Origin of the sequence: Streptomyces sp. NBC_00637, from assembly GCF_045161545.1 — a bacterium.
GTDB lineage: Bacteria > Actinomycetota > Actinomycetes > Streptomycetales > Streptomycetaceae > Streptomyces.
The window spans coordinates 2,293,198-2,350,868 of sequence record NZ_CP109046.1 but is presented as its reverse complement, the minus strand read 5'-3'; the positions used below and the strand labels follow the sequence as shown (position 1 = coordinate 2,350,868).

The 57,671-nt window shown below is 72.9% G+C and carries 50 protein-coding genes (2 of these 50 only partly in view); 34 read left to right on the top strand and 16 right to left on the bottom strand.

The features are described from left to right. The 4 genes in view from OG440_RS09945 to OG440_RS09930 are tightly spaced (at most 26 nt apart) and all read left to right on the top strand, a layout consistent with a single transcriptional unit that may run on beyond the window. Window positions 1–1,722, top strand: partial view of a 1,4-beta-glucanase gene (locus tag OG440_RS09945; RefSeq protein ID WP_406006485.1) — the 3' portion only. It extends 486 nt beyond the left edge of the window; 1,722 of the gene's 2,208 nt are visible here — the last part of the coding sequence; its start codon lies off the left edge, out of view; its stop codon occupies window positions 1,720–1,722. After that, a complete protein-coding gene (locus tag OG440_RS09940; RefSeq protein WP_406006484.1) occupies window positions 1,722–3,686 on the top strand; it encodes a beta-galactosidase in 1,965 nt (654 codons plus the stop codon). The genes OG440_RS09945 and OG440_RS09940 overlap by 1 nt, the downstream gene beginning before the upstream one ends. Further along, window positions 3,683–5,923 carry a glycosyl hydrolase family 95 catalytic domain-containing protein gene (locus OG440_RS09935; protein WP_406006483.1) on the top strand — a complete coding sequence of 747 codons (2,241 nt, stop codon included), beginning with the start codon at window positions 3,683–3,685 and terminating at the stop codon, window positions 5,921–5,923. The genes OG440_RS09940 and OG440_RS09935 overlap by 4 nt, the downstream gene beginning before the upstream one ends. Before the next feature lie 26 nt (window positions 5,924–5,949). Further along, window positions 5,950–6,663, top strand: a complete 714-nt coding sequence (locus tag OG440_RS09930; protein ID WP_406006482.1) for a glycoside hydrolase family 12 protein — start codon at window positions 5,950–5,952, stop codon at window positions 6,661–6,663. 50 nt (window positions 6,664–6,713) lie between these two features. Here OG440_RS09930 and OG440_RS09925 read toward each other — a convergent pair whose 3' ends face one another. From OG440_RS09925 to OG440_RS09915, 3 genes are all read right to left on the bottom strand, one after another. Next, a complete protein-coding gene (locus OG440_RS09925; RefSeq protein ID WP_406006481.1) occupies window positions 6,714–7,901 on the bottom strand; it encodes a sulfotransferase family protein in 1,188 nt (395 codons plus the stop codon). A gap of 163 nt (window positions 7,902–8,064) precedes the next feature. Then, window positions 8,065–10,107, bottom strand: coding sequence for a TIM-barrel domain-containing protein (locus OG440_RS09920; RefSeq protein ID WP_406006480.1), 2,043 nt, complete (start codon window positions 10,105–10,107; stop codon window positions 8,065–8,067). 115 nt (window positions 10,108–10,222) lie between these two features. Next, window positions 10,223–11,236, bottom strand: coding sequence for a LacI family DNA-binding transcriptional regulator (locus tag OG440_RS09915; protein WP_406006479.1), 1,014 nt, complete (start codon window positions 11,234–11,236; stop codon window positions 10,223–10,225). Window positions 11,237–11,650: 414 nt separating this feature from the next. On the opposite strand from OG440_RS09915, the gene OG440_RS09910 reads away from it, so the two are divergent. Next, window positions 11,651–13,585 carry an acyl-CoA dehydrogenase family protein gene (locus OG440_RS09910; RefSeq protein WP_406006478.1) on the top strand — a complete coding sequence of 645 codons (1,935 nt, stop codon included), beginning with the start codon at window positions 11,651–11,653 and terminating at the stop codon, window positions 13,583–13,585. Between the two features lie 38 nt (window positions 13,586–13,623). Here OG440_RS09910 and OG440_RS09905 read toward each other — a convergent pair whose 3' ends face one another. From OG440_RS09905 to OG440_RS09885, 5 genes are read right to left on the bottom strand one after another with little or no spacing between them, the layout of a single operon-like run. Continuing rightward, window positions 13,624–14,343, bottom strand: coding sequence for a hypothetical protein (locus OG440_RS09905; RefSeq protein WP_406006477.1), 720 nt, complete (start codon window positions 14,341–14,343; stop codon window positions 13,624–13,626). Further along, window positions 14,340–15,347, bottom strand: a complete 1,008-nt coding sequence (locus OG440_RS09900) for a hypothetical protein (protein ID WP_406006476.1) — start codon at window positions 15,345–15,347, stop codon at window positions 14,340–14,342. Before OG440_RS09900 ends, OG440_RS09905 begins: the two co-directional genes overlap by 4 nt. A gap of 11 nt (window positions 15,348–15,358) precedes the next feature. After that, entirely contained in the window at window positions 15,359–16,216 is an 858-nt protein-coding gene (locus tag OG440_RS09895) for a ThiF family adenylyltransferase (RefSeq protein WP_406006475.1), read from the bottom strand. Between the two features lie 12 nt (window positions 16,217–16,228). After that, on the bottom strand, window positions 16,229–16,690 hold the full coding sequence (locus tag OG440_RS09890; RefSeq protein WP_406006474.1) for a ubiquitin-conjugating enzyme E2 variant: 462 nt from the start codon (window positions 16,688–16,690) through the stop codon (window positions 16,229–16,231). 1 nt (window position 16,691) lies between these two features. Further along, window positions 16,692–16,871, bottom strand: coding sequence for a hypothetical protein (locus tag OG440_RS09885; protein ID WP_406006473.1), 180 nt, complete (start codon window positions 16,869–16,871; stop codon window positions 16,692–16,694). Window positions 16,872–17,115: 244 nt separating this feature from the next. On the opposite strand from OG440_RS09885, the gene dxr reads away from it, so the two are divergent. The 11 genes from dxr (at window position 17,116) to OG440_RS09830 (ending at window position 28,056) form a co-directional block, all read left to right on the top strand. Then, complete coding sequence (dxr, locus tag OG440_RS09880; protein WP_406006472.1) at window positions 17,116–18,369, top strand: 1-deoxy-D-xylulose-5-phosphate reductoisomerase; 1,254 nt, start codon at window positions 17,116–17,118, stop codon at window positions 18,367–18,369. Then, entirely contained in the window at window positions 18,366–19,670 is a 1,305-nt protein-coding gene (locus OG440_RS09875; RefSeq protein WP_406006471.1) for a M50 family metallopeptidase, read from the top strand. The genes dxr and OG440_RS09875 overlap by 4 nt, the downstream gene beginning before the upstream one ends. 213 nt (window positions 19,671–19,883) lie before the next feature. Then, window positions 19,884–21,041: a flavodoxin-dependent (E)-4-hydroxy-3-methylbut-2-enyl-diphosphate synthase gene (gene ispG, locus OG440_RS09870; RefSeq protein ID WP_406006470.1), complete on the top strand. Its 1,158-nt coding sequence runs from the start codon at window positions 19,884–19,886 to the stop codon at window positions 21,039–21,041. Window positions 21,042–21,383: 342 nt separating this feature from the next. Then, a complete protein-coding gene (locus tag OG440_RS09865) occupies window positions 21,384–22,232 on the top strand; it encodes a GNAT family N-acetyltransferase (protein ID WP_406006469.1) in 849 nt (282 codons plus the stop codon). A gap of 21 nt (window positions 22,233–22,253) precedes the next feature. Next, window positions 22,254–22,784: a GNAT family N-acetyltransferase gene (locus OG440_RS09860; RefSeq protein WP_406006468.1), complete on the top strand. Its 531-nt coding sequence runs from the start codon at window positions 22,254–22,256 to the stop codon at window positions 22,782–22,784. 72 nt (window positions 22,785–22,856) lie between these two features. After that, window positions 22,857–24,557 (top strand): proline--tRNA ligase, encoded by a 1,701-nt coding sequence (locus OG440_RS09855; protein ID WP_406006467.1) that lies wholly within the window; start codon window positions 22,857–22,859, stop codon window positions 24,555–24,557. Window positions 24,558–24,672: 115 nt separating this feature from the next. Further along, window positions 24,673–25,017, top strand: a complete 345-nt coding sequence (locus tag OG440_RS09850) for a hypothetical protein (RefSeq protein WP_406006466.1) — start codon at window positions 24,673–24,675, stop codon at window positions 25,015–25,017. Beyond that, complete coding sequence (locus OG440_RS09845; protein ID WP_406006465.1) at window positions 25,017–26,045, top strand: FAD:protein FMN transferase; 1,029 nt, start codon at window positions 25,017–25,019, stop codon at window positions 26,043–26,045. The genes OG440_RS09850 and OG440_RS09845 overlap by 1 nt, the downstream gene beginning before the upstream one ends. Beyond that, window positions 26,042–26,623 carry a ferric reductase-like transmembrane domain-containing protein gene (locus OG440_RS09840; protein WP_406006464.1) on the top strand — a complete coding sequence of 194 codons (582 nt, stop codon included), beginning with the start codon at window positions 26,042–26,044 and terminating at the stop codon, window positions 26,621–26,623. Before OG440_RS09845 ends, OG440_RS09840 begins: the two co-directional genes overlap by 4 nt. Next, the gene (locus OG440_RS09835) at window positions 26,620–27,837 is read left to right on the top strand and encodes an NADH-ubiquinone oxidoreductase-F iron-sulfur binding region domain-containing protein (protein WP_406006463.1); all 1,218 of its coding nucleotides are present in this window, start codon (window positions 26,620–26,622) and stop codon (window positions 27,835–27,837) included. The genes OG440_RS09840 and OG440_RS09835 overlap by 4 nt, the downstream gene beginning before the upstream one ends. Before the next feature lie 3 nt (window positions 27,838–27,840). Further along, a complete protein-coding gene (locus tag OG440_RS09830; RefSeq protein ID WP_406006462.1) occupies window positions 27,841–28,056 on the top strand; it encodes a ferredoxin in 216 nt (71 codons plus the stop codon). A gap of 15 nt (window positions 28,057–28,071) precedes the next feature. Here the strand turns inward: OG440_RS09830 and OG440_RS09825 are convergent, their stop codons facing one another. Further along, window positions 28,072–28,218 carry a hypothetical protein gene (locus OG440_RS09825; RefSeq protein ID WP_406006461.1) on the bottom strand — a complete coding sequence of 49 codons (147 nt, stop codon included), beginning with the start codon at window positions 28,216–28,218 and terminating at the stop codon, window positions 28,072–28,074. A gap of 293 nt (window positions 28,219–28,511) precedes the next feature. Beyond that, window positions 28,512–28,934 (bottom strand): helix-turn-helix domain-containing protein, encoded by a 423-nt coding sequence (locus tag OG440_RS09820; RefSeq protein WP_406006460.1) that lies wholly within the window; start codon window positions 28,932–28,934, stop codon window positions 28,512–28,514. Between the two features lie 459 nt (window positions 28,935–29,393). Between OG440_RS09820 and OG440_RS09815 the strand changes: the two genes are divergently transcribed. From OG440_RS09815 to OG440_RS09800, 4 genes are read left to right on the top strand one after another with little or no spacing between them, the layout of a single operon-like run. Beyond that, a complete protein-coding gene (locus OG440_RS09815; RefSeq protein ID WP_406006459.1) occupies window positions 29,394–29,993 on the top strand; it encodes an RNA polymerase sigma factor in 600 nt (199 codons plus the stop codon). Beyond that, complete coding sequence (locus OG440_RS09810; protein ID WP_406006458.1) at window positions 29,990–31,177, top strand: BN159_2729 family protein; 1,188 nt, start codon at window positions 29,990–29,992, stop codon at window positions 31,175–31,177. The genes OG440_RS09815 and OG440_RS09810 overlap by 4 nt, the downstream gene beginning before the upstream one ends. Next, a complete protein-coding gene (locus OG440_RS09805; RefSeq protein ID WP_406006457.1) occupies window positions 31,174–31,734 on the top strand; it encodes a WhiB family transcriptional regulator in 561 nt (186 codons plus the stop codon). The genes OG440_RS09810 and OG440_RS09805 overlap by 4 nt, the downstream gene beginning before the upstream one ends. A 28-nt stretch (window positions 31,735–31,762) precedes the next feature. Continuing rightward, window positions 31,763–32,353: a hypothetical protein gene (locus OG440_RS09800; RefSeq protein ID WP_406006456.1), complete on the top strand. Its 591-nt coding sequence runs from the start codon at window positions 31,763–31,765 to the stop codon at window positions 32,351–32,353. A 215-nt stretch (window positions 32,354–32,568) separates the two neighbouring features. Here OG440_RS09800 and OG440_RS09795 read toward each other — a convergent pair whose 3' ends face one another. From OG440_RS09795 to OG440_RS09785, 3 genes are read right to left on the bottom strand one after another with little or no spacing between them, the layout of a single operon-like run. Next, window positions 32,569–33,468, bottom strand: coding sequence for an aminoglycoside phosphotransferase family protein (locus tag OG440_RS09795; RefSeq protein ID WP_406006455.1), 900 nt, complete (start codon window positions 33,466–33,468; stop codon window positions 32,569–32,571). Between the two features lie 28 nt (window positions 33,469–33,496). Then, window positions 33,497–34,015 (bottom strand): ferritin-like domain-containing protein, encoded by a 519-nt coding sequence (locus OG440_RS09790; RefSeq protein ID WP_406006454.1) that lies wholly within the window; start codon window positions 34,013–34,015, stop codon window positions 33,497–33,499. Further along, window positions 34,012–34,614: a hypothetical protein gene (locus OG440_RS09785; protein WP_406006453.1), complete on the bottom strand. Its 603-nt coding sequence runs from the start codon at window positions 34,612–34,614 to the stop codon at window positions 34,012–34,014. Before OG440_RS09785 ends, OG440_RS09790 begins: the two co-directional genes overlap by 4 nt. A gap of 225 nt (window positions 34,615–34,839) precedes the next feature. Between OG440_RS09785 and rimP the strand changes: the two genes are divergently transcribed. The 9 genes from rimP (at window position 34,840) to OG440_RS09740 (ending at window position 47,328) form a co-directional block, all read left to right on the top strand. After that, complete coding sequence (gene rimP, locus OG440_RS09780) at window positions 34,840–35,376, top strand: ribosome maturation factor RimP (protein ID WP_406006452.1); 537 nt, start codon at window positions 34,840–34,842, stop codon at window positions 35,374–35,376. Window positions 35,377–35,378: 2 nt separating this feature from the next. Beyond that, entirely contained in the window at window positions 35,379–36,365 is a 987-nt protein-coding gene (gene nusA, locus OG440_RS09775; protein WP_406006451.1) for a transcription termination factor NusA, read from the top strand. Window positions 36,366–36,489: 124 nt separating this feature from the next. After that, complete coding sequence (locus tag OG440_RS09770) at window positions 36,490–36,786, top strand: YlxR family protein (protein WP_406006450.1); 297 nt, start codon at window positions 36,490–36,492, stop codon at window positions 36,784–36,786. Window positions 36,787–36,933: 147 nt separating this feature from the next. Further along, on the top strand, window positions 36,934–40,074 hold the full coding sequence (gene infB / locus OG440_RS09765) for a translation initiation factor IF-2 (protein WP_406006449.1): 3,141 nt from the start codon (window positions 36,934–36,936) through the stop codon (window positions 40,072–40,074). A 185-nt stretch (window positions 40,075–40,259) separates the two neighbouring features. After that, complete coding sequence (locus OG440_RS09760) at window positions 40,260–40,553, top strand: DUF503 domain-containing protein (RefSeq protein ID WP_307165694.1); 294 nt, start codon at window positions 40,260–40,262, stop codon at window positions 40,551–40,553. Between the two features lie 42 nt (window positions 40,554–40,595). Continuing rightward, window positions 40,596–41,045: a 30S ribosome-binding factor RbfA gene (gene rbfA, locus OG440_RS09755; RefSeq protein WP_406006448.1), complete on the top strand. Its 450-nt coding sequence runs from the start codon at window positions 40,596–40,598 to the stop codon at window positions 41,043–41,045. Continuing rightward, window positions 41,045–41,950, top strand: a complete 906-nt coding sequence (gene truB / locus OG440_RS09750; protein WP_406006447.1) for a tRNA pseudouridine(55) synthase TruB — start codon at window positions 41,045–41,047, stop codon at window positions 41,948–41,950. The genes rbfA and truB overlap by 1 nt, the downstream gene beginning before the upstream one ends. Window positions 41,951–42,254: 304 nt before the next feature. Continuing rightward, on the top strand, window positions 42,255–46,226 hold the full coding sequence (locus OG440_RS09745; RefSeq protein ID WP_406006446.1) for a trypsin-like peptidase domain-containing protein: 3,972 nt from the start codon (window positions 42,255–42,257) through the stop codon (window positions 46,224–46,226). 157 nt (window positions 46,227–46,383) lie between these two features. Further along, entirely contained in the window at window positions 46,384–47,328 is a 945-nt protein-coding gene (locus tag OG440_RS09740) for a bifunctional riboflavin kinase/FAD synthetase (RefSeq protein WP_406006445.1), read from the top strand. 108 nt (window positions 47,329–47,436) lie between these two features. Here the strand turns inward: OG440_RS09740 and OG440_RS09735 are convergent, their stop codons facing one another. From OG440_RS09735 to eccE, 3 genes are all read right to left on the bottom strand, one after another. Beyond that, window positions 47,437–50,925: an SCO5717 family growth-regulating ATPase gene (locus OG440_RS09735; protein ID WP_406006444.1), complete on the bottom strand. Its 3,489-nt coding sequence runs from the start codon at window positions 50,923–50,925 to the stop codon at window positions 47,437–47,439. A 322-nt stretch (window positions 50,926–51,247) separates the two neighbouring features. After that, window positions 51,248–52,033: a hypothetical protein gene (locus OG440_RS09730; RefSeq protein ID WP_406006443.1), complete on the bottom strand. Its 786-nt coding sequence runs from the start codon at window positions 52,031–52,033 to the stop codon at window positions 51,248–51,250. Beyond that, a complete protein-coding gene (gene eccE / locus OG440_RS09725) occupies window positions 52,030–53,334 on the bottom strand; it encodes a type VII secretion protein EccE (RefSeq protein ID WP_406006442.1) in 1,305 nt (434 codons plus the stop codon). Before eccE ends, OG440_RS09730 begins: the two co-directional genes overlap by 4 nt. Before the next feature lie 233 nt (window positions 53,335–53,567). Here eccE and eccB point away from each other — a divergent pair, with 233 nt between their 5' ends. The 5 genes from eccB to OG440_RS09700 all read left to right on the top strand — a co-directional run. Further along, a complete protein-coding gene (eccB, locus tag OG440_RS09720) occupies window positions 53,568–55,094 on the top strand; it encodes a type VII secretion protein EccB (protein WP_406006441.1) in 1,527 nt (508 codons plus the stop codon). A 29-nt stretch (window positions 55,095–55,123) separates the two neighbouring features. Beyond that, entirely contained in the window at window positions 55,124–56,431 is a 1,308-nt protein-coding gene (gene mycP / locus OG440_RS09715) for a type VII secretion-associated serine protease mycosin (protein ID WP_406011305.1), read from the top strand. Window positions 56,432–56,557: 126 nt separating this feature from the next. Then, window positions 56,558–56,977: a WXG100 family type VII secretion target gene (locus OG440_RS09710; protein WP_406006440.1), complete on the top strand. Its 420-nt coding sequence runs from the start codon at window positions 56,558–56,560 to the stop codon at window positions 56,975–56,977. A 55-nt stretch (window positions 56,978–57,032) separates the two neighbouring features. Then, window positions 57,033–57,350, top strand: a complete 318-nt coding sequence (locus OG440_RS09705) for a WXG100 family type VII secretion target (protein ID WP_406006439.1) — start codon at window positions 57,033–57,035, stop codon at window positions 57,348–57,350. Next, window positions 57,350–57,671: the start of an RNase A-like domain-containing protein gene (locus tag OG440_RS09700; RefSeq protein WP_406006438.1), read on the top strand. It continues 1,430 nt past the right edge of the window; 322 of the gene's 1,752 nt are visible here — the first part of the coding sequence; its start codon is at window positions 57,350–57,352; its stop codon lies off the right edge, out of view. The genes OG440_RS09705 and OG440_RS09700 overlap by 1 nt, the downstream gene beginning before the upstream one ends.

The following is a 57,671-nucleotide window of genomic DNA, read 5'->3' as shown; positions in this document are numbered from 1 at the left end:
CTGGTCGATCCGCGGGACGGCGACACCCTGTGGCTGGGGACCCGGCACGACGGGCTGCTCAGGTCCACCGACCGCGGCGCGACCTGGTCGGCCGTCGGCGGCTTCCCGGGCACGCCGGGCGCGAGCGGCCAGGGCGTCACCCTCCTCGTCGCCGCCGGCCGCACCGTCTACGCGGGCTGGGGTGACTCCGACGGGACGGCGGGGTCCCCGAACCTGTTCCGGACCGCCGACGGCACCACCTGGGAGTCCGTCCCCGGCGCGCCCGCCGGCACCTCCGCCAAGGTGCCCGTCCGCGCCGCCTACGACCGCCACACCCGTGAGCTGTACGTGACGTACGCCGACGCCCCCGGCCCCAACGGCCAGGCGGACGGCAGCGTGCACAAGCTGGCGACCGCGAGCGGCAGGTGGACCGAGGTCACGCCGGTGAAGCCGGGCGGCACCACGGCCGACGGTTCGTCGGACACGTTCGGCTACGGCGGAGCCGCCGTGGACGCCCGCCGCCCCGGCACCGTGGTCGTCTCCACCAACAACCGCTGGGCGGCGGTCGACACCCTGTACCGGACCACGGACGGCGGCCGCACGTGGACGTCGCTGAAGGACACCGCGGTCCTCGACGTCTCCGAGACGCCGTTCCTCACCTTCGGCGCCGACGCCCCGAAGTTCGGCTGGTGGATCCAGGCCGTCGCCGTCGACCCGTACGACTCGAGGCACGTCGTCTTCGGCACCGGCGCCACGCTCTACGGCACCCGGGACCTGAAGCACTGGGCCCCGCAGATCCGCGGCCTGGAGGAGACCTCCGTACGGCAGCTGATCTCGCCCCCGACCGGACCGGCACACCTGATCAGCGGCCTCGGGGACGTCGGGGTGATGTACCACGAGCGGCTCACGGCCTCGCCGGCCCGGGGCATGGCGACGAACCCCGTGTTCGGCACGGCGACGGGACTCGCCCAGGCCGCCGACAAGCCGTCGTACGTCGTCCGCACCGGCTGGGGCGACCACGGCAACGGCGCCTGGTCGGCCGACGGCGGCAGGTCCTGGGCGCCCTTCGCGGCTCAGCCGGCCCTCGCCAAGGACGCACCGGGACCGATCGCCACCAGCGCCGACGGCGGCGTCCTGCTGTGGACCTTCGTGCACTGGGACGGCACCAGGTACCCCGCCCAGCGCTCCACGGACAACGGGGCGACCTGGTCGGAGGTGGCCTCCTTCCCCAAGGGCGCCACCCCGCTCGCCGACCCGGCCGACCCGGCACGCTTCTACGCGTACGACACCGACACGGGAACCCTGTTCGCCAGCACCGACGGCGGCCTCACCTTCACCGCGCGAGCGGGCGGCCTGCCCTCCGGCGACAGCCAGTTCCAGCTGGCCGCGGCCCCCGGGCGCTCCGGCGACCTGTGGCTGAGCACCAAGTGGAACGGGCTGTACCGGTCCACCGACGGCGGCGCGAGCTTCACCCAGGTGACCAGTTGCCGGGCCTCGTACACCCTCGCCTTCGGCAAGGCCGCCGAGGGCACCGACTACCCGGCGGTCTACCTGGTCGGCTCCACGGAGGCGATCACCGCCGTGTACCGCTCCGACGACGGCGCGCGGACCTGGGCGCGGATCAACGACGACCGGCACCAGTGGGGCTGGATCGGCGCGACCATCGCCGCCGACCCGCGGATCCACGGCCGTGTCTACATCGCGACCAACGGCCGGGGCATCCAGTACGGGGAGCCGGTCTGATGCCGAACCTGCGCGACGCCACCCGTGGCCGCATCCTCTTCGGCGGCGACTACAACCCCGAGCAGTGGCCCGAGGAGGTGTGGCACGAGGACGTCCGGCTCATGCGGGCCGCCGGCGTCAACTCCGTCACCCTCGGGGTCTTCTCCTGGTCCCGGCTCGAACCCGAGCCGGGAGCACGCGAGTTCGGCTGGCTCGACACGCTGATGGACCTCATGCACGCGAACGGCGTCGGCGTCGTCCTGGCCACCCCCACCTCGGCCCCGCCCCCGTGGCTGGGCCGCCTGCACCCGGACACCCTGCCCCGCGACGAGAACGGCGACGTCGAATGGTGGGGCGGCCGTCAGCACTTCTCGCACTCCAGCGCCACCTACCGCCGGTACGCCGCCGCCATCACCGAGGACCTGGCCGCCCGCTACGGCGGCCACCCCGCCCTCACGATGTGGCACATCAACAACGAGTACTGCACGGCCGATCACGGCGACGAGGCGGCCGCCGCCTTCCGCCGCTGGCTGCGCGAGAGGTACGGCACTCTGGACGCCCTCAACACCGCGTGGGGCACGGCCTTCTGGAGCCAGGGCTACGACAGCTGGGACGCCGTCCTGCCGGCCCGCCGCCCCCACTACCTGAAGAACCCCGGGCAGGTGCTGGACTTCCGGCGCTTCACCTCCGACATGCTGCTGGAGTGCTACGTCGCCGAGCGGGACATCGTCGCCCGGCACACCCCGCACATCCCGGTCACCACCAACTTCATGCCGCTCTTCGTCGGCCAGGACGCCTGGCGCTGGGCCGAGGAGGAGGACGTCGTCTCCGTCGACCTCTACCCCGATCCGCGCGACCCGCTGGGCGCCCAGCACGGGGCACTGGTGCAGGACCTGACCCGCTCCCAGGCGCGCGGCCCCTGGATGCTGATGGAGCAGGCGGCGGGACCGGTCAACTGGCGCGGGGTGAACCACCCCAAGCCACGCGGCCTCAACCGGCTGTGGTCCCTCCAGGCCGTGGCCCGCGGCGCGGACGCCGTCTGCTACTTCCAGTGGCGCCAGTCCCGGCAGGGCGCCGAGAAGTTCCACTCCGGGATGGTCGGCCACGCGGGGGAGCGGGGCCGCACCTTCCAGGAGGTCACCCGGCTCGGCGCCGAACTCGCGCGCATCGGACGGGAGGTGACGGGCAGTCATATCAGCGCCGACGTCGCGATCCTGCACGACTGGCAGGCCTGGTGGGCCGGCGCCCAGGACGCCCGCCCCTCCCTCCACGTCGACCACCCGGCCGTCCTGCACGCCTGGCACCGCGCCCTGTGGGAGAGCCACCTCACCACCGACTTCGCCCACCCCGAGCACGACCTCACCGGCTACCGGCTGGTCGTCGTCCCCCAGCTGTACGCGATGACGGACGCGGCGATCGACAACCTGCTCGCCTACGTCCGCGGTGGCGGCACCCTGGTGGCCGGCTTCCTGACCGGCGTCGCCGACGAGGACGACCGGGTCCGTCCCGGCGGGATGGACGCCCGCCTGCGCGAGCTGTTCGGCATCCGCACCCTGCACGAGTGGTGGCCGCTGGAGGCGGGGGAGCACGTCGAGACCGACGGCTTCCGCGGGACCCTGTGGTCGGAGGAGCTGGAAGCGGCACCGGACGCGGTGGAAACCGTCTACAAGGGCGGCGAACTCGACGGACTGCCCGCCGTCCTGCGCAACGACCGCGCCTGGTACGTCTCCACCCTCCCCGAGCCCGAGGCCTTCCGCGCGCTGCTCGCCCGCGTCGCCGCGGGCGCGGGCGTCCGGCCCGTCCTCGACGATCTACCGCCGCACGTCGAGGCCGTACGCCGGGGCGAGCTGCTCTTCCTGCTCCATCACGGCCGCGAGCCGGTGACCGTCGAGCTCCCGGGCACCCACCACGACCTGCTGACCGGGACGTCCGTCACCGGCGAGATCACGCTGGGCCGCTACGGCGTGGTGGTGCTGCGCTCATGACCCGCGCCCCGTCCCGCGCGCACCCCGCCCTCCCGCGCACCGACCGTCCCGTGCACGGGACCCACGAGTACCGGCCCGCCGCCCGCTGGGAGGACGCCTTCCTCAGCGGCAACGGCCGGCACGGCGTCCTCGCCTTCGGCGACCCGTACGACGACCGGATCGTCGTCACCCACCACACCCTGGTCCGCCCCAACGGCGCCGAACACGCCCGGCCACCCGAGCTCGCCGCCGAACTCCCGGCTCTCCAGGACAGGTTGCTGGCGGGTGAATGGGAGGCCGCCGAGAGCTTCACCGACCACCGGCCCCTGCAATGGGTCCAGCCCTTCCACCCGGCCTTCCAGATACGGCTCAGGGTCCCCTCGGACGAGCCGCGCCGTCACCGCCTGCGGTCCGTCGACTTCACCACCGGCGAGGCCACCGCGACCTGCGCGGGCGGCACCAGCCGGGTCTTCGTCTCCCGCGCCGACGACGTGATCGTCCAGCAGGTCACCGGCCTCGACCTGGACATCTTCCTGGACCACCGGCTGCCGGGCGCCCCCGCCGACCTCGCGGTCGGGCAGGGTTGCGTCCTCACCCCGGACGGCGCCCTGCTCACCCTGCGCGCCCGTTACCCCGGCAGCGACCGCGCCTACACGGGCGTGACCCTCGTCGTCGTCACCGGCGGTCACACCCGGCTCACCCACCCCGGCGTGCGGGTCACCGGCGCGGATTCCGTGCTGCTGCTCACCCGCGTCCGCAGACACACCGGCGAACTGGACGTCACCGCCGAACAGCGCGCCCTGAGCGCGTTGCCGCGGCGCTACGACGACCTGCTCGGCCGCCACCTCCCCCTGCACCGCACCGCCTACGAGCGCGTCACCCTCGACCTCCACGCCGAGCCGGACGAGCGCGGTCTGCCCGGCTCCGAGCTGCTGGCACGCCCCCGCAGCACGGCGCTCCTGGAGCGCCTCTTCGCGGCGGGGCGCTACCACCTCCTGTCCTCGGCCGGCCTCAACCCACCCCGGCTCACCGGCCTGTGGACCGGCGCCTGGGACACCGCCTGGGCCGGCGGATTCACCAACGACGCCAACGTCAACCTCCAGACCGCGTCCGCCGCTTCCGCCGCGCTTCCCGAGGTCACCGAGGCACTCGCCGCCCTGATCCACCGGCAGTTCGACGACTGGCGGGAGAACGCCCGCGCGGTCTTCGGCGCCCGCGGCGCGGTCGCCCCCGCGCACTCCGACGGCGAGTCCGGACTGACCTACCACTTCAGCCGCGAATACCCGCTCCACCTGTGGACCGCCGGCGCCGACTGGCTGCTCAAGCCCCTGGTCGACCACGACGAGACCTACGGCGTACGCGACCCGCGCACCACCGCCGCCCTCGCCGAAGTAGCCCGGTTCTACGAGGACTTCCTCACCCGCACCGACCCCGGGGACCCCGGGGGGCCACTCGTCGTCGTGCCCTCCTACTCGCCGGAGAACCGTCCCACGGGCGGCAGTTGGGGCGCCGTGAACGCGGCCATGGACCTCTCGGCGGCCCGGCACGCGCTGCTGACCGCCGCCGACCACCACCCGGGCTCCGCCGACGCCGCACGCTGGCGGGCCCTCGCAGGCCGCCTCCCGCCGCACCGGATCAACTCCGACGGAGCCCTCGCCGAGTGGGCCCGGCTCGGCCTCGACGACACCTACGACCACCGCCACCTGAGCCACCTCTACGGTGTCTGGCCCCTCGACGAGATCAACCCCTACGACACCCCCGGGCCGGCCGCCGCGGCCCGCCGGGCCCTGGAACTGCGCGGCGCCGAGAACGACTCCGCGCACGGCCACCTGCACCACGCGCTGATCGCGGCCCGGCTCCGGGACGGCGAGCGGGTCGCCCACGCCCTCGGCGAGGTGCTGGACGGCGACTTCTTCCACGACTCCCTGATGAGCGCCCACTACCCCCGCCGCGACGTGTACAACGCCGACGCCGCGCACACCCTCCCCGCCGTGCTCGTCGAGATGCTCGTCCAGTCGACCCCCGACCGGCTGGTCCTGCTGCCCGCGCTCCCCGAGGGGCTCCCGTCGGGCGAACTGCGGGGCGTGCGGACCCGGTTCGGCGCCGAACTGGACCTCTCCTGGGGGCCCGACGGCTTCCGGGCCGTCCTGCGGCCGCGGCGCGCCCACCGCATCGAAGTCCGGACTTCCTCCGGCGGCGCATCGCCGCTCGACCTGGTCGCCGGAGAAGACCACGTCCTCACCTCGGGGACGTGGTGACTCCCCCCACCCATGGAAGGGACACCATGGCAACACGTACGTTGAGCAGGGTCGGCAAGGCCCTGCTGGCCCCGGCGCTCGCACTCGGCGCCACCGTCGGACTCGCCGCAGCCCCCGCCCAGGCCGCCGTCTGGAACTCCTGCGACCAGTGGGGCAACACCAGCCTGAACGGCTACACGCTCTACAACAACATCTGGGGCTCCGGCGCCGGCAGCCAGTGCGTCTGGGCCAACTCCGGCACCAACTGGGGCGTCTGGGCCAACCACCCCAACACCGGCGGCATCAAGTCGTACCCCAACTCCAAGAAGGTGATCAACAAGACGATCACCTCGCTCGGTTCGCTGTCCAGCAGCTACAACGTCACGGTCCCGTCGTCCGGCGCCTACAACACGTCGTACGACATCTGGGACACCGACTACGACTACGAGATCATGCTCTGGGTCAACAAGACCGGAGCCGTCGGCCCCCTGGGCACCTCGCAGGGCAACGTGACGCTCGGCGGTCACACCTGGACCGTCTACAAGGGGAACAACGGCGCGAACGAGGTCTTCTCCTTCATCCGCACCTCCAACTCGTCCTCCGGGACGGTCGGCATCCTGCCGATCCTCAAGTGGATCAAGGACACGAAGGGCTGGTTCGGCAACGAGACCATCGGTGACGTGCAGTTCGGATACGAGATCACCTCGTCCTCGGGCGGTCTGGACTTCACCACCAACAACCTGACCGTCAGCAGCAGCTGACCGCAGCGCGCGGCCGGTCCGCGACCGCGCGGGCCGGCCGCGCACCGTCCTCAGGCCCGGTCGGCCTCGGCCCGCAGCGCGTTGTAGTCGGCGAAGGCCGCGTCGACGTCGGCGCGGGTCAGGCCGTACCGGGCGAGGTCGTAGCTGTGCGGCCGGGTGCCCCTCGGGCGGGCGGCCACGGCGGGCAGCCGTGCCGCGTCGGCGTCGGTCCAGCGGGCGCCGACGGCCGCGTAGAGCTTGGGGGCCCCGGCGGCCGGATCGGAACCCAGCCAGGAGTACGGGACGTCCACGAGCGCCCCGGGGGCGAAGGCGGCACGGGCCGCGAGACCGCGGCGCACCGAGCGGCTCAGCAGCTCCAGCCAGGTGGCCCCGAGCCCGTGCAGGTCGACGGGGCGCAGGGTGATGGCCATCCCGTGCTCGATCAGACTGCAGAAGGACGCCACGACGGCGGCCGGGTCGCGGTGCGTCCACACCAGCGTGGCGTCCGGGAAGACGGTGAGCAGGGCGTCCAGGTTCCCGGTGTGCAGGGGCGACTTCAGCACCCAGCGGCGGCGGGTCCTGCCGTACTGGAGCACCTGGTAGATCTGCTTGAGGTACGCGTAGTCGGGCACGTGGTCCCGCTCGTCGAGGGCCGCCCGGTAGGCCGGGATGCGGGCCTGGGACAGCGGCATGACGGTGTGCGGGAGGGCGAAGGTGCACTCCTCGGGGCCCTCGGCCACCAGCGGGTGGATGTCGCGGTATCGCGGGGCGAACAGGTCGATGCCGCCGACCATCAGACGGGCGGCGGTGACCGCCTTGCGGCGGCGCTCGGGCGACGGCTCCAGGTCCGGTGTCAGCAACTCCCACAACAGGGGACATCGGTGCCGCTCCGAGAGGGACAGCACGCCGTGCGTGAGGGTGGTGGCGGTGCGGGGCAGACCCACCACGAACACCGGCCGCTCGATGGGCTCCCGCTCGATCTCGGGGTGTTCGGCGAGAAGCCGCCGCACCCGGGCGCGGTTGGCGAGATGCCTGCGGACATGGCCCTGCGCGGACCACCAGCCGACCGGGGTGAGGTTCTCGTCCCGGGACCAGTGGCGCAGCAGCTGCCGGAAGTCGTCGACGAACCGTTCGTCACCGCCGGCCTGTCCGGCGTCGGCGAGAAGACGGTCGAAGACACGGTCGGGGGAGCGGCGGGAGCCGTGGCCGGGCCGGAGCAGCAGATTGGCCAGGGTGAGGGCGAGCGGGGGTGAGGACACGGGCGGGACACCCTTCGGAGCGGGGACGGGTAGCGGACGGGTGGTCCCTTACCCAGTCAACTGCCCTTTGTCTCCAAGGGAGTTCACCGATGGCGCAGGTTTTACGGGCGGCCGGTCCCTCCCCTGGCCCGGGACCGGCCGCCCGTGCTCGCCTCCCGTGCGGCTACTCCGTGACCGGCAGCCGCGCCCCGTCCCGCAGGAAGAGCGGGAGGCGGTCCAGCGGGGCGTCGACGGTCACGGCGCCGCCGCCCTCGTACGTCTCGCCCGTCCACGCGTCCGTCCAGGTCGCGCCCTCCGGGAGGTAGGCCGTGCGGGCCGTGGCACCCGCCGTCAGCACCGGCGCGACGAGCAGGTCCCGGCCGAAGAGGTAGGAGTCGTCCACCGACCAGGCCGCCTGGTCCTGCGGGAACTCCAGGAACAACGGCCGCATCGGCGGCAGCCCCTCCTCGTGGGCCTCCCGCATGACCGTCAGGACGTACGGCTTGAGCCGCTCGCGCAGCCGCAGGTACTTCTCCAGGACCGCGCCCGCCTCCTCGCCGTACGACCACACCTCGTTCGGGCCGCCGGTCATGTCCGGTCCCAGCGGCATGCCCGGGTCGCGGAAGCCGTGCAGCCGCATCAGCGGGGACAGCGCGCCGAACTGGAACCAGCGGACCATCACCTCCTGGTACGCCGGGTCGCTCGGGTCGCCGCCGTGGAAGCCGCCGATGTCGGTGTTCCACCACGGGATGCCCGACAGCGCGGTGTTCAGTCCGGCCGCGATCTGCCGGCGCAGGGTCGGGAAGTCGGTGCCGATGTCACCGGACCACAGGGCGGCGCCGTAGCGCTGGCTGCCCGCCCACGCCGAACGGTTGAGGCTGATGATCTCCTCCTCGCCGGTGGCGCGCAGACCCTCGTAGAACGTGCGGGCGTTCTCGGCCGGGTAACTGTTGCCGACCTCGAGGCCCGGGCCCGTCCAGTAGCGCAGGTTCTCCGGGAAGCCGGGCTTCAGCTCCGGCTCGCAGGCGTCCAGCCAGAAGGCCGTGATCCCGTACGGCGTCAGGTAGTTGTCGCGGATCCTCGACCACACGAACTCCCGGGCCTCGGGGTTCGTCGCGTCGTAGAACGCCACCTGGACCGTCGACGCGACGCCCTTGTCCGGCCAGTCGGCGTGGGCCATCGGCCCGTACTGGGTGCCGATGAAGTAGCCGCGCTGCTCCATCACCGGATGGTTCTCGCTCAGCGGCGACACCGACGGCCAGACGCTCACCACCAGCTTGACGCCCAGTTCGTCGAGCTCACGGACCATCGCCGCCGGGTCCGGCCACTCGGCCGGGTCGAACTTCCAGTCGCCCAGGTGGGTCCAGTGGAAGAAGTCGCAGACGATGGCGTCGAGGGGCAGGCCCCGGCGCTTGTACTCCCGCGCCACGCCGAGGAGTTCGTCCTGTGTGCGATAGCGCAGCTTGCACTGCCAGAAGCCCGCGGCCCACTCCGGCAGCATCGGGGTACGGCCGGTGGCCGCGCTGTAACGGCGCTGGGCGTCGGCCGGGGTGCCGGCGGTGATCCAGTAGTCGATCTGCCGGGCGGAGTCCGCGACCCAGCGGGTGCCGTTGCCGGCCAGTTCGACCCGGCCGATCGCCGGGTTGTTCCACAGCAGGGTGTAGCCGCGGCTGGAGGTGAGCACCGGGATGCCCACCTCGGCGTTGCGCTGGACCAGGTCCAGGACCAGGCCCTTCTGGTCCAGGCGGCCGTGCTGGTGCTGGCCGAGGCCGTACAGCTTCTCGTCGTCGTAGGCGGCGAAGCGCTGTTCCAGGCGGTGGTGGCCGTTGCCGACGGCCGTGTAGAGGCGGGTGCCCGGCCACCAGAAGTGGGCGCGCTCCTCGGCCAGGATCTCGGTGCGGTCGTCCGTCCGCAGGAACCGGATCACACCCTCGGCGTTCACCTCGACGGTGAGGGCGCCGACCGTCAACAGGCCCTCGGCGTCCGTGATCTTGACGCTGCTCTCGGTGGCCGGCGGCTCGTCGAGCAGGGCGCCCGGCAGCCCATCGAGGATCGGCCCGCCGAGCCGGGCGCGCACCCGGACGGCGTCCGGACCCCACGGCTCGACCCGCACGGTCTCCTGGCGGCCGCTCCACTCCAGCACGCCGCCGTGCTCACGGAAGGTGCCGACCGTGGGCGACGACTGCGCGAGGCTGACCTGAGGCTGGTTTTCGGCAGGCTGGTTCATGTGAGGTGCTCCTTGAAGGAGTGCAGACATGGCGGTGCCCTGGCAACGGGCGCGACGGCGGAAGGACGGAGGAGCGGAGGGGCGGAAAAGCGGAAAGGCGGGGGGCTGGGGTGGGTCAGGAGACGGTGGGCGCCGGCCCCGTGCTCGCCCGGATCGTCAGCTCGGGCGCGATCAGCACGACCTCGTCATCGCCGTGCCCCTCCAGCTTGGCGACGAGACGTTCCACGGCGTGCCGGCCCATCTCCTGCGCGGGGATGGCGACCGAGGTCAGCCGCACCGATGCCTGGACGGCGACCTGGTCGGGGCAGATGGCCACCACCGACACGTCCTCCGGCACGGCCCGGCCCTGCTGGCGCAGCAGTGCGAGGAGCGGCTCGACCGCCGACTCGTTCTGGACGACGAACCCGGTGGTGCCCGGCCGCTCGTCGAGGACCCGGGCCAGGGTCACGGCCATCGCGTCGTACCCGCCCTCGCACGGGCGGTGCAGCAGCCGCAGGCCCAGCTCCTTGGCCCGGTGGCGCAGTCCGTCGAGCGTGCGTTCGGCGAAGCCGGTGTGCCGTTCGTAGACCGCCGGCGCCTCGCCGATGACAGCGATGTCACGGTGCCCCAGCATGGCCAGGTGCTCCACGCAGAGTGCGCCGGTCGCCGCGAAGTCCAGATCGACGCAGGTCAGGCCGGAGGTTTCGGCGGGCAGCCCGATCAGCACGGACGGCTGGTCGGTGGAGCGCAGCAGCGGCAGCCGCTCGTCGTCGAGTTCGACGTCCATCAGGATCATCGCGTCGGCGAGCCCGCTGCCGGTGACGCGGCGGACGGCGTCGGGGCCCTCCTCGCCGGTGAGCAGCAGGACGTCGTACCCGTGGGTGCGCGCGTGCGTGGCCACCGCGATGGCGATCTCCATCATCACCGGCACATAGATGTCGGTGCGCAGCGGGATCATCAGCGCGATGATGTTCGACCTGCTGCTGGCCAGTGCGCGGGCGCCCGCGTTCGGGTGGTAGCCCAGCTCCCGGATGCTCTGCTCGACCCGCTGCCGGGTGGTCGTGGAGATGGACCGCTTGCCACTGAGGACATAGCTCACCGTGCTCGCCGAGACTCCGGCGTGCTGGGCGACCTCGGCGAGGGTGACCATCCAGCTCTCCAAGTTTTGTGAAGCGCTTCGACAGTGCGCAGGGCGAACACGGGCGGGTGAGGGTGGTTCGACAGTAGCTCTAGCGGGGGTGGGTGTCCATAGGTTGTCGAAGCGCTTCGACAGCGAGTTGTGGGGGATTGGTGGAGAAGAGTACGGCACGCTTTTCCGGCCCCCGCGGCCACCACTCGTTCGGCGCAGGCCCCGCACCGAAGACCGGCGCGTCCCCGGCGGCGCGGCGGGCGCCGGGGCCCTCGCGGAAACCGGCCGCCGCAACCGCTTCGCCACGTGGCCGACGGAGGCCGGACCCGCGCGCGTGGGGTGGCCACCTCGCCCCGGATCGGGTACCAACGATCGGGTAGCACCCATCGGTAACCAATGTGGCCCGAGATCCCGATTCGCGGCGAGGTGAGCCTCATGTCCGCACCACCCCTCAAGAAACCCACTGTCACCGAGCGTGAGGCGCGCCAGGTCGCCGAGGCGGCTCGGGAGCAGGACTGGCGCAAACCCAGCTTCGGCAAGGAACTGTTCCTCGGCCGCTTCCGGCTGGACCTCATCCACCCGCATCCGCTCCCCACGGACGAGGCCGTCCGGCGCGGCGAGCAGTTCCTGACGAAACTCCGCACCTTCTGCGAGACGCAGGTGGACGGGGCCCTGATCGAACGTGAGGCCCGCATCCCCGACGAGGTGATCAACGGGCTCAAGGAGCTCGGCGCCCTCGGCATGAAGATCGACCCCAAGTACGGCGGTCTCGGCCTCACCCAGGTGTACTACAACAAAGCCCTGGCCCTGGTGGGCTCGGCGAGCCCCGCGGTCGGCGTGCTGCTCTCGGCACACCAGTCGATCGGCGTACCCCAGCCGCTGAAACTGTTCGGCACCCCGGAGCAGAAGCAGCACTTCCTGCCGCGCTGCGCCCGCACCGACATCAGCGCCTTCCTCCTCACCGAGCCGGACGTCGGCTCCGACCCGGCCCGCCTCGCGACGAGCGCGGTGCCGGACGGCGACGACTACGTCCTCGACGGCGTGAAGCTGTGGACCACCAACGGCGTGGTCGCCGACCTGCTGGTGGTGATGGCCAGGGTGCCCAAGAGCGAGGGCCACCGGGGCGGTATCACCGCCTTCGTCGTGGAGGCGGACTCGCCCGGCATCACCGTGGAGAACCGCAATGCCTTCATGGGCCTGCGCGGCATCGAGAACGGCGTGACCCGCTTCCACCAGGTGCGGGTGCCGGCCGCGAACCGCATCGGCCCCGAGGGCGTGGGCCTGAAGATCGCCCTGACCACGCTCAACACGGGCCGGCTCTCGCTGCCCGCGTCCTGTGTGGCGGCCGGTAAGTGGTCGCTGAAGATCGCCCGCGAGTGGTCCGCGGCCCGCGAGCAGTGGGGCAGGCCGATCGCCCACCACGAGGCGGTCGGCGCGAAGATCAGCTTCATCGCGGCGACCACCTTCGCCCTGGAGGCGGTGCTCGACCTGTCCTCCCAGATGGCGGACGAGGACCGCAACGACATCCGGATCGAGGGCGCGCTGGCCAAGCTCATCGCCTCCGAGCTGGGCTGGCGCATGGCCGACGAGCTGGTCCAGATCCGCGGCGGCCGCGGCTTCGAGACGGCCGCTTCGCTGGCCGCCCGCGGCGAGAAGGCCGTCCCCGCCGAACAGGTCCTGCGCGACCTGCGGATCAACCGCATCTTCGAGGGCTCGACGGAGATCATGCACCTCCTCATCGCCCGCGAGGCCGTCGACGCCCACCTCTCGGTGGCCGGGGACCTGATCGATCCCGACAAGTCCCTCCAGGACAAGGCGAGGGCGGGCGCGAACGCCGGCGTCTTCTACGCCAAGTGGCTGCCGAAACTGGTCGCGGGTCCGGGCCAGCTGCCGTCCTCCTACGCGGAGTTCAAGCACGAAGTCGACCTTTCCCCGCATCTGCGGCACGTCGAGCGGCACTCCCGCAAGCTCGCCCGCTCCACCTTCTACGCCATGTCCCGCTGGCAGGGCCGGATGGAGACCAAGCAGGCCTTCCTCGGCCGGATCGTGGACATCGGGGCGGAGCTGTTCGCGATGAGCGCGGCCTGCGTACGCGCCGAACTCCTGCGCTCGCGCGGCGAGAACGGCCGGGAGGCCTACCAGCTCGCCGACGCCTTCTGCCGTCAGTCCCGGATCCGCGTCGACGAGCTCTTCAGCCGGCTCTGGAGCAACACCGACGACGTGGACGGCAAGGTCGTCAAGGGTGTCATGGCCGGCACCTACGAGTGGCTGGAGCACGGCATCGTCGACCCGTCCGGGGACGGTCCCTGGATCGCCGACACCACACCGGGCCCCAGCGAGCACGCGAACGTCCACCGCCGCATCCGCTGAGCCCGCTCCGGGACGTGGGTCCGCCACCGTGCGCGGACTCACGTCCCGGCGGTCGTGCCCCCGCCGATCGGCGCCCTTCTGGTCAGCACCCGGACCACGTTGGTGGGCACGGTGATCAGCCGGCTCCTGGCCCGCGCCGTCACCGCCAGTTCGACCCAGCGCGGCATCGGATCCGGCGGCAGGGCGGCACCGGCCCGCAGTTCGAGCCGCCTGATCAGCTGCGACTCCAGCTGCCACAGCGCGATGTCCAGGCCGCCCTCGGGGACGTCGTACGACAACGTCCGCGTGAACTCGGACTCCGTGTTCACCGAGATGGTCGACCTGGTGAGCCGGGACCACTGCGCGCTCGCCTGCGCGGCGAGGAACGAGACGTCCAGCTTCGCCTCCAGGCCGATGGTGGTCGCCAGTTCCCGCGCGGTCTCCTCGCTGACACCCACGCGGACCGTCCGCTCGTCGGTGAACTGGCTGGGCCCGTCGGTGGACACCACCCACAGCAGCCGCCAGCGCTGCACATGCCCCAGCCGGAACGTCAGCACCCGCGAGGCCGCGTCCAGCTGTGCCGGGGCCAGCGCGCCGAAGCCCGGCTCCCGCGCGAGCAGCCGACGGGTGAACGCCGGGGCGGAGACGCTGCGCGAGACCAGCCAGGCGGACTGGCGGTGCTGGAGCTCACCGAGCGCCGACCCCACCGACTCGCCCAGGAAGGCGGGCGGTTCACGATGGGTCAGGGCGATGGTGCGCCGGTTCGTGGTCGTGCTCATGGCCGTGGTCCGCTCCGCCCGCCCCGGGCGGGCGGCCCGGTGGGCCGGTGCAGGGCCCGGTGGTGGAGGTCGGCCGCACACTGCGCGATGGATTCCACCGCCCCCAGCGCGAAGGCGAGATCGCCGGACCGGTCGCCGCTCAGACTGACCTCGAGGGTCTGGCTGCCCGCGACGGTCACCTTCAGCAGCCCGTCGGTGGCGTGTGCCGAGGACGGGTACAGCACGTGCAGGGTCACCGGGACCCGGCCGGCCCAGACCACCTGGCCGGTCACCGCGATCCGGTCGGAGCGCACGACGTGGCGCAGCCCGTCGTACTTCGCCATCAGGTCCCGGTCACGGGCCAGCCGTTCCTGGCCCTGGGGCGAGTCGGTCCAGCCCGGCACCGACAGCGGCACCGGCCCGCGCGCCGCCGGATCGGGAACCGCGACCGTCCCGCCCGCCGGGCCCGGCGCCGCCTCGGTGACGATCAGGTTCTCCGCCGCCAGTTCGTAGTAGTGCCGGTCGCCCCGGACGAAGAGGAAGTGCCGGGCCGACGCGAAGCCACGGCTGTCCGTGCCCAGGCTGGCGAAGAAGAAGTCGTGGTTGTGCCCCTGGGCGTTCACCGTGTCCCGGTATCCCTCGACGTCCCCGGAACTCAGGTTGCGCAGCTGGTTGGGATGGTGGCTGTGCCAGCTGCCCAGGTGCTCGATCTCGGGGTAGCGCTTCTCCAGCCGCCGGAACTCCTGGGTCTGGAACTCGGTGTCGCCGCGATGGAACGTGGGGGTGCGGTCCGCCCGCGGCCCGTCGTCGATGTAGTCCACGACGTGCAGTTCCAGTCGCTCCATCGCCGCGTGGCGCTCGTCCAGCCGCTCGGAACGCTTCGTGCCGCGGATGAATCCGACGTACTTGCCGCCCACCTCCACCTTCGGATGGCCGAGGATCTCCTGCGTGAAGCGCCGCGTCACCCGGGGCCGTACGAAGACCCGCAGTGCGGCCGGGCATTTCCTGCGGGCTGTTCCGAACATCTCCACCGTCCTCACTCGCTGTCCGTGTCGGCTTCGGTGGCCGGTCCGCAGGTGAGATGGCACCCGGTGAGCGGCCGGAGCAGGATGCGCGTGTTGTCGTACGAGTTGCCGAAGAGGCCCTCGGCCCGGCGGATGCCGACGGTCAGCCAGTTGAAACTCGGCTGGAGCAGGTACCGCGAGCGACGGCCGCCCAGCAGCGAGAGCACGTAGTGGGCGTGGTACGAGGCCACGATGGAGATGTCGGCGGCCAGCCCGGAGGCGGCGAAGTCGGTCTCGCCCAGGCCGTAGATCCGCTGCTGTTCCTCGTCGGTGAGTTCCAGCCAGTCGTCGAGGTCCAGACCCCGGTCCATGCAGAACTTCAGCTTGCAGTCGTGACAGCCGGTCTCGCCCGGGAGATAGGCGTACACCTCGCCGCCGAGCCCGGTGCGGAACACCATGCCGAAGACACACGGGACGCGGCTGCGCACGCACAGCTCGTTGACGTAGTTGCGGGCCACGGCGTCGTCGACCGCGCACACCACCAGGGTCGCGCCGGCGATCGCCCGCTCGATCTCGGGGGATGTGGTCACGTCGTGCGCGAAGGAGTCGACCCGGCTCGCCGGATTGCGGTCCACGAGCCATTCGGTGGCGATGTCGGTCTTGAGCCGCCCTAGGTCGCCACGCCGCGCCGGATGCTTGACCAGGTTCTCCGGCTGGAGCACGTCGGGGTCGAACAGCGCCCAGTCGCGGATGCCGCACATGGCCAGGCGCTCCATGACCACGGTGCCTCCGCTCCCGAGGCCGACCAGGACGATCCTGGCCCGGCCCAGCTCGGAGGTGTCGAGGAGATAGTCGATGCGGGATGTGTCGAGCACCGCGTCAGCGGTCATACCAGGACCTCCTCAGGTGCCCGGTGGCGCCTGCTGGTGGGGCTGCTGGGGGCCCGGCCATACCTGCCGCTCGACCCAGATCTCGTACTTGTTGAGCCAGATCGCCGCCTTCGCGACCACGGCGGCCGCCGAGAAGAAGGAGGACCACTGCCTGCGACGCATCACGCAGATCGTGCCGTCCGCGTACATGTGCGGGTTCTTCACCGGCGTCCAGCCGTGCGGCCAGACCTGCGGAAGGCTGTGCGGATAGCCGTCGGGCAGATCGATCCACATGTCGTACCGGGTGCCGGCGAACGTGCGCAGCGGACCCCTGGCGACCGCCCAGGTGCCCGGGCGCGGAGTCGTGGAGTCGAGAACGAACCTGGGGAAGTGCAGCGCCAGGATGCGTCTCTCCTCGGCCAGCCGGCCGCCCACCGGATCGGCGCCGATGACCAGACTGCGGGTGACCTTGATGTCCCTCGCCTCGCCCGGCACGTCAGGACCGGTCCGTCCGGGAGTACTCCCCCTTCTGGTCGGCGATGCCGACGATCGGCTTGTTGATGAACCCGGCGGGCGACTTCCCGGCGGCATAGATGTTGCCGTCCTCGCCGACCTCCACGAGGTCGTTGTCACCCAGCGATGACAGCAGTTGCTCCGCCTCTGCGCGGCTCGTCATCCAAACCCCCCGATCGATCCGCAGATCCTGGGCCGAAAGTTAGCGGCACGGTTAGGTGAAGTACCAACGAAAAAGACAAAATGATCGGTACGGGAAGCAGGGCGGAAAACTCCGCACAGCGGACGATGTGAAATGCGCATCGCCGACCATGTCCGGCCGTGCGGGGTGGGGCGTGAGCGACCGATGGCCCCTCACGGGGGACACCCCGGTCCGGCCCCGCACCCGTTGCGGCAACAATGGGGGGATGACCGACAGTCCAGCCCCCCTCGCCGACCCGCACCTCGTCTACGACCCGGTCGCGGGCGACGGCCCGAAGGACGTGGCGATCCTCGGCTCCACCGGTTCGATCGGCACCCAGGCCATCGACCTCGTGCTGCGCAACCCGGACCGCTTCCGGGTGACCGGCCTGTCCGCCAACGGCGGTCGGGTCGCCCTCCTCGCCGAGCAGGCCCGCCGGCTGCGGGTACGGACCGTCGCGGTCGCCCGCGAGGACGTCGTCGCGGCCCTGCGTGAGGCGCTCTCCGCCGAGTACGGGCCGGGGGAGCCGCTCCCCGAGATCCTGGCCGGCCCGGAGGCCGCCGCCCAGCTCGCCGCCGGCGACTGCCACACCGTCCTCAACGGCATCACGGGCTCCATCGGCCTCGCGCCCACCCTCGCCGCGCTGAAGGCGGGCCGCACCCTCGCGCTCGCCAACAAGGAGTCGCTCATCGTCGGCGGCCCGCTGGTCAAGGCGCTCGCCCGGCCCGGCCAGATCATCCCGGTGGACTCCGAGCACGCGGCCCTCTTCCAGGCCCTCGCCGCCGGTACCCGGGCTGAGGTGCGCAAGCTCGTCGTCACCGCCTCCGGCGGCCCGTTCCGCGGCCGCACGAAGCGGGAGCTGGCGAACGTGACGGTCGAGGAGGCCCTCGCCCACCCCACCTGGTCGATGGGCCCGGTGATCACGATCAACTCCGCGACCCTGGTCAACAAGGGCCTGGAGGTCATCGAGGCGCACCTTCTCTACGACATTCCCTTCGACCGCATTGAGGTCGTCGTGCATCCCCAGTCGTATGTCCACTCGATGGTGGAGTTCACGGACGGATCGACGCTGGCCCAGGCGACGCCCCCCGACATGAGGGGGCCGATCGCCGTCGGTCTGGGCTGGCCGCGGCGCGTCCCCGACGCGGCGCCCGCCTTCGACTGGAGCACGGCGTCGACGTGGGAGTTCTTCCCGCTCGACAACGAGGCCTTCCCCTCGGTGAACCTCGCGCGGCACGTGGGCGAGCTCGCGGGTACGGCCCCGGCGGTGTTCAATGCCGCCAACGAGGAATGTGTGGAGGCGTTCCGCAAGGGCGCGCTCCCGTTCAACGGCGTCATGGAGACCGTCACCCGGGTCGTGCGGGAGCACGGCACACCGGCGACGGGAACTTCACTCACCGTGTCGGACGTCCTCGAAGCGGAGACCTGGGCACGGGCCCGGTCCCGGGAACTGACGGCAACCGCGGAGGCGCGTGCATGACAGCCCTGATGATGGTCCTCGGCATAGTCGTCTTCGCGGTCGGCCTGCTGATCTCGATCGCCTGGCACGAGCTGGGCCACCTGTCCACGGCCAAGCTCTTCGGCATCCGGGTTCCCCAGTACATGGTCGGCTTCGGCCCGACGGTCTTCTCCCGGAAGAAGGGCGAGACCGAGTACGGCGTCAAGGCCATCCCCTTCGGCGGCTACATCCGCATGATCGGCATGTTCCCGCCGGGCGACGACGGCCGGATCACGGCCCGCTCCACGTCCCCCTGGCGCGGCATGATCGAGGACGCCCGCTCGGCCGCGTACGAGGAGCTCCAGCCGGGCGACGAGACGCGCATGTTCTACACGCGCAAGCCCTGGAAACGGGTCATCGTGATGTTCGCGGGCCCCTTCATGAACCTGGTGCTCGCGGTGGGCCTGTTCCTCACCGTCCTGATGGGCTTCGGCATCCAGCAGCAGACCAACACCGTCAGCTCGGTCTCCCCCTGCGTCATCTCGCAGAGCGAGAACCGCGACGAGTGCAAGTCAAGCGACCCGGCCTCCCCGGCCGCGGCCGCCGGCATGAAGCCGGGCGACAAGATCGTCTCCTTCGCCGGGCAGCGCACGGACGACTGGGACACGCTCTCCGACCTGATCCGGGTCAGCGCCGGCAAGGACGTCGCCATCGTCGTCGACCGGGGTGGCAAGGAACTGACCCTGCACACCACGATCGCCACCAACCGGGTCGCCAAGAAGGACTCGGACGGGACCTACGTCCAGGGCGAGTACGTCAAGGCCGGCTTCCTCGGCTTCAGCGCGGCCACCGGCGTCGTCAGGCAGGACTTCGGCGACTCCGTGTCCTGGATGACCGACCGGGTGGGCGAGGCCGTCGACTCCATCGCGGCCCTCCCCGGCAAGATCCCGGCCCTGTGGAACGCCGCCTTCGACGGCGCTCCCCGTGAGCCCGACTCACCCATGGGCGTGGTCGGCGCGGCCCGCGTCGGCGGCGAGATCTTCACCCTGGACATCCCGGCCTCGCAGCAGCTGGCCATGGCCGTGATGCTGGTCGCGGGCTTCAACCTCTCCCTGTTCCTCTTCAACATGCTCCCGCTGCTGCCGCTGGACGGCGGGCACATCGCGGGCGCCCTGTGGGAGTCCCTGCGCCGCAACCTCGCCAAGGTCCTGCGCAGGCCGGACCCGGGCCCGTTCGACGTGGCGAAGCTGATGCCCGTGGCGTACGTGGTGGCGGGCATCTTCATCTGCTTCACGGTGCTGGTCCTCATCGCGGACGTGGTGAACCCGGTGCGCATCTCGTAGCCACCTCCTCGTCACGCACGGTTCACGGCGGCCCGGGACGATACGTTCCGGGCCGTCTTGCGTCGCGAGGGTTTGACGGCGAAGGGGTCCCCCCGCCGAGTGGTTCGAGACCGGGAAGTGCTCGCGCCCGGGCCGGTGCCGTAATCTCGAAGCCTGGAACCCGCCTGAAGACGGGACCTGGGCCTTGATCCACGACTTGGGGTTGCACAGCAGATGACTGCGATTTCTCTCGGCATGCCGTCCGTTCCGACCAGGGTTGCCGAGCGCCGCAAGAGCCGGCGGATCCAGGTCGGATCCGTGGCGGTCGGCGGAGACGCCCCGGTGTCGGTGCAGTCGATGACGACGACGCGTACCTCCGACATCGGCGCCACCTTGCAGCAGATCGCGGAGCTGACGGCGTCCGGCTGTCAGATCGTGCGGGTGGCGTGTCCTACGCAGGACGACGCGGACGCGTTGGCGACGATCGCCCGCAAGTCGCAGATCCCGGTGATCGCGGACATTCATTTCCAGCCGAAGTACGTGTTCGCCGCGATCGAGGCGGGGTGTGCGGCGGTGCGGGTGAATCCGGGCAACATCAAGCAGTTCGACGACAAGGTCAAGGAGATCGCCGAGGCGGCGAAGGAGCACGGCACGCCGATCCGTATCGGTGTGAACGCGGGTTCGCTGGACCGGCGGCTGCTGCAGAAGTACGGCAAGGCGACGCCCGAGGCGCTGGTCGAGTCGGCTCTGTGGGAGGCTTCGCTGTTCGAGGAGCACGGTTTCCGGGACATCAAGATCTCCGTGAAGCACAACGATCCGGTGATCATGATCGAGGCGTACCGGCAGCTCGCCGCGCAGAGCGACTACCCCCTGCACCTCGGTGTCACCGAGGCCGGTCCCGCGTTCCAGGGCACGATCAAGTCGGCGGTGGCGTTCGGCGCGCTGCTCTCGCAGGGCATCGGTGACACGATCCGGGTCTCCCTGTCGGCTCCGCCGGTCGAGGAGGTCAAGGTCGGCAATCAGATCCTGGAGTCGCTGAACCTCAGGCAGCGTGGTCTGGAGATCGTCTCGTGTCCGTCCTGCGGGCGGGCCCAGGTGGATGTGTACAAGCTGGCCGAAGAGGTGACGGCGGGTCTGACCGGTATGGAGGTCCCGTTGCGGGTCGCCGTGATGGGCTGTGTCGTCAACGGCCCCGGCGAGGCCCGTGAGGCCGACCTCGGTGTCGCCTCCGGCAACGGCAAGGGGCAGATCTTCGTGAAGGGCGAGGTCATCAAGACCGTCCCCGAGTCGAAGATCGTGGAGACCCTCATCGAGGAGGCCATGAAGCTGGCCGAACAGATGGAAAAGGACGGCATCCCGTCCGGGGAGCCGTCGGTGTCGGTCGCGGGCTGACACGCGCCGACGGTCCGACGGGCCGAGTGGCGTCCGGACTTCCGCGCCGGACGCCGGACGCCGGACGCCGGACGCCGGGCGACTGAGGCCGGACGCCGGACGCCCCGAGGCCGACGGCCGGCCGGTCCGAGCTGCTGCGCCGGTCCGGGCATCCCAGCCCGTCCGGCGTTCGAGGACGAGGCCCGTCCAGGGCCGGGGCGGGGGTCCGGGGGCGGCAGCCCCTGCGGACGGCACGACACCCACGGTCACGGCGGACGAACGCAGGCCGAAGACGGGGCGGCACCGCAAAGCATCCGCAGGTACAGTGCGGGGATCAGCAGACCTGAGTGTGAGGCCCCGCGCGTGTTGACCCAGACCACCTCCCGGGTCCTCGAACCGAGCGACCTGGACGCCGCGCTCGCCGTCCTCGACCGCGAGCCGGTCGCCAACGCCTTCGTCACCTCCCGGGTACAGGTCGCGGGCCTCGACCCGTGGCGGCTCGGCGGCGAGATGTGGGGCTGGTACGAGGACGGCATGCTGACGTCCCTGTGCTACGCGGGCGCCAACCTCGTCCCGATCTGCGCGACCCCGAGAGCGGTGCGCGCCTTCGCCGACCGCGCCCGCCGGGCGGGGCGCCGCTGCTCCTCGATCGTCGGCCCCGTCGAGCCGACCACCCAGCTCTGGCGCCTCCTCGAACCCCACTGGGGCCCGGCCCGCGAGGTCCGCGCCCAGCAGCCCCTCATGGTCACCGACCGCATGCCGGCCGACATCGCGCCGGATCCGTACGTCCGCCGCATCCGCAAGGACGAGATGGACACGATCATGCCGGCGTGCGTGGCGATGTTCACCGAGGAGGTCGGCGTCTCCCCGATGGCCGGCGACGGAGGCCTGCTGTACCAGGCGCGGGTGGCCGAACTCGTCGGCTCCGGCCGCTCGTTCGCCCGCCTCGACGACCGGGGCCGGGTCGCCTTCAAGGCGGAGATCGGCGCGGCCACCTCGCACGCCTGCCAGATCCAGGGTGTGTGGGTGGCCCCCGAATACCGGGGCCAGGGTCTGTCGGCGCCCGGCATGGCGGCGGTCCTTCGCTACGCCCTGGCGGACGTGGCCCCGGTGGTCAGCCTGTACGTCAACGACTTCAACACCACGGCGAGGCGCACCTACAGGAGGGTGGGCTTCCAGGAGGTCGGCGCTTTCATGAGCGTGCTCTTTTGACGCCCCTGTAGGCTCCCCGCCATGGACCTCGTGATCGGCCCCTTGGACCTTCCCGCCCATGTGGACGAGGCCCTGGCCGTCCAAGCGATCGCCTTCGGACTGGGCCCCGACGAGGTGGCCGTCCGCCGGCAGATCGTTCTGCGCCACATGGCGCATCCCGGTGCGAGAGCGTTCGGCGCGACCGTCGGAGAGCGACTCGTCGGCTTCGTCTACGGCATGCCCAACGACCGTACCCACTGGTGGTCCACGGTCGTCCAGCCCTACCTCCGGGCGCAGGGCAACGAGCACTGGCTGGACGACTCCTTCGTGATCACGGAACTGCACGTCCACCCCGCCCACCAGAACCGCGGCGCGGGCCGGGCCCTGATCACCACGATCACCGACACGGCGACCCAGCCCCGCTCGATCCTCTCCGCGATCGACACCGACAGCCCCGCCCGGGCCCTCTACCACTCCCTGGGCTACCAGGACCTGGCTCGCCGGGTGCTGTTCCCCAGCGCCCCCCGTCCGTACGCGGTGATGGGCGCCCCGCTGCCGCTTCTGCGCGGGTAACGGATTTCCGGCCCGCCACGCTCCCGGCTAACCTCCTAGCCACCACCCTTTTCGGCAGGAGATACGAGAACCATGGCGAACGCACCGGTCCAGCGCATGTCCCAGTTGATGGCGAAGACGCTGCGCGACGACCCCGCGGACGCCGAGGTCCTGAGCCACAAGCTCCTCGTCCGCGCCGGCTACGTCCGCCGTACCGCCGCCGGTATCTGGTCCTGGCTGCCGCTCGGCAAGAAGGTCCTCGCCAACGTGGAGCGCGTCGTCCGCGAGGAGATGGACGCGATCGGCGCCCAGGAGGTCAGCCTCCCCGCCCTGCTGCCGCGCGAGCCCTACGAGGCGACCGGCCGCTGGGACGAGTACGGCGCGGAGCTGTTCCGCCTCCAGGACCGCAAGGGCGGCGACTACCTCCTCGGCCCCACCCACGAGGAGATCTTCACGCTGATCGTGAAGGACCAGGCGTCCTCGTACAAGGACCTGCCGGTCATCCTCTACCAGATCCAGACGAAGTTCCGTGACGAGGCCCGCCCCCGGGCCGGCATCCTGCGCGGCCGTGAGTTCCTCATGAAGGACTCCTACTCCTTCGACACCGAGGACGAGGGCCTCGCGCACTCCTACGCCCTGCACCGCCAGGCCTACCAGCGGGTGTTCGAGCGTCTCGGCCTCGACTACCGCATCTGCGCGGCGACCGCGGGCGCGATGGGCGGCTCCAAGTCGGAGGAGTTCCTCGCCCCGTCCGTCGCCGGCGAGGACACCTTCGCGGACTGCCCGAACTGCGACTTCGCGGCCAACACCGAGGCGATCACGTACGAGCTGAAGCCGGTGGACGCCGACGGCGTGGCCGCGTCGGAAGAGATCCCCACCCCGGACACCCCCACCATCGAGACCCTCGCCGCCCACCTCGGCGTCCCGGCCTCGGCCACCCTGAAGAACCTCCTGGTGAAGGTCGACGGCGAGATCGTGGCCGTCGGCGTCCCCGGCGACCGCGAGGTCGACCTGGACAAGGTCGAGGCGCACTTCGCCCCGGCGGCCGTCGAACTGGTCACCGCCGAGGACTTCGTGGGCCGCCCGGACCTGGTCCGCGGCTACGTCGGCCCGCAGGGTCTGGACAAGGTGAAGTACATCGCCGACCCGCGCGTGGCCCCTGGCACCGCCTGGATCACCGGCGCCAACAAGGAGGGCATGCACGCGAAGAACGTCGTCGCGGGCCGGGACTTCGAGGTCGGCGAGTACGTCGACGTCGTCGTCGTCCAGGAAGGCGACCCCTGCCCGAAGTGCGGCACCGGCCTCACGCTGGACCGCGCCATCGAGATCGGCCACATCTTCCAGCTGGGCCGCAAGTACGCCGACGCCCTCAAGCTCGACGTGCTCGGCCCGCAGGGCAAGCCGGTCCGCGTGACCATGGGTTCGTACGGCATCGGGGTCTCGCGCGCGGTCGCCGCCCTCGCCGAGCAGAGCGCCGACGAGAAGGGCCTGTGCTGGCCCGCCGAGGTCGCCCCGGCCGACGTGCACGTCGTCGCGGCGGGCAAGGCCCTCCAGACCGAGCTGGCGCTCGACGTCTCCGAGAAGCTCCGCGCGGCCGGTCTGCGGGTCCTGGTCGACGACCGGGCCGGCGTCTCCCCGGGCGTGAAGTTCACCGACTCCGAGCTGATGGGTGTGCCGAAGATCCTGGTGGCGGGCCGCCGCTCGGCCGAGGGCGTCCTGGAGCTGAAGGACCGCAGGACCGGCGAGCGCGAGGAGCTCACGGTCGACGAGGCGATCGCCAAGCTGACGGTGTGACGTAAAGCAACGTCTCAGAGAGTTCTGAGGGGGCGTACGGCAGCCTCACAGGCTTCTCTCAGACCGTTCCCCGACCGTAGGACGTGACAGAACGTCACTGCGGAGGGGAACGGTCATGGCGACCAGGGAAGAGGAACGGGGGGCCGCGGCAGCGGTCCGCAGAGGTGCGCGGCGTACGGCCGCGCTGGCCGCGGCGGTCACGCTCGCCGCGGCGGCCGGGGTGTTCGCCCTGGTCGGCACCATGCAGGCCGACGCCGAGACGACGGCGAGCGGCACGAGCACGAGCTCCTCGGACACCGGCTCCTCGGACACGGGCACGGGTACCACCGACAGCGGCACGGACTCCTCGTCGAGCAGCTCGTCGAGCGGCTCGACGTCGGACAGCGGCAGCTCCTCCTCGGACAGCGGTCTCACCTCCTCCTCCGGCGGCTCCGCCGACTCCACGTCGGGAGCGTCGTGATGAGCGGCCTCCCCGGGTCCCGCACCACGGCCGCCGCGCAGTGGCGGGCCCTCGGCACCACGGTCCGTCTGGTCGTCACCGACCCGGCCTTGCTGGAATCCTGCAACCTGCTCCTCGTCCGGCACCTCGCCGAGGTCGACGCGGCGTGCAGCCGCTTCCGCGCCGACTCCGAACTGGCCGCCCTCGACGGCACCACCGGCCGCCCGGTCCGGGTCAGCCCGCTGCTCGCCGAGGCCCTCGACGTGGCCCTGCGCGCGGCCGAGGCGACCGACGGGGCGGTCGACCCCACGGTCGGCTCCGCGATGGACGCCCTCGGCTACGACCGCGACTTCACCTTCGTCCGCGAGGACGACCGCCCGGTCCGCCTCACGGTCCGGCGCACCCCCGGCTGGCGCGCCCTGCGCCTGGACCGGGCGACCGGCACGGTGACCGTCCCCGAGGGCGTCCGCCTCGATCTGGGCGCCACCGCCAAGGCCTGGGCCGCCGACCGGGCCGCCAGGACGCTGGCCGGGGCGGCCGGCTGTGGGGTCCTGGTGAGTCTGGGCGGCGACACGGCCGTCGCGGGGGAGCCCCCGGCGGGCGGTTGGCAGATCCGCGTCCAGGACGTCACGGGAGCCGTCGACGAGACCCCCGCCGAGGGCCCCTACGACTCGGTCGGCCTGCGCGGTGGCGGCCTGGCCACCTCGGGCACGACCGCCCGGCGCTGGCGGCGCGGCGGTCACGACCTGCACCACATCGTCGACCCGCGCACCGGCCTGCCGGTCCGTTCCCCCTGGCGCACGGTCTCCGTCGCCGCCACGACCTGCGCCGACGCCAACGCGGCGAGCACGGCAGCCCTGGTGAAGGGCGCGGGCGCGGAGCGCTGGCTGACGCGCAGGGGACTGCCGGCCCGACTGGTGGCCCAGGACGGCACGGTCGTGACGACTCCGGGCTGGCCGCACCCGGCCCGTCCGGCGATCGAGGCCGAGGCGGAGACCGGGGCCGTCAAGGCCGACCGGGGCGCCCACCGCCCGGAGGCGGCCGCGTGAGTTCCGAGACCCTCTGGTACGCCAACCGGGCAACGGGCGCCGTCTGCCTGATCCTCTTCACCGTCGTCGTCCTGCTCGGCATCGCCGTCCGGACGAGGACCCGGCTCCCCGGGCTGCCCCGCTTCGGCCCGATGAGCCTGCACCGCACGCTCTCCCTCTCCGCGACCGCCTTCCTCGCCCTGCACATCACCGCCGCGGTCGTGGACGGCTACGTCGACATCACCGTCGTGGACGTCCTCGTCCCCTTCGCCGGCGACTACCAGCCCCTCTGGCTCGGCCTCGGCACGGTCGCCCTGGACCTCGTGCTCGCCGTCCTGGTCACCAGCCTGCTGCGCGAGCGCCTCGGCCACCGCGCGTGGCGGGCCGTCCACTGGCTGGCGTACGCCTCCTGGCCGGCCGCCCTCGTGCACGGCGTCGGTATCGGCACGGACACCGGCGCCGACTGGATGACCTGGCTGACCGTCGCCTGCGTGGCCGCGACGGTCGCCGCCTTCGCCGCCCGCCTCGCCCACGCCGCCCGCGCCGGCCGCCGTACTCCCGCGGCCCTCCTGCGCACCGCCGAAGGAGCCCGACCGTGACCACCGTCTTCCCGGACCTCCACATGCCCCCACGTCTCCTCGCCCCCGGAGCCACCCCGGCCGACTTCGCCACGCACCACCAGCGCTACGGCCCGCTGCCGCACGGCGACCCCGAGGAACTGCTCCGCACGGTCGCCGAGGCGGGCCTCACCGGACGCGGCGGAGCCGGCTTCCCGACGTACCGCAAGCTCGTGGCCGTCGCGGAGGCCGGTCGGCGTACCGGCCGCGCTCCCGTCGTCGTGGCCAACGGTGCCGAGGGGGAGCCGGCCAGCCGCAAGGACAAGACCCTGCTGCGCCTGTCGCCCCATCTCGTGCTGGACGGACTCCAGGCGGCGGCCCGGGTGGTCGGCGCGGGGGAGGCGTATCTCGCCGTGGAGGACGGCGCGACCTGGCTGGAATCCGCCGTCGCCCAGCGCACCGCGGATCCGGTGCCGGTGAAGGTCGTCCGCCTGCCCGGGTCGTTCCTCTCCGGTCAGGCCGCCGCCCTGGCCCGGTACGTCTCCGGTGGCGCGGCCCTGCCCACCCATCGGCGCCCGCCGGTCCGCGAGCGCGGAGTGCACCGGGCCCCGACCCTCGTACAGAACGTCGAGACCCTGGCCCACCTGGCGTTGGTCGCCCGCTACGGCGCCGGCTGGTTCCGCACGGCCGGTACCCCGACCCAGCCCGGCAGCGTGCTGTGCACGGTCCATGTGCCGGGCCGCGAACCCCGGGTGGTGGAGGCGCCCTACGGCCTGCCCCTGGGCCGGCTGCTGCCGCTGCAAGCCGCCCAGGCGGTCCTGGTCGGCGGTTATCACGGAACGTGGATCCCGGCCCCGGAGGCCGGTCAACTCGCTCTTGACAGCAGTTACTTGGGAGCGGGTGTCCTCGCCGTACTGCCCGTCGACCGCTGCGGTCCCGCCGAGACGGCACGCGTCCTGCGCCATCTCGCCCTCCAGTCCGCCGGCCAGTGCGGCCCCTGTCTCAACGGCCTGCCCCGCATCGCCACCGCCTTCCGTACCCTTGCCGCACCCGGTCCCCAGGGCACCGTCCGCGCCGATCTGGCCCGCTGGTCGGGTCTCGTCGAGGGCCGAGGCGCCTGCCATCACCCCGACGGCACCGTCCGTCTGGTCCGCAGTGCCCTGACCACGTTCGCCGCCGAGGTCGACGCGCACGCCCGGGGTCACTGCACCGCGACCGATCACGCGCCCCTGCTGCCCGTCCCCGAGGAGGGCTGACCCATGAGCACGGCCCGGCACATCGACATCGACTGGACGGCCTGTCAGGGCCACGGTCTCTGCGCGGACTTCCTCCCCGAACACATCACGCTCGACGAGTGGGGCTACCCCCTGGTCGACGGCGCCCCGGTGCCGGCCGCCACCGAGAGACGCGCCCGGCGCGCGGCCGCCGCCTGCCCGGTCCTCGCCCTGGCGTTGCTTCCGGGGAGGGCGGGCTGAGCGGGGGCAGGACGATCAGCAGACCTCGACCGCGAGGAAGCCGCGGGGCGCGAGTTCGTGCGGGAGTTCCACCCGCATGCCGCAGAAGCACCACAGCAGGCTGCCCCGTGAGGCGGGGGCGCCCAGGTCGACCATCAGAATGTCGCGAACTTCCCGGAGCACGTCACTCGGTTGGAAGCCTCTGGCTACGCGGATACTGACCTCATCCGGGTCCCAGACCGCAATTTTGGGCAAAGTGTCTGCCACGCAAATGTGGATGCACACAACTGTCTCCCCAGGGATGCACAACGTGACACGAGTGATCCGCTCCGGGAGGCCAGCGGCCCACTGATGGTAGCCGTGGGCGTCGTGGGTAGGGGGGGTTTCGGTCATATTCATCCGCAAGGGGCGGACCGCCTTGCGTGTCCGCGGGGGACCGGCATGGTGGCCCGTGGGCCGAAGCGGTGCCGCTGACCTCAGGTGATGCGGCTGACCTGCAACATTGCCTCGGCGTCCTTCAACAACGCGCGTTGACGTGCCTCTGGCAATTGCCGGTACAGCTTGAGGAGTCGTGCCTCCCGCTCGTCCCCGCTGGGTCCGGGCGCGGGACGGCCGACCGCCTCGAAGAACTCCCTCGGCGTCGTCCGTACGCCCCAGCGCCGGAACACGTCGACCATGGCCCGCAACTTCTCCGGGTCGATGCGCGAGGTGCCGCGCGTCCGGTTCATCCACGCGTTCAGCGTCGGGTACGAGATGCCGGCCGCCGAGGCCAGGTCCTTCTGCGTCTTTCCCGGAGCCTGCGCCAGCAGGCGTTCGAGCAGAGTCGCCAGGTCCACGTCCTGGCGTGCCGGATCGTCGCCGGGTGTGGGGTCTCCTGGGCGGCTCTGCTGGTTCGTCACGACTCAGAGGATCGGTCATCGATATCTACAAGCGCAAGTAGATCGCAGACCGCCGAGCAGGGCTGTCGGTGCACGCCGGAGCACTGCCGAGGAGATGGCGCACACCTGCGCCCCCCGTGCTCCCCCTCGCCGCACCACACCCGAACCTTGCGCTCCGTACGCAACTTGACACTGTATGCATCTACGTGAAGACTGTAGACCGGCCCGGCGGCGGGCCGTCCGGCTCGCGGAGGAAGTGGGGCCCCGCGCCCCTTCCGGCGAGAGATCCGGCAGTCCGTGTCGCCGGCGCCCCGCGTCACGGCCATCGCGTCACCGCGCATCTCGGGTCATCGGTCGCCCTGCTTCGTCATGGAGCGGGGCGGCCGGACGTCCGGCCGCCGAATCTACATCTACATGCATATCGCAGATGCGAGCGTTCCTCGCACCGCACCCCGCACGACGTCGACGGGAGTACCCACCGTGTCCACACCGAACAACGTCACGTCCGCTCCGGACGGTCCGGACGGTCCGGAACCCGAGCTGATCGCGCGGGCCCGCGCGGGCGACCGGGAGGCGTTCGCCACCCTCTACTACGAGCACTACCGCCTCGTGTACGGCTTTCTGCTCGTCCGAACGCGCAACAGACACCTGGCCGAGGACCTGACCCAGGAGGTGTTCACCCGCGCGCTGCGGCGCATCGACGGGTACGTCTGGCAGGGCACGGCGTTCGCCGCCTGGCTGGTCACCATCGCCAGGAACCTCTACCTGGACGAACTCGGCCGCGGCCGAACCCGGTTGGAGACCCCGGTCGCCGAATTCCAGGACCCGCAGGTACCCGGCCGCGGTCCGGAGTCGCTCGCCCTGCGCGAGCTGGAGGCCGTCGAGGCGCACGAAACGGTCCGCACCGTCCTGCACACGCTCAGCGCCCAGCAGCGCCACTGCGTCCAACTCCGTTTCCTCGACGAACTGACAGCGCAGGAGACGGCCCTGGAAATGGGCCGCAGCGTCGGCGCCGTCAAGGCATTGACCCACCGGGCGCTGCAGAAACTGCGCTGGACGGCCGGGGCGGTGGCGGTGTGAACGGGAACGTCCCGCACGCCGCGCGCGTGATCCGCACGGTGCTGGGAGCCGTCCGGACCGAACAGGCGGCGGCCGTGGCACACGCGCTGGACTCGGCCCGCCTCCTCGTCGACCCCGAGCGTTCCTTCGGCGTGGTGCTCTACCGGACACCGGACGGCGGCTGGGCCCGCACCGCCCGGCCGGTCACCGCACTGGAGCGGCAGGCCCTGGACTGGGACACCTCCTGCGAACGGGCGCGGCACGTCGCACGCGCCGTCGAGCGGCACCTGGACACCCACCCCGGCCCGCACGCCGTCCGCGTCGAGGGCGACCGGGTACGGGTCCTGCTCCGCGTCGACGGCCCGGCCCAATGGGCGCGCTGGCGCTCGTACTTCGGCATCGCACTCGTCGGCGAGCGGACCGACGACCACACCCTGACGGGCGAGGGGGAACGCGAGGGCGTCCGCGTGACGGTGGTGGCCCTCAGCGCCTCCGTGGCGCCTCCGGAGCCGACCACGGGCGAGGGGCAGCACCGGTTCCGGCTCGGCGAGACCCTGTACGACCTGGCCTTACCGCTGCGCGACGGGTACGGGGGCATCTGGTACTTCGAGGGCCGTCGAAGCGGCGACGGGATGCCCCTGATGGCCCTGGACGGCCGGCCCGAGCGGTGCTCCCTCGCCAACGTGGCGGCGTACCTGGGGCCGTTGTCGCCGGTGCGGCCCGACGAGGATGGCACGGCCGTCGACCCGGCGGGACACCCGTCGGCGTTGCCCACCCCACCGGCCCTGCCGCACCCGACCCCGCCGACGCCGTACGGCAGGGCCGTACCGCACACGCTCCCGGGCGGGCCCGGGCCGTGGGCGGCGGTGGACGTCTCGGAGACGGCGGCGCGGCCGGACGTGCCGCGGCCCCGGGTGATGTCGGACCTGCCGGACCCGCGGACCCTCGCGGGGCCGCCGTATCCGTGGGGTATGCGGACGGTCTCGGACCGGCCGGATCAGGCGCGGACACCGACACCGGCGCAGGGTCCGGCAGAGGAACAGCCGCCGCAGCCGCAGGCGCAGGAGCCGGGATCCGGGGCGCCGTCGGGGGCGCCGGAGCCGGTGGAGCCGCCGCACCGGGAGGCCTGGGCGGCCTGGGCGGAACCCTGCGGGCCGCTCGTGCCGTCGGTCGCCGCGGCCGGACCGGCGGGGCCGGTCCGATGAGCGCCGGTCGGTGGAGGGGACCGACCGGCGCCGGGGGAGGGGCGGACCGGGGGAGCCGGGCATGGGAGTCGAGCGCTGCCTGCCGGCACCAGGACGCGGACCTGTGGTTCTCCCGCCGTTCCTCGTCCCGTGCCGTGGCCATCTGCGCGGCCTGTCCGGTGCTGGCCCACTGCCGGGCCGCCGTCCTCCTGCGCGAGAAGGGACTGCCCGAATGCCATCGCGACGGTGTCATCGCCGGCCTGACAGGCCCTCAGCGTCATGCCCTGGAGCATCAGGCGGACCGGTCGCGGCAGGTGCCGCCCGCAGACCTCCAGACATCCCGCGTCGCGCCGGCCGGTGTGCCGCGGGGGCAGTCGGCCCCGTGCGGGACCCGGGCGGCCTACCAACGGCACCTGCGCCTGCGGGAGCCGGTCGACGAGGCCTGCCGGCTCGCCAACGCGCGCAGCGCCGGCCGTTACCGCCGTACCGGCACCACCCGCGTCCGCGACGAGACCGCCCGGGGCCGCGACCGCCAGGGGGGCACGGCCGGGACACCCGGCGGCCCGCCCCGGACATAGCCCCCGTTCACCGCCACCGGAGTACTCGATGTCCTTGCCCTCGATGCGCCGTCCGCCCGAGGAGCCCCTGCCCGACGGCTCCCGCGACCGCCGCTCCCGAGCCGCCCGTCCCGCCGGCCGCCTGGCCGCCCTTCGCCGCCTCTTCAGGCCGCGAGGCCCGGCCCCCGGACCGCGGACCCGGCCCCGCCACAGCGCCTCCCCGGACCTGGACGACTGCCGCCGGGAGCTGGCCCGTTGGCAGCGGCACGCGGACTCCTTCGAGCGGGAGCTGACCCGCGTCTCCTTCGAACGCGCGCACCTCCTCGCCTGGCTGGCGGCGCTGCACCCGGCGAGCGCGGTCGTCGTCCCGGCCGTCGGCGCCGGGACGGACGGCACGCACCTGCTGCGCCTCGTGGCCGGGGGACGGCAGCTGTCCTGGGGTCTGCCCCCCAGGGACGTCCCGCTGTTCGCGCACGTCCCGTACACCGAGCGCCCCACGGGCCACCTGCAACGGGACGGCCCCGACGCCGTGGAGCAGGCCGCCCACATCCGCAGTCACACCCGCCTGCTGGCCCTGGAGGGAACTCTCTTCGCCGCACCCGCCGAGCGACGGCCGAGGGCACGGCCGGCCGAGCACTGACACCGCACGGCACGGGCTTCGTGGCCACCCCGCGAAACTCCGGTCGGCAGGCTCGGGAGGCATGTCGGCCGGACCCACAGCGCTCCCCTGCGGGGGGACCTCCGGCAGGGGAGCGCTGTCCCGCCGGCACCGCGCGGGCGGCTCGGCGGTCCCGCGTCCGGCCGTCCCGCGCCCGCGCATCCGGCGGTCCGCTCTCGTCCCGTCCCCGGCGTGCGCTACAGCCAGCCGGCGAATTCGAGCAGCAGCTCGGCGTCCCGCGTCCGCCCGACCCGCCGGGCCCGCACCCCCGACTCCACGGCCCGGAACAGCGTCCAGCCGCGCAGCCGCTCCTGGTCCAGCTCCAGCGACTCCGCGAGCCGCTTCACCCGGCGCCGCACCGTCGACGCCCCGGACGGCGAGGCGATCAGGTCCTCCACCCGGTCGCGGACCAGCCGGGCCAGGTCGAAGGCACACTCGCCGACCACCGGATCCGGTCCCACCGCGAGCCACGGCATCCGCTCCCCGGCCAGCACCTTGCTCTGCCGGAACGTGCCGTGCAGCAGCCGGTGCTCGGGCGGCTTTGCCAGCAGCTCCGCGCGGGCGGCGAGCGCCGCGTCCACCAGGGCCGCCACCTCGGGCTCGGCCCCGGCGCTCGCCCGCATCGCCTCCGCCTGCCGTCCCGTCCGGTCGGCCACGGACTCGAAGGAGTGGCCGGCCGGTGGCTCGACCCACAGCCGCCGCAAGGTCCCGGCCGCCTCCAGTAGGGCCTTCGCCTCCGCCAGCGACCGCACCGACACATCGGGATGCAGCCGCTCGAGCAGCAGTGCCCCCGCCGTGCGCGGTCCGTCCAGCAGCTGGACGGCGCCCAGGCCGTCCCAGTGCGCCAGCGCGGCCCGCTCCGCCTCCGGCCGGAACCGGGGCGGGGCCAGCTTCAGCACGGCCGGTGTCCCGTCCGCGCGCCGCACGAGGACGACCAGGCTGGTCCGGCCGCCCGGTACCTGCACCCGGTCGACGGTCGACTCGCTCAGCGCGACGGCTTGTCGGACCGTCTCCGGCAGCTTCTCCAACCAGCCGTCACCGTCCGGTGCCGTCTCACCGAGCGCCCTGACCAGACGCTGCGGCGGTTCGAAAGCCATGCGCGAGTCGCTTCCTTCCTGCTTCGGGTCAAGCCGCCGGTGTGCCCGAGGCACCTGCCGCCGCCGGAGGCGTGGCCGCTGCCGGTGCGGACGGCGAGCCCGTGGCCGGATCCGTACCGGTCCGCTCGGCGAGACCAGGGAAGGCTACGCTCCCGCCGCGCCAGCGCACCGCACGGACCGCCGCGTCCCGCAGCGCGCCCGCGGCCTCCCGGCGCCGTGCGTCCCCGGCTGCCCGCACCAGGTCGGAGTACACGCCGGCCACGCGATCCTCCAGCTCGGTCGCGAGCCGGACCGCCGCCGCGGAATCCGGCACCGGGAACGGCAGCGCGTACCCGGCGCTCGCGGCGACCGGCTCGGCCCCCAGGTCGCGCAGCTCGCGCACCAGCGCGTCGCGGCGCGCCCGGTGCGCGTCGTAGGCCGCCCGTACCTCGGGTCGCCGCCCCTCGCGGATCCGTCCGCCGACGACCCCGTACCCATACACCGCGGCGTGTTCGGCGGCCAGCGCCGCCTGGAGTGCGGTCAGCTCCGCGCTCGTGGCCTCGCTCATCGCGCACCCTCCGTCAGCAGATAGGCGTGCGCCGCGCCGGCCGCCGCGACCGAGGCCAGCAACCGGGCCAGCTCGCCGGGGACGTCCAGCAGTTCCGTGGCCCTGCGGTCGGCGAGCGCCCGCTCGGCCGCGGCCAGCCCGGCGATCGCGTCCGTATCGAGGATCGGCACGGCGGACGGCAGGACGGAGGGAACGGCCGGCGCGGTCGAGGCCGAACTCGTCGGGGAGGTGGCGGAAGTGGGGGGATCGGTGACGGAACTCGTGGCGGAGGGGGAGGAGTCGGTCGCGGAGGGGGTCGTCCCCGGGGTGCCTCCGAAGGCCTCCACGTGCTGTACGGCCTCCGCCCGCAACGGCCCCAGCAGCCCCGCCAGCGTCGGATGGACGGCGAGCACGGCGTCGTACCGTGCCACCAGGTCGCCGCTCTCCCGGGCCGCACGCGCGCGTGCCCGCTCGGTGACCGACAGGCTGCGTCTCGCGCTCTCCTCGGACTCCTCGGCGGCGGACGAGCAACCCACGAGCAGCGCCGCTCCCGCGGCCGACGCGAGCAGGGATCTTCGGCGCGGCCCCGAGGGGGTGCGCGAGGAGAGGGGCAACGGCACGGCGGGCGTCCTCGGGGAGCTCGTACGGAACTGGTGTCCTGGTGGGCGGCGGGCCCGCGATCACCGTACCCGCGCGGCCGCCCCGCATCACTCAGCGGCACCGCCCCGTGCGGGGCCGCCACCCTCCGTGCACAGGTGGACGGCAACACACCTTGCGACCGGATACCCTTTGACCAGACACGCGCACCGTCCCACAACAGCACACGCGGCCGAGGAGTCACCCGGATGAGCACCACCCAGAGCGAGAGGCTGCGAGAGCTCCTGGAACCGCTCGTCGCCTCCCAGGGACTGGATCTCGAAGAGATCACCGTGGACTCCGTCGGACGCAAGCGGGTGCTGAGCGTCGTCGTCGACTCCGACTCCGGAGCGGACCTGGACCAGATCGCCGATGTGAGCCGCGCGCTCTCGGCGAAGCTCGACGAGACGGACGCGATGGGCGAGGGCGAGTACACCCTCGAGGTCGGCACCCCGGGCGCGGAGCGCGCGCTCACCGAACACCGCCACTACGTACGTGCCGTCGGCCGGCTGGTGCGGTTCCAGCTGACCGAGGGCGGCGAACTGACCGCCCGGATCCTGACGGTCGACGACGAGGGACTCGATCTCGAGGTCCCCGGCGTGAAGGGCCGCAAGGCCACCGCCCGCAGACTTTCCTTCGGGGACATCGAGAAGGCCCGCGTGCAGGTCGAGTTCAACCGCAAGGACAAGAGCGACCAGCACGCGGACAACGACAACGACGAGAACGAGATGGAAGAGGAGGCGTAGCCGTGGACATCGACATGAGTGCCCTGCGGGGCTTGGTGCGGGAGAAGGAGATCTCCTTCGACCTGCTGGTCGAGGCGATCGAGTCGGCCCTCCTCATCGCCTACCACCGCACCGAGGGAAGCCGCCGTCACGCGCGCGTGGAGCTCAACCGGGAGACCGGACATGTGACCGTGTGGGCGAAGGAGGACCCCGAGGACCTCGAGGAGGGGCAGGAGCCCCGCCCGTTCGACGACACCCCGTCCGACTTCGGCCGCATCGCCGCCACCACGGCCAAGCAGGTCATCCTCCAGCGTCTGCGCGACGCCGAGGACGACGCGACGCTCGGTGAGTACGCCGGCCGTGAGGGCGACATCGTCACCGGCGTGGTCCAGCAGGGCCGCGACCCGAAGAACGTGCTGGTGGACATCGGCAAGCTGGAGGCCATCCTGCCGGTGCAGGAGCAGGTTCCCGGCGAGACGTATCCGCACGGCATGCGCCTGCGGTCGTACGTCGTACGGGTGGCGAAGGGGGTGCGCGGTCCGTCCGTGACCCTCTCCCGCACGCACCCCAACCTGGTGAAGAAGCTCTTCGCCCTGGAGGTGCCGGAGATCGCCGACGGTTCGGTCGAGATCTCCGCCATCGCACGCGAGGCCGGTCACCGTACGAAGATCGCCGTCAGGTCCACCCGTTCGGGTCTGAACGCCAAGGGCGCCTGCATCGGCCCCATGGGCGGCCGGGTGCGCAACGTGATGGGCGAGCTGAACGGCGAGAAGATCGACATCGTCGACTGGTCGGACGACCCGGCCGAGATGGTGGCGAACGCGCTGTCCCCGGCCCGGGTCTCCAAGGTCGAGGTCGTCGACCTCGCGGCCCGCTCCGCGCGCGTGACGGTGCCGGACTACCAGCTGTCGCTGGCGATCGGCAAGGAAGGGCAGAACGCCCGGCTCGCCGCCCGCCTGACCGGCTGGCGCATCGACATCCGTCCGGACATCGAACAGCCGACCGAGTAGCCCGGTGAGCAGCGGGGGAATAGATCTCGGCCTTCCGGGGCTCAGATCACGACAGATGTAACGCGGCAGGTGTTCGAGTCCTTACCCGAAGGGGTGAGGTCGCCGCGGGGAGGTAGACTTAACAATGTCTGGCCGGACGCACGCCGGAGCATGCCCTGAACGCACCTGTGTGGGGTGCCGGGAGCGGGCGGCCAAGACGGAGCTGCTGCGTATCGTGGCGATCAAGGACGCATGCGTCCCCGATCCACGCGGTACGCTGCCCGGCCGGGGTGCGTATCTGCATCCCGCCCCGGTCTGTCTCGACCAGGCGGTACGCCGCCGGGCGTTCACGAGGGCGTTGCGAGCCCCGGGAGCGCTCGACACAAAGGCGTTGCGCCAGTACGTCGAGCAGACGAACGTTGCCGAACAGGCGACACCGTAAGAAGGCGTCGCACGGAACCTCCGTGCGGCTCTGGTACCCCGCGAGTTGGAAGTAGGTCGAGATTGCGATGAGCACTCGATGAGCACGCGATGAGTACGCCCATGAAGTAGCGACGGTCCGGACACACCCGGACCTAAAAGGAGCGAAGTGGCTAAGGTCCGGGTATACGAACTCGCCAAGGAGTTCGGGGTGGAGAGCAAGGCCGTCATGGCCAAGCTCCAGGAACTCGGTGAATTCGTCCGTTCGGCGTCTTCGACCATCGAAGCGCCCGTTGTCCGCAAACTGACTGACGCCTTCCAGGGCGGCGGCAAGCCCGCCCCGCGCAAGGCAGCCCCCAGGCCCGGTGCGCCGTCCCCGGCGCAGGGTGCCCGTCCGGGCCCCGCCGCACCGCGGCCGGCCGCCCCCAAGCCCCCCGTGGCGCAGGCGCCCGCGGCCCCGGCTGCTCCGGAGGCCCCCGCGGCTCCGGCCGCCTCCTCGGCCCCCGCGCCGGCGGCTTCCGGCCCGCGTCCCGGTCCCAAGCCCGCGCCGCGTCCGGCCCCGGCCGCCCCGGAGTTCACCGCTCCGCCGGCCGCTCCCGCCGCCCCCGCGGCTCCGGCCCAGTCGTCCGGCCCGAGGCCGGCCTCCCAGGGTCCGCGCCCCGGCGCGCCCCGTCCCGGTGGCCGTCCCGCGCCCGGTCAGGGCCAGGACCGCGGCGACCGCGGTGACCGTGGTGACCGCGGTCAGGGCCAGCGTCCGGCCGCCGCGCAGGGCCAGCGCCCCGGTGGCGCCGGTGCCCCGCGTCCCGGCGGTGCCCGTCCCTCGGGTCCGCGTCCGGGCAACAACCCCTTCACGTCCGGCGGCAACGCCGGTATGGCGCGCCCGCAGGCGCCCCGTCCGCAGGGCGCCCCGCGTCCCGGCGGCCCCGGTGGCGCTCCCGGCGCCGGTCCCCGTCCGCAGGGCCCCGGTGGCCAGGGCGGCGGTCCTCGTCCGCAGTCTCCGGGCGGCTCGCGTCCGTCTCCGGGCGGCATGCCCCGCCCGCAGGGCGCAGGCCCCGGCGGTCCGCGTCCCGGCGGCGGTCCCCGTCCCAACCCCGGCATGATGCCGCAGCGTCCCGCTGCGGGCCCGCGTCCCGGCGGTGGCCCCGGCGGCCGTGGTCCGGGTGGCGGCGGCGGTGCCGGTCGTCCCGGCGGCGGCGGTCGTCCCGGTGGCGGCGGCTTCGCAGGTCGTCCGGCAGGTCCCGGTGGCGGTGCCCGTCCGGGTGGCGGCGGCGGTTTCGCCGGTCGTCCCGGTGGCGGTGGCCCCGGCGGCGGTGGCGGCTTCGGTGGCGGCGGTGGCCGTCCCGGATTCGGTGGTCGTCCCGGCGGTCCCGGTGGCCGTGGTGGCACGCAGGGCGCCTTCGGCCGTCCCGGCGGTCCCGCGCGTCGTGGTCGCAAGTCGAAGCGGCAGAGGCGCCAGGAGTACGAGGCCATGCAGGCCCCGTCGGTCGGCGGCGTGATGCTGCCTCGCGGCAACGGACAGTCCGTCCGCCTGTCGCGCGGTGCGTCGCTCACCGACTTCGCCGAGAAGATCGGCGCCAACCCGGCGTCGCTCGTCGGCGTGATGATGAACCTCGGCGAGATGGTCACGGCCACGCAGTCCGTCTCCGACGAGACGCTGCGGCTCCTCGCGGACGAGATGAACTTCGTCCTCGAGATCGTCAGCCCCGAGGAGGAGGACCGCGAGCTGCTCGAGTCCTTCGACATCGAGTTCGGCGAGGACGAGGGTGGCGAGGAGTTCCTCGTCGCGCGTCCGCCGGTCGTGACCGTCATGGGTCACGTCGACCACGGTAAGACCCGACTGCTCGACACCATCCGCAAGACGAACGTCATCGCGGGTGAGGCCGGCGGCATCACGCAGCACATCGGTGCCTACCAGGTCGCCACCGAGGTCAACGGCGAAGAGCGCAGGATCACCTTCATCGACACCCCGGGTCACGAGGCGTTCACCGCCATGCGTGCCCGTGGTGCCAAGTCGACCGACATCGCGATCCTCGTGGTGGCGGCCAACGACGGTGTGATGCCCCAGACGATCGAGGCGCTGAACCACGCCAAGGCGGCCGACGTGCCGATCGTGGTCGCGGTCAACAAGATCGACGTCGAGGGCGCGGACCCGACCAAGGTGCGCGGTCAGCTCACCGAGTTCGGTCTGGTGGCCGAGGAGTACGGCGGCGACACGATGTTCGTCGACATCTCCGCCAAGCAGGGCCTCAACATCGAGAGCCTGCTGGAGGCCGTGGTCCTGACCGCGGACGCCTCGCTCGACCTGCGGGCCAACCCGGAGCAGGACGCGCAGGGCATCGCGATCGAGTCCCACCTCGACCGTGGCCGCGGCGCCGTCGCGACCGTCCTGGTCCAGCGAGGCACCCTGCGGGTCGGCGACACCATGGTGGTCGGCGACGCGTACGGCCGTGTCCGCGCGATGCTCGACGACAAGGGCGAGAACGTGGAAGAGGCGGGTCCCTCGACTCCGGTCCTCGTCCTCGGTCTCACCAACGTCCCGGGCGCCGGCGACAACTTCCTCGTCGTCGACGAGGACCGCACGGCACGTCAGATCGCCGAGAAGCGCGCGGCGCGCGAGCGCAACGCCAACTTCGCCCGGCGCGGAGTCCGGTTCTCCCTGGAGAACCTGGACGAGGCCCTCAAGGCCGGTCTGGTGCAGGAACTCAACCTCATCATCAAGGGCGACGCGTCCGGTTCGGTGGAGGCTCTCGAGTCCTCGCTGCTCCAGCTCGACGTCGGCGAAGAGGTCGACATCCGCGTCCTGCACCGCGGTGTCGGTGCGGTCACCGAGTCGGACATCGACCTGGCGACCGGCTCCGAGGCCATCGTCATCGGCTTCAACGTCCGCGCTGCGGGCCGCGCGGCGCAGATGGCGGAGCGCGAAGGCGTCGACGTCCGGTACTACTCGGTGATCTACCAGGCCATCGAGGAGATCGAGGCGGCCCTGAAGGGTCTGCTCAAGCCGGAGTACGAAGAGGTCGAGCTCGGCACGGCGGAGATCCGCGAGGTCTTCAAGTCGTCCAAGCTGGGCAACATCGCCGGTGTCCTGGTCCGGTCGGGCGAGGTCAAGCGCAACACCAAGGCGCGCCTCATCCGCGACGGCAAGGTCATCGCGGAGAGCCTCACCATCTCCGGGCTGCGTCGCTTCAAGGACGACGTCACCGAGATCCGCGAAGGCTTCGAGGGCGGTATCAACCTCGGAAACTTCAACGACATCAAGATCGACGACGTCATCGCGACGTACGAGATGCGGGAGAAGCCGCGGGTGTAAGCACCCATGGTCCGTACCGGCCGGCGGGGGATCGTTCCCCGCCGGCCGGTACGGCGTCCGGCGGACGCATGAGCGAGGTGAAACCCCGTCGAGTCGCCGCCCGGATCGTTGTACCGTTCTTGATGTCCCTGTCCCATGGACGGGCAGGGCCATCGATCCCGTACCGGCGGGTGAACCGGCTACACATGTACGTGGGGACTCTGTCCTTCGACCTCCTCCTCGGCGACGTACGGTCGCTGAAGGAGAAACGCTCCGTCGTCCGTCCGATCGTCGCCGAGCTCCAGCGCAAGTTCGCGGTGAGCGCGGCCGAGGTGGACGACCAGGACCTCCACCGCAGGACCAGGATCGGTCTCGCCGTGGTCTCCGGAGACGCGGAGCATCTGACCGATGTACTGGACCGGTGCGAACGGCTGGTCGCCGGGCGCCCCGAGGTGGAGCTGCTGTCGGTCAGGCGCCGCTTCCACGGTGAAGACGACTGACCGACCGACAACGCAAGAGAAGAAAGAACGGGAGACGGACCAGTGGCCGACAACGCGCGCGCCAAGAGGCTGGCGGACCTCATCCAGCAGGTGGTGGCCCAGAAGCTGCAGCGCGGGATCAAGGACCCGCGGCTCGGTTCCCACGTCACCATCACGGACACCCGGGTGACGGGTGACCTCAGGGAGGCGACGGTCTTCTACACGGTGTACGGGGACGACGAGGAGCGGGCGGCCGCGGCCGCCGGCCTGGAGAGCGCCAAGGGCGTCCTGCGCTCCGAGGTGGGCCGTGCGGCGGGCGTGAAGTTCACACCGACGCTGGCCTTCGTCGCCGACGCCCTGCCGGACAACGCCCGCACCATCGACGACCTCCTCGACAAGGCGCGTGCCGCCGACGAGAAGGTCCGCGAGGTGTCCGCGGGCGCCGGGTACGCCGGCGAAGCCGACCCGTACCGCAAGCCCGGTGACGAGGACGAGACGGACGACTCCGCCTGATGAACCACAAGCAGACCCCGCCCGACGGCCTTGTCATCGTCGACAAGCCGTCGGGCTTCACTTCGCACGACGTCGTGGCCAAGATGCGCGGGATCGCCAAGACCCGCCGCGTCGGCCACGCCGGCACGCTCGACCCGATGGCGACGGGCGTCCTCGTCCTCGGCATCGAGCGGGCGACCAAACTCCTCGGGCACCTGGCGCTCACCGAGAAGGAGTACCTGGGCACGATCCGGCTGGGCCAGACGACCCTGACGGACGACGCGGAGGGCGAGATCACGGGGTCCACGGACGCCTCGAAGGTCACCCGGGACGCGATCGACGCGGGCATCGCCAAGCTGAGCGGCGCCATCATGCAGGTGCCGTCCAAGGTCAGCGCCATCAAGATCAACGGAGTCCGCTCCTACAAGCGGGCCCGCGACGGCGAGGAGTTCGAGATCCCGGCCCGTCCGGTCACCGTCTCCTCCTTCTCCGTGTACGACGTGCGGGACGCCGTCGCCGAGGACGGCACCCCGGTCCTGGACCTGGTCGTGTCCGTCGTCTGTTCCTCCGGCACCTACATCCGGGCCCTCGCCCGCGACCTGGGGGCCGGCCTCGGCGTCGGCGGCCACCTCACCGCTCTGCGCCGCACCCGCGTGGGCCCCTACAATCTGGACTCGGCGAAGACGCTCGACCAGCTCCAGCAGGAGTTCGGCGTGATGCCGATCGCCGAGGCGGCCACCGCCGCGTTCCCCCGCTGGAACGTGGACGCCAAGCGGGCCCAGCTGCTCACCAACGGCGTACGCCTGGAGATGCCCGACGCGTACGTGGGCACGGGTGCCGTGGCCGTCTTCGACCCCGAGGGCCGGTTCCTGGCCCTGGTCGAGGAACAGAAGGGCAAGGCGAAGAGCCTGGCCGTGTTCGGCTGAGCGATTCGAGACGCGGCACGCGTCGGCGCGCGTCGCGTGGTGCCGGGTCGCGTGGTGCCGCGAACCCGGGTGCCCGTGGAGCGGCGAACACGGGGTTGTGCTGCGCCGCCGCTCCACGGTCCCCCCTCGGTTCCCCCACCCCTAGGGTGTATCCAGCGGCCCTCGTTCATTCACCCGTCCGGGCAGGCGCTCGGAGTGAACCCGGGGAGTGCAGGGGGGCGCGTTCGTGCCGTGATCTGTCCCGCTGATCATCCCGCCCCTACCGTCGGACCCAGGGCACGCGGGCGCGGCGGGAGGTACGACGATGGCGGGACGAAGCCCGCGGACACCGCGGCACGACTCCTCGCGGGGCGCGACCCGGAGCCGCCCGGCGGAACAGCCGGGCCCCCTGGATCCCCCGGATGCTTTCGGTCCCCCGGAGGTCCCTGACCCCCGCAACGCCGCCTTCGCCCCGGACCTCGCCACCGACGGCCATGCCTCGCTGGTCAGGATCAGCGACCTCGCCGGCCGGCCGCGCGGCACCGGGTTCGTCGCCGACCACCAGGGCACGGTGATCACCAGTCACGAGGCGGTCGACGGCCTGCCCCGGCTCGTCCTCCACGCCGCCGGCGACCGCGGTTGCGTCGTGACCGCCGACGCGGTCACCCCTCTCCCGGAGCTCGACCTGGCCCTCGTCCGCACCCAGGGGCTCGGCGGGATCCCGCTGCCGGTGACCGTGCGGGACGGTGTCGAGACCGGCCGGTACGTCCGGCTGGCCGCCGGCTGCTGGCGCGAGGCGCGGGTCCTGGACGTGGCGTCGGTGACGTACACGGCGACGGACCGCTTCCACCTCCTCGACGGCGCCCTGGAGCTGGCGATCGGCACGGCGGGCCGGGACGCGCTGCGGCTGGGCGGTGGCGCGGCCGGGGGACCGGTCCTCGACGCCGAGACCGGCGCGGTCGTCGCCGTCCTCGGCACCGCGCTCCGGTCCGACCACCGGGAGACCGGCTTCGCGGTACCGCTGCGCCCCCGGATTCCCACGCCCGACGACGTCCCGCCCGACGATGTCCCGCCCCACGACGACATCCCGACGACCGGGGTGCCCTCCCCGGCCGGCGGCACCCCCGGCGGCCTGCCGCCGAGCGACCACATGAGCGACGGTGGGCCGCCGAAAGGACCGCCCCCGGGTGCGGGGGAGGCGTTGAGGGGTGCGGGTGACCTGGGCGTCGGCCTCTACGGTGGCGGTACCACCGGGACAGGGGCCGGGACAGGGGCCGGGCCGTGGGCGGCGGCGGAGCCAGGGGTGGGGCAGGGGCCGGGGCCGGGAATGCGGGCCGGTGGTCCGCTGGCCGAGCTGCTCGCGCGTAACGCGGCCACCGTGCCCGCCTACGGCGCCGACCTCAACCTGGCCGGTCTCCTCGAACTCACCGCTACCTCCGTGGGGTCGGACGGCCCGCCCGGTGCGCTGTCCGGCCCCCTCGGCCAGACCGCGACCGGCTCCTTCGTCGCCCCTGCGGAACCGATCGAACGTGATGTCCCGGCAAAGGAGTTCGCCGCCTTCGAGACGAGCCCGGCGGTCGTCCTCGGGCTCGTCGGCGCACCGGGGAGCGGCCGTACGACGGCACTCGGAGCCCTCGCCGCGCGCCGCGACCGGGGCGCACGGCCGGCCCCCACCCTGTGGCTGCGCGGGGCCGACCTGAGGGCCGGGGACGACTCCCTCGCCGACGCGGCCCGTCGCGCACTGAACCGTGCGGCACGCATCGTGGCGGCTTCGGGCCCGGCCTCGGCCATGGCGTCGGGTCCGGCTTCGGCGGCAGGCGCGGCAGCGGTAGCGGGGCGGGCGCCGGGCGCCGATCCGAGCGGGCCGTCCGGCATCCGCGGCCTCGGTGACGTCACCCCCGAGCGGCTCGCCCGCCTCGCCCGGACCGTCGGACGCCCCTTGCTGCTGCTCCTCGACGGACCCGAGGAGATGCCCCCCGTCCTCGCGCACCGGCTCGCCGAGTGGACCGAGGGCACGGTCGACTGGTTGCGGGAGACGGGCACCCGGCTGGTGGTCGCCTGCCGCGGGGAGTACTGGGAGCGGGCCGGCGCGGAGTTCCCGCCGGAGCTGCTCCACGGGGCCGCGACGGCAGGGGACCCGCTCCCGCCCTGCGTCCGCCTCGGCGACCTCACCGCCGACGAGGCGCGCGAGGCCCGCGCCCGCTACCGCGTACCCGAGGGCGTCCTCGCCGCCCCCGACGACCGGCACCCCCTCACCCTGCGTCTCCTCTCCGAGGTCTGGGCCGCCCTCCCAGGCCCGCAGGCCCCCGCGCCCGTCGACCGCGACGACGTGCTGTCCGCGTACCTCGACCTGATGTGTCTGCGGGTCGCGGTACGCCTCGCCGCCGAGAACGGGCTGCGCGGCAGCGCCGTACGGCGTCTCGCGGCGAAGGTCGCCGGCCAGGTGCACGAGGCCGCCCGCCGCAGTCTCGGGCCGGGCCAGGGCGAACTGGACCGGGCGTCGTTCGAGGCGGTGTTCCCCTGGGGCCCGGCGCCGGCCCGCCTCGGTGGCGGCGCCGGGTGGGCGTCCGCCGTCCTCGCCGAGGGCCTGCTCGTGCCCGCGGGCGGCGGCTACCGCTTCGCCCACGAGGAACTCGCCGACTGGATCCAGGGCGTCCACCTCGACCTGGACGAGGCCCTGCGCGCCCTGGTGCACCGCCGTCGCGCAACCGACGGAGGGCATCCGCTGCCCGTCCCGCACCACCGGGCAGGTCCCGTCGTCGAGGCCCTGCTGCTCCTCGGCCGTCAGCAGGGCCCGCACCGACTCGCGCTACGGCTGCGGGAGTTGGTCCACGCCCTGGACGCCGACCCGGACTCGTGGTGGGCGGCCCGGCTGCTCACCGAGACCCTGTCGCGCGTTCCGGACGCGACGCCGTACACGGGCGTCCTGCGCCTGCTGGCGGATCTGATCGGCGCGGGGGCCCAGGCGCACGGCCGGTTCGTGGACTTCGGCCCCGCCTTCTGGACCGGGCTGGTCCTGGCTTCCGACGCCCGCCTCGACCTGCTGCGCCGTCTCGTCCTCGCCGACGGCGCCCCGCACGACGCGGACGGGCCGCGCTACCTCGACGCCGTCGCCGGGCTCCTCACCGCCGACCCCACCGCCGTACAGCCCTGTCTCACCCGCTGGTTCGACGACGAGCGGCCGCTGCCCGCGACCCCGCACGCCACCGTGGCGACCGCCGCGCAGGCGCTGCTGCACACCCACCGGCACCGGGCTTCGGACGACCTCACGGAGGCCCTCGTCGACTGCGGGCACCCCCGCGCCGACGAGTTGCTCGCCGTCCTGGCGGAGGAGGAGCCGTCCGCGCTGTGCCGGGCCGTCGACCGCTGGTCGCACGACGGGCGGCCGGCCCGGCGGACCGCGGCGATGACGTACGGACTGCATGCCGCCCCGCACATCCGGACGGAGGCCGACCACCGGCTGCTGCGTTACGCGGCGCTCGTCCTGCTGGCCCGGCCCGCCGACCACGCCCTGCACGGTGGCGCGCTCGCCCTCCTCGTCCGGGACCCCGAGACCCGCGCCCGGCATCTGCCGCAGGCGCTGGAGCGGTTCACCGCGGGGGACCCGCGCCTGCCGCCGGCCGCGCTGCTCACCGCCCTCGGCACGCACCCCGAAGCGGTCCTGGACGCCTTCCGGTCCCGCCTGTGCGGCCCCGACCGCGCGGACACCGGCAGTGTCCTGCGCGCCCTCGCCGAGGTCACCCCGCCCGCCCTGGCCCAGCGGGTCGCCGCTCTCGTCCGAGAGGTAGTGGAGCGGCGACCGGAGGCCGCCGGACAGGTCGCCGCGTACGTCGACCGGCGCCTCGACCACGGCCCCGCCGCCCGGGCCGTCCTCCTGCCGCTGGTCACGGGCCTGCTGGACGACGGGGGGCCCGAGCGTGTGCGCGCCGCGCTGGCCGGTGTGCTGGCGGCGCCCGGCGCCCCGAGGTCCCGCCCCCTGCGGGACGAACTGCTGGAGCACCTCCTCCTGCGCGAACGCTCCCCGGAGGTCCTGGACGCCGTCCTGCACGGCGCCGCCGGGCGCGACGGCGAGGACCTGCGCGCACTCGTCCACCGCACCGGTCTCCTGATGGTCCGCACCCCCGACGGCGCGACCCGCTTCGACCGCGGTCTGGTGGAGTCGGCCCGGCACGTCCCGGGCTTCGCCGCGCGGGTGGTGGACTGGCTCACGGACGCGCCCGGGGAGTGGGCGGCGGTGGTCGGCCCCAGCGCCCGCCGGACGATCGAGAACCTGGCGGGGGCACGGGTGCCCGCGTGACGCGTCGCCTCCGTGAGGGGTCGTCCCTGTGGCCCGACTCACGTGGGTCGGGTCACAGCCTCCATGTCGATGCGGGCCGGAAGCACCCGGCATGGCACCCTTAGTCCTGCGCAAGAGGCAATGGTGGATACGGACACGGGTTCGAGGAGCGGTCACAGTGCAACGCTGGCGTGGCTTGGAGGACATCCCCGAGGACTGGGGACGCAGCGTCGTCACCATCGGCTCCTACGACGGGGTCCACCGCGGGCACCAGCTGATCATCCGGCATGCCGTGGATCGCGCCCGTGACCTGGGCGTTCCCGCCGTCGTCGTCACCTTCGACCCGCATCCCAGCGAGGTCGTCCGCCCCGGCAGCCACCCGCCGCTGCTCGCCCCGCACCACCGTCGCGCCGAGCTGATGGCCGAACTGGGGGTGGACGCGCTGCTGATCCTCCCCTTCACCACGGAGTTCTCGAAGCTGTCCCCTGCGGACTTCGTCGTCAAGGTCCTGGTCGACAAGCTGCACGCCAAGGCGGTCGTCGAGGGCCCCAACTTCCGTTTCGGCCACAAGGCCGCGGGCAACGTCGAGTTCCTCACCGACCAGGGCAAGGTGTACGACTTCGACGTCGAGGTCGTCGACCTGGTGCTGTGCGGTGAGGCGGGCGGCGGGCAGCCGTTCTCCTCGACGCTGACCCGGAGGCTGGTCGCCGAGGGCGATGTCGCGGGTGCGGGGGAGATCCTCGGCCGCCCGCACCGGGTGGAGGGGATCGTGGTGCGCGGCGCGCAGCGGGGGCGGGAACTCGGTTTCCCGACCGCCAACGTCGAGACCCTGCCGCACACCGCGATCCCGGCGGACGGCGTCTACGCGGGCTGGCTGCACGTGAACGGCGAGGCGATGCCGGCCGCGATCTCCGTCGGCACCAACCCGCAGTTCGACGGCACCGAGCGCACGGTGGAGGCGTACGCGATCGACCGCGTCGGCCTCGACCTGTACGGCCTGCACGTCGCCGTCGACTTCCTCGCGTTCGTGCGCGGCCAGGCGAAGTTCGATTCGCTGGACGGGCTGTTGGAGCAGATGGCCGAGGACGTGAAGCGCTGCAAGGAGCTGGTGGCGGCGGAGTAACCCGCCTTCTCCCGTCGGGGGTTCGACCGAAGAACGGCCGAAGGGCGGCCGGTGTCCCGGGACACCGGCCGCCCTTCGGCGTTTCTCACTGCTGCCGCTCTCGTCGCTTCACTGCTGCGGGGGCTGCCCGGGCTGGGGTGCCTGGGGGGCCTGAGGGGCCTGGGGGTGTTGCGGGTAGCCGTAGGCGGCCGGGGGATACCCCGGGTGCTGTTGCTGCTGTTGCTGCTGTTGCTGCTGTGGCGGCTGCGGGGCGTAGGGCTCCTGTCCCGGCTGGGGCTGCTGTGGATACGGCTGGCCCGGCTGCTGCTCCGGATACGGCTGACCCTGGGGCTGCCCCTGCTGCGGGGGGTACGGCCCGCCGGGGCCGGGCTGGGGCGCCTGCGGGTACGGCTGCCCCGTCTGCGGCGGATACGGCTGCCCGGGCGCCGGCTGGCCCGGCACCTGCTGGCCCGGCACCTGCTGGCCCGGCAGCGGCGGGGCGGCCACCGGCGGCGGGTTGCCGTCGCTGGTCCACAGGCCCTGGCGCTGCTGATGGCGGATGAAGTCCTCCGCGACCAGCGCCGTGAGGTTGAAGTACGCCTCCCGGACCTTCGGCCGCATCATGTCGAGGTCGACCTCGGCGCCCGCGGCCAGGTGCTCGTCGAACGGCACCACGACGACACCGCGGCAGCGGGTCTCGAAGTGCGACACGATGTCGTCGACCTTGATCATCTTGCCGGTCTCGCGCACCCCGGAGATGACGGTGAGGGACCGCGAGACGAGCTCGGCGTACCCGTGCGCGGACAGCCAGTCCAGCGTGGTGCTGGCACTGCTCGCGCCGTCCACCGACGGCGTGGAGATGATGATCAGCTGGTCGGCGAGGTCGAGCACCCCGCGCATGGCGCTGTAGAGCAGACCGGTGCCGGAGTCGGTGAGGATGATCGGGTACTGGTTGCCCAGCACCTCGATCGCGCGCCGGTAGTCCTCGTCGTTGAAGGTCGTGGACACGGCCGGGTCGACGTCGTTGGCGATGATCTCCAGGCCGGACGGCGCCTGCGAGGTGAACCGCCGGATGTCCATGTACGAGTTGAGGTACGGGATCGCCTGGACGAGGTCGCGGATCGTGGCCCCGGTCTCGCGCCGGACCCGGCGGCCGAGCGTACCGGCGTCCGGGTTGGCGTCGATCGCGAGGATCTTGTCCTGGCGTTCGGTGGCGAGGGTGGAGCCGAGCGCGGTGGTGGTCGTGGTCTTGCCCACGCCGCCCTTGAGGCTGATCACGGCGATCCGGTAGCAGGACAGCACCGGCGTGCGGATCATCTCCAGCTTGCGCTGCCGCTCGGCCTCCTCCTTCTTGCCGCCGAGCTTGAAGCGGGAGGAAGCGGCGGCGGGCCGGCCGCTCTTCGCCTTCTGCCTCTTGTTGTTCAGCAGTCGGTCGGAGGAGAGCTCCACGGCGGCCGTGTAACCCAGCGGGGCGGCACCGGGGTTGACCGGCTGCCGGTGGTCGTGCTGGATCGGCTGCGGCCAGGCGGCACCGGCCCGTGGGTCGACGGGCGGCTGGTGCTGCTGATGCGGCTGCGGGCCCTGCGACGCGTCGGGGGCCGGCACGTGCGGGGCCTGCGCGGCGTGCGGTACCGGCGACTGGGGCTGGGGCTGGGGAGGCTGCCCGGGGAAGCCCTGCGCGGCTCCCTGCGGGAATCCCTGGGGGGCGGGTGCCGGGGGCTGCCCGTCCGCCTGCTGCGGGATGCCCGGCTGCGGGAAGCCGGGGTGCGGGAAGCCGGGGTGCGCTTGCGGGGCCTGCGGCTGCTGGGGCTCCTGGGGCTGCGGCGCCGGGGGCTGGGGGAAGCCGTAGCCGCCGGGGGCGGGCGGTGCGTCGGTGGGGTGGGGGAAGCCGTAGCCGGCGGGCGGCTGGGGTGCCGCAGGAGCCGGTTGCGGTGCGGGGGCGGGCGCCGGAGCGCCGCCCGGGTGCGGGAAGCCGTAGCCCGGCTGCGGGGCAGGGGGCTGCTGGGCCGCCGGGGCCGGGGCGGGCGGCTGCTGCGGGAAGCCGTAACCGGGCTGCGGTGCGGCCGGGGCCGGCTCCGGAGCCGGCGGGTTCCAGCCGACCGGCGCGGGCGGGGCTGCCTGCGGCTGGACGGGCGCGTGGACGGGCGGCTGTTGGCCAGGCGCGGGTGCGGGCGCCACGGCGTCGGCGGGCTGTGACTGTGCCGGCCACTGGGCCGCCGGGGCGGGTGCCGCGGGCTGGTACGACGGTGGCAGCGGCGGCAGCTCGCCCTGCGGGGCCGGCGGAGGGGTCCAGGCGGGCTGCGCAGGGGGAACGGCGTCCTGCGGCGCGCTGACCTGCGGCTCGACGGGGCCCGCGGGGTCGGCGGGGTCGGCGTCCGAGGGTCCTTCGGCGGCGGAGTCGTGCTGCGGGGCAGCGTCCTCGATGACGGCGTCGTCGTCGGATGCGGGGCCCGTCACGGCCTCGGCGTCCTGGGGCGCCGGCTCGTCGCCCGGGGGAGTCGCGGCGACGCCTTCCTCGGCTGGTGCGGTGCCGGGCTCGTCGGCCGTACCGTTGGTGCGGACTTCGGCCCCGGACTCGCCCTCGGTGTCGACCGCGTCCTCGGCGGGGTCGGCGGACGCTGCCTCGTTGCCGTCCGTCGCATTCCCGTCGGTGGGTGCGTCCGCCGTATCCGTCGCGTTCGCGTCCTCGGACGGCGCGGCGCCGGTCGACGGAGAAGGGGCGACCTCGCCCTCCTGCTGCGCGGGCCCGTCGGGTTCGGCCTGTACGGCGGCGGCGTGCTCCGCGATCTCGCGCTTGAGGGCGGCCGCGGAGAACCGCATGGTCGCACCGCTCTCCAGGTCCCCGTTTCCGGAACCGCTCTCCTCGCCACTCGCCGAAGCCCCCGCGGCTCCCCACGGGACCTCGGGCTGCCCGTGCGGCTGAGACTGCGGCTCGAATCCGCTGCCCGCCGGAAGGCCCGGCACGGCGACCGGCCCGGCGCCGGGAGGCGTGGCGGGCGCCGCCGGAACGGGCGCAGTGAACGGAGTGGGCGGCGCGGGAGGCGCGGGAGGCGTCGCGGGCGTGACCGGTCCGCCGGGCGCGGCCAGGGGGAATGCCCCGTCCGGCGCGGGCGGCGCAACCGGGGCGAACGGAGGCGCGGGCGCCGCCGGGGCCTGGGTGGACGGAGCCTCAGGCGCGGGCACTGCCGGCGGCGGGGCCGGAGCGAACGGAGCCTCGGGCGCAGGCGCGGGCGCAGGTACAGGCGCTACCGGCGGCGCAGCCGGTGTGAAGGGAGGCGCGGGCACCGCCGGTGGCGGGGCCTGGCCGAACGGAGCCTCCGGCGTGGGCGGCGCCGGCGGCGCGAACGGAGCTCCGGGCGTACCTGCCGGCACCGCCCCCGACCCCGCCCCCGGGCCGACGCCCGTGCCGGCGTCCGAGCCGGTAGCTGCCCCGGGTGTCGTCCCGGGCCCCGCGCCCGGTGCCGGACCCGAACCGCCGCCCGTGTTCTGCGTGTACCAAGCCGGCGGCGCGTAGTCGATGGTGAACTCGCCCGTCGCCTCCACGGAGGACTCCGCGTCGGGCTGGTCATCGCCGGGTGTGGCCCAGCCCCCGCGGTTCCCGTCCCGATCGCTGCTCACAATTCCTCCTGATGTGGTCGAGCACCCTCATGCCGTGCCGGGGCGACCGTTCGCTTGTCGTGCTTGAGTGGTTCGAGGCCGTCTGACGTCGTCCGATGCGGCTTTCCCCCGGGGAGACGCCGACGTCCACCCCACGGTTTCCGGCCTCGCGCCCCGTACCAGCCTAATCATCGGACAGCCCACCTCGGCAGGGCCGCCCACCCGTCGGCATCAGTCCACCACGTCAGGCAGCCCCCGAAAGGGCCGCACACATGCTTCAGGTCACTCGCCAAACGGTCATAACGGCCGAAGTGCCGCACGGGCGGCGGGAGAAGCCGCCGGGTCAGTCCATCCGTCTCGGTGTGCCCAGCAACCCGATCTCCGCATCCGTGGGTTGCGTCATCACGTACTGCCGGTCGCGCTCGGCGCACCACAAGGTGAACCCGTCGGCGAGCGTGGGCAACGCCTCGACGTCCTCCCGGGACAGCGACAACGCGCGGCCCAGTTCCGCGGCCTCGTCCGGTGAGATCCGCTGTACGCCGACCAGCCGGGCCTGCCGGACCAACCGCGGGGCGACCGGACTGAGATACGGCAGCAGCGTCAGCACGGACTGCCAGGGCCCCGAGGTGACCCGGCCGCGCGGCGGACGCATCCCGCAGTCCCGCACCACCAGCACCGGCGTGCCCGCCGACGCGCCCTGCGGAGGCACCCGGCCGACCTCGTGGACGGCAAGCCCGTTCTGCCCGCCGCCCATCGCGTGCACCATCTGCACCCAGGCCTGCGGCCGTCCCGTCTCCACGGCCACCCGGGCCCCGGTCGCCGCCGTCCTGAGGGCGAGGACCTGCGCGGTCCACAGCCCGCCGATCAGGACGACGTCGTACGGCGTGGGCCGGTTGATGCCCAGCACGGCCGGCCGCCCCCGGGCACCGACGCCGATGACGACACCGTCGTCCCCAATGGGCAGCGCGAGCGCGGCCAGTTGGTCCGCGGACACCGAGTGCCGGCCGTGCCGCGGCCCCCTCAGGCCGAAGCCACTGCGCGGCGAGGGGCGCGGCGAGAGGCGTCCGGGCCGGCCGGCGGACGGCTCCGGTTCGCCGGAAGCGGAGGCGCCACGGGTCGTCGTCGTCACCGAGCACCTCCGAGCGGCAGCGTCGCGAGCATGCCGGGCACCTGCTCCCGGTCGAGACGGGCGAGACCGGCGCCGGTGTGCCGGGCCGCGCCCCGCACCGCCCGCCGGGCCGCCACGAGTTCGTCGTCGCTGCGCCCCGTCACCCGGATGTGCCCGGACAGGGACACCTCCTGTCGGTCACCGCGTGCGAGGGTGACGCTGAACGTGGTGGCGAGCGCGGGAACGGCCGTGACCAGGGCGACGAACTGCGGGAGCGACGGGCCGTCGCCGCCCAGCGCGGGCCACCGGCGCAACCAGAACGTGGTGTGACGGCGGTTGTCGCAGCGCCAGCTCCGGCCGGTCTCCTCGGTCCGCCGCTCCACCGTCCCGGTCCGCCCGGCCTCCGCCGTCACCAGCGGGTTGGCGCACGCGGACGTGGCGATGGCGGCCGTCAGCTCCTCCTCGTCGAGGACGGTCGCCCGGAATCCCGCGCCGGTCAGCCGGCTCGCGAGATGGTCCACCGCCCGGACGACGCACTTCTGCGCCCCGACCGCACCGCCCCCGCGGACGGCCACGGCCTCCGGGCAGAGCTCCGGATCCAGCTTCAGGGCGATCCACGTGATGCGGACCGCCGGCGCTCCGGTCTGCTCCTGCAGAGGCGCGTAGTTGGCCACGGCCACGGACTGCGGGGGCAGGTGCAGAGCGGGCGCGGGCTGGGTGTGCAGCACGATCTGGGCGGACTCCAGCCGGATTCCGTCCACCTCGAGGGCGTCCCGCACCAGAGCGAGCGGCAGGGGCTGCCGGCCGCGCTCGGCCCGCATCGCGGCCGTGTCCGCCTCCACCTGGAGAACGGCGGTGACGAAGGTGCCGTCACCGACGATCCCCACGGGCCGCCGGTCCCGGCCGCTGTACGTGTACGTCCGCAGCCCGGGATCGCATTCCACGGCGGGCGCGAACCCCGGTTCCGTCCCGGGCGGTATCTCCAGCCGCGCCGCCAGCCGCCGACGGGTCTTCAACTCCCTCGCCGTGGCGAGCCACTGCGGAACCGAACGGCCGCGACGGCGCACGAAGGCGAGAGCCACCAGCAGGGCGGCGACCACCGCCGCCGCCACGAACACCACGGGACCGCTCACCCAGCCGACGAGCAGGACGGCGGCCGCGATCTCCAGCAGCACGAGGCGTTGCAGACGGAATGCCCCGGCCTGTCCCGTGCGCGTCCGCAGATGCGGGGCGCCCGGTGCCGACGGCCGTGCGGTCCGCTCGGGCGGCAGCGGACCGGTCGTCGAGGAACCCCGCGTCCGCGACCGCCCGACGGAGCGCACGCCCGTTCCCGAAACCCTCACCGCGTCCCCCCCGTTCCGCTCACGAACCGCCCGTGTTCCAGCACCGCACAGGGCACTCGACGGCCCGGGAACCCTACCCGCTCCCCAAGTCCCCATGGTTACCGGGCATAGTAGGTGGCCGCTCTGACATCGGAGACGGGGAGCCGGCCCACCGCGTCGCGGATCACGCGCATCACGCGGATCGGCCGGAAAACGGGGAGAGACGGGCACAGATGGCATCTCGGCGGGACCAGCTCAACGCCTACACCTTCGCGAAGCGCCGGATGCTCGCGGCTTTCCTCCAGCCGTCGCCCGACGGCTCGGAGGAGGGGGCACCGCGGCCGTTGCGCTCGATCCTGCCCGGGATCATCGTGGGGGTGCTCGTCATGGCCGTCTTCGGGGCGTGGGGCATGTTCCGGCCGACCGCGCCGAAGGGCTGGGACACGCCCAACGCCAAGGTGATCGTCGCGAGCAAGTCGACCACCCGCTATGTAGTGCTGCGGACCGGCGACGAGGTCCAGCTGCACCCGGTCCTCAACATGGCCTCCGCCAAACTGCTCCTCGACGAGGGGCAGGGCCAGGTGGTGACCGTCTCGGAGTCCGTCCTCGACAGCGGCAAGATCCCGCACGGTGTCACCGTCGGCATCCCGTACGCCCCCGACCGGCTGCCCTCGGATTCCGAGGCGGGCAAGGCGAAACGATGGGTCGTCTGCGAACGGCCCGGCGCGGGAGGCGGGGACTCCGTCCAGAAGGCGGCACTGGTCCTGGCCGCCCGCGAGAAGGACGCGACCGAGGGCGCGGGACGTCTGCACGACGGCCAGCTGCTCTATGTGGCCGACCCGGACGGCAGACGCTACGTCGTGGACGCGGCCGGCACGGCGTACCCGGTCGGCAAGACCGACGAGCTGCTGCTGCGCGCGGTGGTCGGCTCCGGCCGGGAACCCCAACGGGTGTCGTCGGAATGGATGGCGACCCTGCACCAGGGCGATCCCATCGCGTTCCCGGACATCCCCGGACAGCCCGGCGAGGCGGCCGGCGCGCCGGGCCAGCTGGACACGTCGGCCGACCGGGTCGGCATGGTGCTCAAGGCGTTCGACAACAACACCGAGCAGTACTACGTGGTGCTGGGCGACCGGGTCGCTCCCGTGTCCGCCTTCGTCGCCCAACTGCTCCTGTTCAGCGAGGAGCTGGCGCCCCTCGGCCAGGCCGGGCACGCCCGTGAGCTGAGCCCCGGCGCGATCGTGCCGGGCGAGGCGTTCGGCACCGAGCACCGCTGGCCCACCGGCGACCCCGAGCCCGTCAACGAGGCGTCGGGGGACGCCGGGAGCCGCAGCACGATCTGCAACGTCCTGCGCGGCGTGAACTCCGGCACGGGCGCCACCACCCTGAGCACCTGGGTGGGCACGGACTTCCCGGCCAAGCTGCCCACCGGCTCGTCCAGCGCCTATGTGACGCCGGGCTCCGGCCAGCTCTACCGCCAGTTCCAGGGCGAGGCGACCAAGGCCGGCCCGGTCTTCCTGGTCACCGACACGGGCCTGCGCTACGTCCTGCAGTCCAACGGTGACAGCGCGACGGACGACGCGGGCATCGGTACCACCGCCGAGCAGCGCGAACAGCAGCAACAGGAGGCCCGGCAGGCCCAGACCCTGCTGGGCTACAAGGACGTCGACCCGGCGCCGATCCCGGCCGCCTGGTCGGAGTTCCTGCCCACCGGCCCCCGCCTGTCGACGGCGGCGGCCCGCCAGCCGCAGGGCTCGTGAGGAGGAGGACGACGGTGCTGCGGACGGCGATGACGCCTCGTACGACCCGGACGGCCCGGGCGCCGCGCAAGGCCCGGGGACCGCGCACGGCGACCCCACTGCTGCGCACCGCGCTGACGGTGACCGCGGCCCTCCTCGGCACGGCCACGGTCCTCGCACCGCCCGCGCAGGCGGCGGACAAGCTGCCCTACTCGGACCAGTGCGCGTTCCCCAACGGCGAGTACCCGGGCCGCCCCTGGGCCCTCCAGCGGGTCCTCCTGGACGAGCTGTGGAGCCGCTCCAAGGGCGAGGGCGTCCGGGTGGCCGTCATCGACACGGGCGTGGACGTGAAGAACCCGCAGCTCACCGAAGCGGTGGACGCGAAGGCCGGCCGCAACCTTCTCCCGAAGAACCTCAAGGACGACGACGGCGACCCGATCGAGCGAGGCGCCGAGAACGGCACCACGGACACCGTCGGGCACGGCACCAAGGTCGCCGGCATCATCGCGGCCCGCCCCCTCGACGGCACCGGCTTCGTGGGGCTCGCCCCCGAGGCGACGATCATCCCGATCCAGCAGAACGACGCCGAGGGCCACGGCGACACCGACTCCCTGGCCGAGGCGATCCGCTATGCCGTTCGGGCCGGGGCCGGGGTCGTCAACATCTCCCAGGACACGTCCGACGCGGTCCGGCCGACCTCCGACCTGGAGCGCGCCGTCGACGAGGCCCTGGACCACAACGTCGTGGTCGTCGCGTCGGCGGGCAACGACGGCCTGGGCGGCAACGTCAAGGAGACCTACCCGGCGTCCTACGAGGGCGTCCTGGCGGTCGCCGCCTCGGACCGCAACAACGAACGCGCCTCCTTCTCCCAGTCCGGCGACTTCGTGGGCGTGGCCGCACCCGGCGTCGACATCGTCTCCACGGTCCCCCAGGGCGGCCACTGCTCCGACAACGGGACGAGCTTCTCGGCGCCGTACGTGGCAGGCGTCGCGGCGCTGCTCAAGGCGCGTCACCCGGACTGGACCGCGCGCGAGATCGTCGCCCAGATCGAGCAGACCGCGGAACGCACCATCGCGGGCCACGACCGACTCGTCGGCTGGGGCGTCGTCGACCCGGTCCGCGCCCTGACCGAGGACGACCGGCCCATCGAGTCCCCGAGCCCCCGCGACGGCCTGGGCGGCGCCGAGGCCCCGAGCCCCGCGAAGTTCCACACCGGCGAGACCCCCGACGAGCGCAACACCCGCCTCGCCACCTACGCCGTCGTCGCGGCGGCGGTCCTGGTGGCGGCTCTCGGCGGCACGGCGGTGGCGATCCGCGACGCCCGGAGACGGGCGCGGAGGGTCGTGGGGGCGGAGTAGGGGCCGGCGGCCATCTCACCGCGCCCGGGCGTGAGTTCACACGTGCAGTCACCAACGATTTGTAGGATCATCGCAACCGCAAGCGACGTGTCACGCCTCTGCGACACGGGGGGACGGAGGTACGGGATGGGTGTGCCCGGAGCGGGCTCCGGACAGGGCAGCGGCCCCGAGCTGAAGGTGTCCGCGGAGGACCTCACCAAACTCGCCGACGACCTCGACGACATGCAGGACCACCTGGACAAGCAGGTGCGACGCATGGACGCGGTCGTCGACAGCATCGAGGCGGGCTGGCGCGGCCCGGCGGCGTCGGCGTACCGCGACTTCCACCGCGCGGCGGCCGAGGACGCCGTACGCATCCGTGAAGTGATGAAGCTGATCGAGGAGGCCGTACGGCTGAGCCGGGACGGCTTCTCCCAGGACGACCTCGACGTGCTCGCCCGGATGCGGCGGATCCAGGTGGACGTCGGGAGCGAGGTGGACAGACTGTCGACGCCGAACACCGGCGCACCGGCGGCGCCGCCGCGGAGCAGCCTCGACGACCTGTGACCCGTTCGAACCGCAGTTCCGCACCGCAGTTGCCGAGACGAACACAGGGGGAGTCATGTCGACCGGCACCGCACCCGACGACGACCACATAGCCGTTTCCTTCGCCACCCTCGAGGTGCTGGCCGCCGATCTGGAGGACATCCTCAAGAAGCTCAACGGCAAGCTGGACGATCTCTACGACCGGGTCGTGCCCGTCGTGCTGTCCTGGCGCGGCGAGACGCGCGAGGTCTTCGTCGACAAACTCGACGAGTGGGACCGCTCGGCCCAGGACCTGCAAGCGGCCCAGAAGTGGCTGCACGAGTACGTGACCACGGGCCACACCAACTACGCGGCCGCACACCTCGCGGTGCTGCGGGGCTGGGGTGGTGCCTGATGGCCGACGGGCGGCCCAGCGACGAGCAACGCGCACAGGAGCGGTCGGACGCCCGCACCCGCTCGCCCAGAACGAGCGGCGGCGGCTTCGACCTACAACCGCAGCACGTGCACTACACCGCGCTGGTGGTGCGTGACGGGCAGTTCGACTACGACAAGGGCGCCAGGGCCCTCGTCGACGTGCTGAACCAGTACAGTCAGTCGGCCGGAACCGGCTGGGGCGCGGACTCCTTCGCCGCAGCGTACAAGTCGGTGAACGAGAAGTTCCTGGAACTCTGGGCGAAGAGCGTGGTCAGCGTGGGCGGCGTCGCCGTCGGCCTGA

Bases quoted from the DNA above. Each gene is read 5' to 3' on its own strand.
- OG440_RS09940 (WP_406006484.1), top strand. From the start codon at position 1,722: ATGCCGAACCTGCGCGACGCCACCCGTGGCCGCATCCTCTTCGGCGGC.
- OG440_RS09935 (WP_406006483.1), top strand. From the start codon at position 3,683: ATGACCCGCGCCCCGTCCCGCGCGCACCCCGCCCTCCCGCGCACCGAC.
- OG440_RS09930 (WP_406006482.1), top strand. From the start codon at position 5,950: ATGGCAACACGTACGTTGAGCAGGGTCGGCAAGGCCCTGCTGGCCCCG.
- OG440_RS09920 (WP_406006480.1), bottom strand. From the start codon at position 10,107: ATGAACCAGCCTGCCGAAAACCAGCCTCAGGTCAGCCTCGCGCAGTCG.
- OG440_RS09915 (WP_406006479.1), bottom strand. From the start codon at position 11,236: ATGGTCACCCTCGCCGAGGTCGCCCAGCACGCCGGAGTCTCGGCGAGC.
- OG440_RS09910 (WP_406006478.1), top strand. From the start codon at position 11,651: ATGTCCGCACCACCCCTCAAGAAACCCACTGTCACCGAGCGTGAGGCG.
- OG440_RS09905 (WP_406006477.1), bottom strand. From the start codon at position 14,343: ATGAGCACGACCACGAACCGGCGCACCATCGCCCTGACCCATCGTGAA.
- OG440_RS09900 (WP_406006476.1), bottom strand. From the start codon at position 15,347: ATGTTCGGAACAGCCCGCAGGAAATGCCCGGCCGCACTGCGGGTCTTC.
- OG440_RS09895 (WP_406006475.1), bottom strand. From the start codon at position 16,216: ATGACCGCTGACGCGGTGCTCGACACATCCCGCATCGACTATCTCCTC.
- OG440_RS09885 (WP_406006473.1), bottom strand. From the start codon at position 16,871: ATGACGAGCCGCGCAGAGGCGGAGCAACTGCTGTCATCGCTGGGTGAC.
- dxr (WP_406006472.1), top strand. From the start codon at position 17,116: ATGACCGACAGTCCAGCCCCCCTCGCCGACCCGCACCTCGTCTACGAC.
- OG440_RS09875 (WP_406006471.1), top strand. From the start codon at position 18,366: ATGACAGCCCTGATGATGGTCCTCGGCATAGTCGTCTTCGCGGTCGGC.
- ispG (WP_406006470.1), top strand. From the start codon at position 19,884: ATGACTGCGATTTCTCTCGGCATGCCGTCCGTTCCGACCAGGGTTGCC.
- OG440_RS09860 (WP_406006468.1), top strand. From the start codon at position 22,254: ATGGACCTCGTGATCGGCCCCTTGGACCTTCCCGCCCATGTGGACGAG.
- OG440_RS09855 (WP_406006467.1), top strand. From the start codon at position 22,857: ATGGCGAACGCACCGGTCCAGCGCATGTCCCAGTTGATGGCGAAGACG.
- OG440_RS09850 (WP_406006466.1), top strand. From the start codon at position 24,673: ATGGCGACCAGGGAAGAGGAACGGGGGGCCGCGGCAGCGGTCCGCAGA.
- OG440_RS09845 (WP_406006465.1), top strand. From the start codon at position 25,017: ATGAGCGGCCTCCCCGGGTCCCGCACCACGGCCGCCGCGCAGTGGCGG.
- OG440_RS09830 (WP_406006462.1), top strand. From the start codon at position 27,841: ATGAGCACGGCCCGGCACATCGACATCGACTGGACGGCCTGTCAGGGC.
- OG440_RS09805 (WP_406006457.1), top strand. From the start codon at position 31,174: ATGAGCGCCGGTCGGTGGAGGGGACCGACCGGCGCCGGGGGAGGGGCG.
- OG440_RS09800 (WP_406006456.1), top strand. From the start codon at position 31,763: ATGTCCTTGCCCTCGATGCGCCGTCCGCCCGAGGAGCCCCTGCCCGAC.
- OG440_RS09795 (WP_406006455.1), bottom strand. From the start codon at position 33,468: ATGGCTTTCGAACCGCCGCAGCGTCTGGTCAGGGCGCTCGGTGAGACG.
- OG440_RS09790 (WP_406006454.1), bottom strand. From the start codon at position 34,015: ATGAGCGAGGCCACGAGCGCGGAGCTGACCGCACTCCAGGCGGCGCTG.
- rimP (WP_406006452.1), top strand. From the start codon at position 34,840: ATGAGCACCACCCAGAGCGAGAGGCTGCGAGAGCTCCTGGAACCGCTC.
- OG440_RS09770 (WP_406006450.1), top strand. From the start codon at position 36,490: ATGTCTGGCCGGACGCACGCCGGAGCATGCCCTGAACGCACCTGTGTG.
- OG440_RS09760 (WP_307165694.1), top strand. From the start codon at position 40,260: ATGTACGTGGGGACTCTGTCCTTCGACCTCCTCCTCGGCGACGTACGG.
- truB (WP_406006447.1), top strand. From the start codon at position 41,045: ATGAACCACAAGCAGACCCCGCCCGACGGCCTTGTCATCGTCGACAAG.
- OG440_RS09745 (WP_406006446.1), top strand. From the start codon at position 42,255: ATGGCGGGACGAAGCCCGCGGACACCGCGGCACGACTCCTCGCGGGGC.
- eccB (WP_406006441.1), top strand. From the start codon at position 53,568: ATGGCATCTCGGCGGGACCAGCTCAACGCCTACACCTTCGCGAAGCGC.
- mycP (WP_406011305.1), top strand. From the start codon at position 55,124: ATGACGCCTCGTACGACCCGGACGGCCCGGGCGCCGCGCAAGGCCCGG.
- OG440_RS09710 (WP_406006440.1), top strand. From the start codon at position 56,558: ATGGGTGTGCCCGGAGCGGGCTCCGGACAGGGCAGCGGCCCCGAGCTG.
- OG440_RS09705 (WP_406006439.1), top strand. From the start codon at position 57,033: ATGTCGACCGGCACCGCACCCGACGACGACCACATAGCCGTTTCCTTC.